51 protein-coding genes and 1 pseudogene (1 of these 52 only partly in view) are annotated in these 57671 nt (G+C 69.7%); 34 read left to right on the top strand and 18 right to left on the bottom strand.

The features are described from left to right. The 11 genes from ACFW2G_RS06755 to ACFW2G_RS06705 all read left to right on the top strand — a co-directional run. A protein-coding gene (locus ACFW2G_RS06755) for a hypothetical protein (RefSeq protein ID WP_384581905.1) crosses the window boundary here: on the top strand, positions 1–333 show its 3' portion. 156 nt of this gene lie to the left of the window's left edge; only the last 333 of its 489 coding nucleotides appear in the window; the start codon falls outside the window, past its left edge; the stop codon is at positions 331–333. Between the two features lie 119 nt (positions 334–452). Further along, entirely contained in the window at positions 453–830 is a 378-nt protein-coding gene (locus ACFW2G_RS06750; protein ID WP_384581907.1) for a hypothetical protein, read from the top strand. Beyond that, positions 827–1342: a hypothetical protein gene (locus tag ACFW2G_RS06745; protein WP_384581908.1), complete on the top strand. Its 516-nt coding sequence runs from the start codon at positions 827–829 to the stop codon at positions 1340–1342. Before ACFW2G_RS06750 ends, ACFW2G_RS06745 begins: the two co-directional genes overlap by 4 nt. Further along, positions 1339–1563, top strand: a complete 225-nt coding sequence (locus ACFW2G_RS06740; protein ID WP_384581909.1) for a hypothetical protein — start codon at positions 1339–1341, stop codon at positions 1561–1563. Before ACFW2G_RS06745 ends, ACFW2G_RS06740 begins: the two co-directional genes overlap by 4 nt. Before the next feature lie 708 nt (positions 1564–2271). After that, positions 2272–6516 (top strand): MobF family relaxase, encoded by a 4245-nt coding sequence (mobF, locus tag ACFW2G_RS06735; protein ID WP_384581910.1) that lies wholly within the window; start codon positions 2272–2274, stop codon positions 6514–6516. Between the two features lie 291 nt (positions 6517–6807). After that, entirely contained in the window at positions 6808–8151 is a 1344-nt protein-coding gene (locus ACFW2G_RS06730; protein WP_384581911.1) for a helix-turn-helix domain-containing protein, read from the top strand. A 165-nt stretch (positions 8152–8316) separates the two neighbouring features. Then, entirely contained in the window at positions 8317–8481 is a 165-nt protein-coding gene (locus tag ACFW2G_RS06725) for a hypothetical protein (protein ID WP_384581913.1), read from the top strand. Further along, the gene (locus ACFW2G_RS06720) at positions 8478–8711 is read left to right on the top strand and encodes a hypothetical protein (RefSeq protein WP_384581915.1); all 234 of its coding nucleotides are present in this window, start codon (positions 8478–8480) and stop codon (positions 8709–8711) included. Before ACFW2G_RS06725 ends, ACFW2G_RS06720 begins: the two co-directional genes overlap by 4 nt. Before the next feature lie 101 nt (positions 8712–8812). Next, positions 8813–8974, top strand: coding sequence for a hypothetical protein (locus tag ACFW2G_RS06715; protein WP_384581917.1), 162 nt, complete (start codon positions 8813–8815; stop codon positions 8972–8974). Positions 8975–9092: 118 nt separating this feature from the next. Beyond that, entirely contained in the window at positions 9093–10019 is a 927-nt protein-coding gene (locus ACFW2G_RS06710; protein ID WP_384581919.1) for a hypothetical protein, read from the top strand. 79 nt (positions 10020–10098) lie between these two features. Continuing rightward, on the top strand, positions 10099–11355 hold the full coding sequence (locus tag ACFW2G_RS06705) for a tetratricopeptide repeat protein (protein WP_384581921.1): 1257 nt from the start codon (positions 10099–10101) through the stop codon (positions 11353–11355). A gap of 162 nt (positions 11356–11517) precedes the next feature. On the opposite strand, the gene ACFW2G_RS06700 is transcribed toward ACFW2G_RS06705, so the two are convergent. Next, on the bottom strand, positions 11518–12111 hold the full coding sequence (locus tag ACFW2G_RS06700) for a recombinase family protein (protein ID WP_384582038.1): 594 nt from the start codon (positions 12109–12111) through the stop codon (positions 11518–11520). Between the two features lie 998 nt (positions 12112–13109). On the opposite strand from ACFW2G_RS06700, the gene ACFW2G_RS06695 reads away from it, so the two are divergent. Together ACFW2G_RS06695 and ACFW2G_RS06690 are read left to right on the top strand one after the other, a co-directional pair. Next, positions 13110–13334 (top strand): hypothetical protein, encoded by a 225-nt coding sequence (locus ACFW2G_RS06695; protein ID WP_384581923.1) that lies wholly within the window; start codon positions 13110–13112, stop codon positions 13332–13334. Continuing rightward, on the top strand, positions 13334–14152 hold the full coding sequence (locus ACFW2G_RS06690; RefSeq protein ID WP_384581925.1) for a Crp/Fnr family transcriptional regulator: 819 nt from the start codon (positions 13334–13336) through the stop codon (positions 14150–14152). The genes ACFW2G_RS06695 and ACFW2G_RS06690 overlap by 1 nt, the downstream gene beginning before the upstream one ends. 138 nt (positions 14153–14290) lie before the next feature. Here the strand turns inward: ACFW2G_RS06690 and ACFW2G_RS06685 are convergent, their stop codons facing one another. Continuing rightward, positions 14291–15202 carry a Ku protein gene (locus tag ACFW2G_RS06685; protein ID WP_384581927.1) on the bottom strand — a complete coding sequence of 304 codons (912 nt, stop codon included), beginning with the start codon at positions 15200–15202 and terminating at the stop codon, positions 14291–14293. 225 nt (positions 15203–15427) lie between these two features. On the opposite strand from ACFW2G_RS06685, the gene ACFW2G_RS06680 reads away from it, so the two are divergent. From ACFW2G_RS06680 to ACFW2G_RS06660, 5 genes are all read left to right on the top strand, one after another. After that, positions 15428–16150, top strand: a complete 723-nt coding sequence (locus ACFW2G_RS06680; protein ID WP_381150194.1) for a TnsA-like heteromeric transposase endonuclease subunit — start codon at positions 15428–15430, stop codon at positions 16148–16150. Further along, positions 16147–18276, top strand: coding sequence for a helix-turn-helix domain-containing protein (locus ACFW2G_RS06675; RefSeq protein WP_384581929.1), 2130 nt, complete (start codon positions 16147–16149; stop codon positions 18274–18276). The genes ACFW2G_RS06680 and ACFW2G_RS06675 overlap by 4 nt, the downstream gene beginning before the upstream one ends. Continuing rightward, entirely contained in the window at positions 18273–19391 is a 1119-nt protein-coding gene (locus tag ACFW2G_RS06670) for an AAA family ATPase (RefSeq protein WP_384581931.1), read from the top strand. Before ACFW2G_RS06675 ends, ACFW2G_RS06670 begins: the two co-directional genes overlap by 4 nt. Next, positions 19388–21571, top strand: a complete 2184-nt coding sequence (locus ACFW2G_RS06665) for a TniQ family protein (RefSeq protein WP_384581933.1) — start codon at positions 19388–19390, stop codon at positions 21569–21571. Before ACFW2G_RS06670 ends, ACFW2G_RS06665 begins: the two co-directional genes overlap by 4 nt. 201 nt (positions 21572–21772) lie before the next feature. After that, positions 21773–22186 carry a hypothetical protein gene (locus ACFW2G_RS06660; RefSeq protein ID WP_128837767.1) on the top strand — a complete coding sequence of 138 codons (414 nt, stop codon included), beginning with the start codon at positions 21773–21775 and terminating at the stop codon, positions 22184–22186. 432 nt (positions 22187–22618) lie between these two features. Here ACFW2G_RS06660 and ACFW2G_RS06655 read toward each other — a convergent pair whose 3' ends face one another. Beyond that, on the bottom strand, positions 22619–22945 hold the full coding sequence (locus ACFW2G_RS06655) for a hypothetical protein (protein WP_384581935.1): 327 nt from the start codon (positions 22943–22945) through the stop codon (positions 22619–22621). Between the two features lie 290 nt (positions 22946–23235). On the opposite strand from ACFW2G_RS06655, the gene ACFW2G_RS06650 reads away from it, so the two are divergent. The 3 genes from ACFW2G_RS06650 to ACFW2G_RS06640 are packed head-to-tail and all read left to right on the top strand — an operon-like array spanning position 23236 to position 26884. Next, entirely contained in the window at positions 23236–24681 is a 1446-nt protein-coding gene (locus ACFW2G_RS06650) for a cytochrome P450 (RefSeq protein ID WP_384680869.1), read from the top strand. Continuing rightward, the gene (locus tag ACFW2G_RS06645; RefSeq protein ID WP_384581939.1) at positions 24678–25844 is read left to right on the top strand and encodes a hypothetical protein; all 1167 of its coding nucleotides are present in this window, start codon (positions 24678–24680) and stop codon (positions 25842–25844) included. The genes ACFW2G_RS06650 and ACFW2G_RS06645 overlap by 4 nt, the downstream gene beginning before the upstream one ends. 35 nt (positions 25845–25879) lie before the next feature. After that, complete coding sequence (locus ACFW2G_RS06640; protein WP_384680867.1) at positions 25880–26884, top strand: S8 family serine peptidase; 1005 nt, start codon at positions 25880–25882, stop codon at positions 26882–26884. A 114-nt stretch (positions 26885–26998) separates the two neighbouring features. Here the strand turns inward: ACFW2G_RS06640 and ACFW2G_RS06635 are convergent, their stop codons facing one another. Together ACFW2G_RS06635 and ACFW2G_RS06630 are read right to left on the bottom strand one after the other, a co-directional pair. Beyond that, the gene (locus ACFW2G_RS06635; protein ID WP_384581941.1) at positions 26999–27532 is read right to left on the bottom strand and encodes an EF-hand domain-containing protein; all 534 of its coding nucleotides are present in this window, start codon (positions 27530–27532) and stop codon (positions 26999–27001) included. 612 nt (positions 27533–28144) lie between these two features. Beyond that, complete coding sequence (locus ACFW2G_RS06630; protein ID WP_381150184.1) at positions 28145–30130, bottom strand: hypothetical protein; 1986 nt, start codon at positions 30128–30130, stop codon at positions 28145–28147. 790 nt (positions 30131–30920) lie between these two features. On the opposite strand from ACFW2G_RS06630, the gene ACFW2G_RS06625 reads away from it, so the two are divergent. The 3 genes from ACFW2G_RS06625 to ACFW2G_RS06615 all read left to right on the top strand — a co-directional run bounded on the left by ACFW2G_RS06625 (position 30921) and on the right by ACFW2G_RS06615 (position 32404). Beyond that, positions 30921–31166, top strand: a complete 246-nt coding sequence (locus tag ACFW2G_RS06625; protein ID WP_384581944.1) for a hypothetical protein — start codon at positions 30921–30923, stop codon at positions 31164–31166. A 4-nt stretch (positions 31167–31170) separates the two neighbouring features. Then, positions 31171–31527, top strand: coding sequence for a DUF6233 domain-containing protein (locus tag ACFW2G_RS06620; protein ID WP_384581946.1), 357 nt, complete (start codon positions 31171–31173; stop codon positions 31525–31527). Between the two features lie 190 nt (positions 31528–31717). Beyond that, complete coding sequence (locus tag ACFW2G_RS06615) at positions 31718–32404, top strand: HNH endonuclease family protein (protein ID WP_384581948.1); 687 nt, start codon at positions 31718–31720, stop codon at positions 32402–32404. 106 nt (positions 32405–32510) lie between these two features. Here the strand turns inward: ACFW2G_RS06615 and ACFW2G_RS06610 are convergent, their stop codons facing one another. After that, positions 32511–33095 carry a hypothetical protein gene (locus ACFW2G_RS06610; RefSeq protein ID WP_384581950.1) on the bottom strand — a complete coding sequence of 195 codons (585 nt, stop codon included), beginning with the start codon at positions 33093–33095 and terminating at the stop codon, positions 32511–32513. 560 nt (positions 33096–33655) lie between these two features. On the opposite strand from ACFW2G_RS06610, the gene ACFW2G_RS06605 reads away from it, so the two are divergent. Both ACFW2G_RS06605 and ACFW2G_RS06600 read left to right on the top strand, forming a co-directional pair. Beyond that, positions 33656–34123: a lamin tail domain-containing protein gene (locus tag ACFW2G_RS06605; protein WP_384581952.1), complete on the top strand. Its 468-nt coding sequence runs from the start codon at positions 33656–33658 to the stop codon at positions 34121–34123. Positions 34124–34284: 161 nt separating this feature from the next. Beyond that, a complete protein-coding gene (locus tag ACFW2G_RS06600) occupies positions 34285–34476 on the top strand; it encodes a hypothetical protein (RefSeq protein ID WP_266449290.1) in 192 nt (63 codons plus the stop codon). Positions 34477–34658: 182 nt separating this feature from the next. Here ACFW2G_RS06600 and ACFW2G_RS06595 read toward each other — a convergent pair whose 3' ends face one another. From ACFW2G_RS06595 to ACFW2G_RS06580, 4 genes are all read right to left on the bottom strand, one after another. After that, positions 34659–34847: a hypothetical protein gene (locus ACFW2G_RS06595; RefSeq protein WP_384581955.1), complete on the bottom strand. Its 189-nt coding sequence runs from the start codon at positions 34845–34847 to the stop codon at positions 34659–34661. Positions 34848–34893: 46 nt separating this feature from the next. Next, positions 34894–35256, bottom strand: coding sequence for a hypothetical protein (locus tag ACFW2G_RS06590; RefSeq protein ID WP_384581957.1), 363 nt, complete (start codon positions 35254–35256; stop codon positions 34894–34896). 140 nt (positions 35257–35396) lie between these two features. After that, the gene (locus ACFW2G_RS06585) at positions 35397–35570 is read right to left on the bottom strand and encodes a hypothetical protein (RefSeq protein WP_384581959.1); all 174 of its coding nucleotides are present in this window, start codon (positions 35568–35570) and stop codon (positions 35397–35399) included. A gap of 602 nt (positions 35571–36172) precedes the next feature. Beyond that, complete coding sequence (locus ACFW2G_RS06580; protein ID WP_384581961.1) at positions 36173–37177, bottom strand: hypothetical protein; 1005 nt, start codon at positions 37175–37177, stop codon at positions 36173–36175. 331 nt (positions 37178–37508) lie between these two features. On the opposite strand from ACFW2G_RS06580, the gene ACFW2G_RS06575 reads away from it, so the two are divergent. From ACFW2G_RS06575 to ACFW2G_RS06565, 3 genes are all read left to right on the top strand, one after another. After that, on the top strand, positions 37509–38498 hold the full coding sequence (locus ACFW2G_RS06575; protein ID WP_384581963.1) for a serine/arginine repetitive matrix protein 1: 990 nt from the start codon (positions 37509–37511) through the stop codon (positions 38496–38498). Next, positions 38495–39565 carry an integrase gene (locus tag ACFW2G_RS06570; RefSeq protein ID WP_384581965.1) on the top strand — a complete coding sequence of 357 codons (1071 nt, stop codon included), beginning with the start codon at positions 38495–38497 and terminating at the stop codon, positions 39563–39565. Before ACFW2G_RS06575 ends, ACFW2G_RS06570 begins: the two co-directional genes overlap by 4 nt. 839 nt (positions 39566–40404) lie before the next feature. Continuing rightward, positions 40405–40608 carry a hypothetical protein gene (locus ACFW2G_RS06565; protein ID WP_384581967.1) on the top strand — a complete coding sequence of 68 codons (204 nt, stop codon included), beginning with the start codon at positions 40405–40407 and terminating at the stop codon, positions 40606–40608. 339 nt (positions 40609–40947) lie between these two features. Here ACFW2G_RS06565 and ACFW2G_RS06560 read toward each other — a convergent pair whose 3' ends face one another. Then, positions 40948–43599: an ATP/GTP-binding protein gene (locus ACFW2G_RS06560; protein ID WP_384581969.1), complete on the bottom strand. Its 2652-nt coding sequence runs from the start codon at positions 43597–43599 to the stop codon at positions 40948–40950. Positions 43600–43710: 111 nt separating this feature from the next. Here ACFW2G_RS06560 and ACFW2G_RS06555 point away from each other — a divergent pair, with 111 nt between their 5' ends. Beyond that, entirely contained in the window at positions 43711–44079 is a 369-nt protein-coding gene (locus ACFW2G_RS06555; protein ID WP_384581971.1) for a hypothetical protein, read from the top strand. On the opposite strand, the gene ACFW2G_RS06550 is transcribed toward ACFW2G_RS06555, so the two are convergent. From ACFW2G_RS06550 to ACFW2G_RS06530, 5 genes and pseudogenes are all read right to left on the bottom strand, one after another. Beyond that, the gene (locus tag ACFW2G_RS06550) at positions 44052–45899 is read right to left on the bottom strand and encodes a zeta toxin family protein (protein ID WP_384581973.1); all 1848 of its coding nucleotides are present in this window, start codon (positions 45897–45899) and stop codon (positions 44052–44054) included. The two genes, ACFW2G_RS06555 and ACFW2G_RS06550, sit on opposite strands and share 28 nt — an antisense overlap. Positions 45900–45949: 50 nt before the next feature. Beyond that, positions 45950–46219, bottom strand: a complete 270-nt coding sequence (locus ACFW2G_RS06545) for a hypothetical protein (RefSeq protein WP_384581976.1) — start codon at positions 46217–46219, stop codon at positions 45950–45952. Between the two features lie 703 nt (positions 46220–46922). Then, complete coding sequence (locus ACFW2G_RS06540; RefSeq protein ID WP_384581978.1) at positions 46923–47534, bottom strand: RNA polymerase sigma factor; 612 nt, start codon at positions 47532–47534, stop codon at positions 46923–46925. 544 nt (positions 47535–48078) lie between these two features. Continuing rightward, positions 48079–51150, bottom strand: a complete 3072-nt coding sequence (locus ACFW2G_RS06535) for a Tn3 family transposase (protein ID WP_384581980.1) — start codon at positions 51148–51150, stop codon at positions 48079–48081. Positions 51151–51296: 146 nt separating this feature from the next. Continuing rightward, positions 51297–51568: pseudogene (locus tag ACFW2G_RS06530) on the bottom strand (SAM-dependent methyltransferase); the annotation flags it as partial. Positions 51569–51694: 126 nt separating this feature from the next. Between ACFW2G_RS06530 and ACFW2G_RS06525 the strand changes: the two are divergent. From ACFW2G_RS06525 to ACFW2G_RS06515, 3 genes are all read left to right on the top strand, one after another. After that, positions 51695–52138: a hypothetical protein gene (locus tag ACFW2G_RS06525; RefSeq protein WP_384581982.1), complete on the top strand. Its 444-nt coding sequence runs from the start codon at positions 51695–51697 to the stop codon at positions 52136–52138. Further along, complete coding sequence (locus ACFW2G_RS06520) at positions 52135–55494, top strand: tetratricopeptide repeat protein (RefSeq protein WP_384680864.1); 3360 nt, start codon at positions 52135–52137, stop codon at positions 55492–55494. The genes ACFW2G_RS06525 and ACFW2G_RS06520 overlap by 4 nt, the downstream gene beginning before the upstream one ends. Before the next feature lie 119 nt (positions 55495–55613). Continuing rightward, a complete protein-coding gene (locus ACFW2G_RS06515; RefSeq protein ID WP_384581988.1) occupies positions 55614–56501 on the top strand; it encodes a recombinase family protein in 888 nt (295 codons plus the stop codon). Between the two features lie 70 nt (positions 56502–56571). On the opposite strand, the gene ACFW2G_RS06510 is transcribed toward ACFW2G_RS06515, so the two are convergent. Next, complete coding sequence (locus tag ACFW2G_RS06510) at positions 56572–56853, bottom strand: hypothetical protein (protein ID WP_384581990.1); 282 nt, start codon at positions 56851–56853, stop codon at positions 56572–56574. 146 nt (positions 56854–56999) lie between these two features. Between ACFW2G_RS06510 and ACFW2G_RS06505 the strand changes: the two genes are divergently transcribed. Continuing rightward, entirely contained in the window at positions 57000–57170 is a 171-nt protein-coding gene (locus tag ACFW2G_RS06505; RefSeq protein WP_384582053.1) for a hypothetical protein, read from the top strand. A gap of 223 nt (positions 57171–57393) precedes the next feature. Here ACFW2G_RS06505 and ACFW2G_RS06500 read toward each other — a convergent pair. Further along, a partial coding sequence (locus ACFW2G_RS06500; protein WP_384680861.1) for a hypothetical protein occupies positions 57394–57671 on the bottom strand: 278 nt, incomplete at its 5' end.

Raw genomic sequence — 57671 nt, 5'->3', positions numbered from 1 at the left:
GCTGCCTCCGCCGTCTACGCCGAAGCCGCCGACCGGGTGGAACTCGCGATCCGCGAACCCGCATCCGGTGGTCACCCCACCTTGCACCAGCTCCTCGCCCTGGTCGCCGCCGGCGACGACCTCGCCGCCCGTGGCGGGGTCACCTGCAGCCTTCACGGCCGCCTCGCCCACCTTCACGGAGTTACCCCAGTGAACGGGATACCCGGCCCCTCCGGCCGCTGCCCCACCTGCACCGCCGTTCTGCCCGGCAGCCCGGGCACCCCGGCACCGCACCACCACGTCGGTGCCGGCGCCGACTGCGCCGGGGGAGACCTGGAGACCCCTGACAACTAGCCCCGCAGCACCAGCCCTCCGCCCGCCCGCTGATTCCCTCGGCGGGCGGGCGGACCCATGCCCGCACCCCGAGTTCCACGCGTGGAACTCGGCACCCCGCACACGAAGGAGACGTAGAGATGACCACCACTGACACCGGGAGCGGATCGGCGGCGCAGCTCGCCCGCGACGCCGAGACCGATTTGCAGCTCCTCAACCGGACCGTCGCCGACCACGGATACGAGTACGCGGGCGACGTGTACGACGTTCTCGGCGCGCTTGCCAGGATCGGTCACAAGCTCGTCCAGGCCACCGAGGAAGCCGCCGTTGCCCTGGTGCGCATGGAGGCCCTCGGCGTCGTCGGTGTCAGCAGCGAGGAGACCGCCACCCCGCGCGAGGTCGTCACCATCGCCGCCCGGAACCTCGCGCACGCCACCGTCACCGCCGCGCAGCTCCGGACCCGCCTGAACGCTGCCCAGACCGCCATCCGCAACCTCACCACGGAGGCCGCACAGTGACCCGCTGGATCGAAGATCCCTCGCTCAATGCCCCCGAGGGCCACTACTGGGTGCGCCCCGCGCCGGACGACTGCCCGAACTGCCCGTGCCACACCGCCCGCACGTGCGAGGCTGCAGGCTGGGCCTTCGCCCACCGCCCCACGCACCAGGACGGCACCCCCTACACCGAGCCCTGCCCGTGCGAGCAGAAGGCGGAGGAGGCCGGGCACGAGGCGCGGACCGTCGTGATCGAGCTGGACGGCATCCTCAACTACGTGCAGGCGGAGCTTCACCGGTCCGGGATCGCCGCCGGGCGGATGCTCACCGAGGCCGTCTTTGCCGGACACTCGTCGATCCACGGCGACGCGCCCGGCCCGCTCCGCATGGGCCTGCACCGCCCGACCGAGAGGGACGACCCCCGGCACATCGTCGTGGACGACCGTGGGGAGCGGTGGGTGATGGGCCCCACCTCGATGCGTGCCACGATCACCTACCGCATCACCGGCTTCTGGGGCACCGGGGAGGCCCGGTGATCGCCCCGGCTGTCCTCTGCGAGACGGACGGCTGCATGGGCCTCTTCGTGTGGGAGGGCCTCGGCGGCATCCTGCCCCATGCGCAAGCCGCCGGCTGGACCCGCAACGGCTCCACCGACACCTGCCCGGCCTGCAACCGGACCGACCTCCCTTTTTTTCGGAGTCACCACAGACCGCTGCGCCTGCTGCGGCGGGGAGAACTGGGCCGCCGCCGACGCTGACCGGTGCCGCGCCTGCAAGCAGGACCAGCCAGCCGGTCAACCTCGCCAGATGATCCGCAGGGCAATCGCGGGTCCTCGCGAAGACCTCTGAGCCTGGAGCATTTCGGGGTCTTGACCGCTGTGCCGTGAGCGCGGGACCGTCGTCTGCAACTGTGCGCAACCTGCTCGCCCGACACCAAGCCCCACCCATGAAGAGACCCCTGGCAGAGAAAGTACCGGGGGTCTCTTCATGCCCGCGCGTACGTGGCGCTCCCGCCGGCGGACGAGGTGGCGGCTCGCCCCGCGAGCCGTCAGAGCGAGCACAGTGGCTGGGACCGGGGGTGGTGCGGAGTATTGCCCCGCGGGCTGGACTTCGGCCGCCGGCATCGGGTGGGCGCACCTTCTGTGGCCGAGGCCAAAGACCACACAGTGTGATGGTCGGCCGGAGGGTGAGGTGTCGCGCCGGGCGGGCTCCAGTGGCTGGCCTGCCCGTCCGTTGGGCTGCTTGTTCGCCAACCGGGGATGCGCTTTACCGTGGGTTGATTTTGGTTGTGGTGCTTATTGGGGGGTGGTTGTGGAGCTGGTTGGTCTGTTGGTTGTCGGTGGTTGTGGGGTTGGTTGGGTTCGGGTTTGGTGAAGATCAAAAACAGGTGATGGACAAAGGCAGTTCCCCTCTGCGGGGGAACTGCGGCAGAGCCGGTCAACGGCAAAGTAGGAGGGGGATTCCGCTTGGCATGGCTGACGAAGATCGCGACGGATGAGCAGGTCGAGTATCGGCTGAAGCAGCGTGCCGGCTGCGACCTGGTGGTCGAGGAGCAGACCGAACTGGTCGAGGGCGTCGACAAGGTGGTCGACTACCGTACGCAACAGGACGAGGAGACCCCGCTGGTGTGGATGGGCTCCGGTCTGGACGCCGTGGGGCTGACTGCCGGGCAGGTCCTCGACGAGGACGGCAAGCAGGCGGCCCGCAACTTGATGAACGGGTGCCAACCACTGACGGGGGCCCGGCTGTTCAAGTCGAGGAACTCCTCCAGGGCGCACCCGGAGTCGAAGCTCACGGTGGCCAGGGTGACCGCGGCCATCGAGGCAGCCGCCGCCGAGAAGGGCGTCGAGCCCGCCGAGCTCCTCGCGGGCAAGCCCAAGCAGCAGCGGCTCCTGGCGCAGCAGCAGCGGATGGTTCACCGGTTCGGCGAGGGGCACCGGCTCCAGGTCGCCACCCTCGACAAGCTCGCGCGGGCCGTCGGCGTCGACCTCGCGGACGTCTTCACCGAGGCGGAGCTGGCGAAAGCGCGCGAGCACCAGGACGAGCGCGTCGACACCCGCACGCGCGGCTTCGACCTCGTCCTGGACATCCCCAAGTCCGACAGCGTCCTCGCCGGGTTGCTGCCCGACGACGCGGAGCAGGTGTACCGGCAGCTGGTCCACGAGGCCAGCCGCGACGCCCTGGCGCTGTACGAGAAGTGGATCGGGTACTCGGTCGGCGGCGAGGACGGCGAGATGGTCCGCCTGGAGACCGGCGGCCTGCTGGCGTGGTCCACCGAGCACCGCAGCGCGCGCCCGGTCGGCGACGGTACCCCCGGGGACCCGCACCTGCACCTGCACATCAGCATCGTCAACCTGGGGCTGTGCGAGGACGGCGTGTGGCGCTCCATCGCCGCCCGGGGCAAGGACATGCACCGGCACGCGTCCGCGATCGACAGGTTCTTCAAGGCCAGGCTGCGGGCGCTCACGTACGAGAAGTTCGGCGTACGGCGGGAGCAGGCGGAGCGGACCGGCGCGTGGGAGGTCGTGGGCATCCCCGCCGGGGTCCGGGACGCGTACTCGCGGCGGGCGAAGAAGGTCATCGAGACCGCCGGGGAGGGCGCGAGCCGGGAAGAAATGGCGCGGGCATCCGCGGACACACGGCGAGCCAAACACGCGACCGGCTCCGCGGAGATGCGGGAGTCGTGGCGGGAGCGGGCCGAGGCGATGGGCGTGGACGTCGAGGCGATGCTCGCCGCGGCCGCGCCGGGACCGCCCGGACCGGACGGCGGCATCGGCATCGACCCGGCCGGAGGCGGCCCGCGCATCCCGCCGCCGGCGGACATCGCCCGGATCGTCTTCGACCCGGAAACCGGGGTGACCGCGTCGAGGAAAGCGTTCGACCGCGCCGAGCTCCTGGCCGCCGTCGCCAACGCCCTCCGGTACGGGATCGGCTCCGACATTCGCGACCTCGACCGCCTGGTCGACGACGTGCTGCGCGTCGAGAGCTACGCGGTCGCCCTGCCGCACATCGGCTCCACCGCCATGTCGAACACCGACCGGTACACCACCCAGGACGTCCTCGACGCCGAGGACATAGCCGTCACCCAGGCACACGCCCGCTACGGCGACCGCAGCGCGGTCCTGACCGCGGACCAGGCCGCCGCCGCGCTCTCTGTGTTCGAGGTTGCCGCCGGGTTCCCGCTGTCCGCGCAGCAGCACGAGGTGGTGACCCGACTGCTGACCGCCGGGCACGGCATCGACGCCGTCGTCGGCGTCGCCGGCGCGGGCAAGTCCACGCTGATGGACGCGTGCCGGATCGCGTGGGACGCCACCGGCACCACGTACGCAGGCGCCTGCCTCTCTGCGGTCGGCGCCAAGGGCCTGCAGGACTCATCCGCGATCCCCTCGCGGACTGTCAAGTCGTGGCTCCAGCAGATCGAGACCGGCCGCGGGCTCGCCGGGATCGACGTGCTGGTCCTGGACGAGGCGGTGATGACGGACGACCGGTCTGCAGCGAAGCTGCTGACCGAGGCCGCGCGGACGGGCACCAAGCTGGTCGCGATCGGCGACCCCAAGCAGCTCCAGGCCGTGGGCGTGGGCGGGTGGTTCGCTGAGGTCCACCGCCTGGTCGACGGTCCGATCCTCACGGAGAACCGGCGCCAGGAGAACAAGGCCGAGCGCTCAGCGCTGGAGGTGTGGCGCACCGGCGACCACCGGAAGGCGCTGGAGATGCTTGCCGCCGGCGGCCGGGTCCACGCGGTCGAGACCGCCGACGAGGCCCGCTCCGAGATGCTCACCGCCTGGGACGAGCTGCGCCAGGCCTGGCCGGACGAGCAGGACCTGCTGGAGAACCTCGTGGTCCTGGCCGCCCGCAACGTCGACGTCGACGCGCTGAACCTGGGCGCCCAGCAGATCCGCCGCGCGGCCGGTGAGCTCGGCGACTTCCACCGGTACGCGCTTCCCAGCGGAGGTGAGATCTCCCTCGCCGAGGGCGACCTGGTCCGTGTCCGCGCGAACGACTACCGCTCCCGGCGGGGGGAGGGGCCCGACGTCCTCAACGGTTACCGGGCCGTGGTCACCGCCATCCGCGAGGACCGGCACGTCGAGATCACCTGGCGCACCAAGGACCGGAACCCGGACGGCACCGTGCGGACCGAGTCGGCGTGGATGAAGCCGGCCGACATCAGCGAGGGCAAACTCTCCCTCGGCTACGCGATGACCGTCGCCGCCTCCCAGGGGCTGACCTGCCACACCAGCCTGCTGTACGGCCACGGTGCGAACGCCTTCGCGACGTACCCGGGGATCACCCGTGCCAGGAAGGCGAACCACTTGTGGCTGCCCCTGGCCGCCATCGAGGGCGAGACGACCCGGGCCCAGCTCGGCCGGGCCCGCTCGGAGACCGAGCAACTGCACCGAGCCATCACCGCGTTCGCCCACTTCCTGAACCAGTCGACGCCGGACGGGCTGATCAGCCACGAACTGCGGGCCCCGGCCGAGCCCGTGGCCGCGGTGCCCCGGCAGAGCGAGCACGTCCAGGTCACGGAGCAGGCACCCGGACCGCCACCCCGGCGCGTCTCAGCGCGGGGCGCAAGGGCGGTGTCCCCGTCCGTCACCCAGGCCCGTTGGCGCGAGGCCGAGCGGCAGGCCCAGCTGCGCACGCCACTCGTCGACACCGGCCTCGCCCCCGAGCCGGATCCCCAGCCCGCCGGCGCACCCGGCATCCCCGACGCTGTCGGTGACGTCGCCGGGGACCACCAGGAGCCGGCCGCCGAGCAGCCCGAGATGAACGAGGAGCGGCGCGCGCAGCTGGACCAGCTCAGGCTGGACAGCGAGATGCGGGCCGTCCCGCGATGGGAGATGCGCCCGTACGGCACGTACAGCGACAGTGACCTGCGGACGGCGATCAGCGGGTTCCTCGACGACGCCGAGGAGGCCGAGGAGAGGGCGGCCAAGGCCGTGGAGGCGTTCCGCATCCTGCGCGACCAGATGGACCAGGAGAAGGCCGAAGGCACCAGCCGCGGCACCAAGTGGGCGCAGGACGCTGGCGCCGTCCTCGACACCGCCGTCGGTCACCTCACCACAGCGGTGAAGGAGGCCGAGGCCCTCGCCGCCGCCGAGACGCAGGCCAAGGGCGCCCGCGAGATCCTTCCGGAGGTCGAGAAGAGCCTGAAGGTGTCGAGGCTGAGCCTGCGCTTGGCCTTTACCAGCAAGAAGAAGGTCAAGGGGGTGCACGAGCACGTCCTCGGCGAGGCCATCGCCGGGGAGGACGAGGCCAAGCGCGCCAAGCGGGCCAGCGAGAAGGCCAAGGCCAAGGCGTGGGAGACCGTCTGCGACAGCGAGTACGCCGAGGCCTTCGGCGCTGGCCGCTTCGCCCCGAAGGAGCTGCACGAGATCGCCGAGAAGTTCGCCGAGATGCGGGCCGCCTTGCCCCAGCAGGGGCACCGCAAGGACGAGCTCGACGAGAACGAGCTGGCCGACCTCAGCAAGGCCGCCCGGGCGGCAGCGAAGAAGGCCGCCGACGCGCGGGGATACGCCGAGCTCGCCGCCGGGGAGCAGAAGCAGCGCCGGAACAACGCGGAGAAGTACCCGAAGCTGCACGACGCCGAGACCAAGGCCCGCGCCGCCCACGCCGCCCAGCCGAAGCCGAAGGTCGTCCAGCAGCAGCCCGCCCCGGCCTCCAGCGTGGCCCTGGCACAGCAGCAGGCACAGAAGGGGCCCAGGCTGCGGTGATAGCCCAGGCCGGCCCCTGACCGGATCTCCGGTCCGGGGACCGGCCCCAGCGTTCGGCGAGCCGTCACACCTCCCGCGGCACGCGGCAGGAGCGGCTCCGCCCCGTCGGCGGCCCGCTCGGCGGCCGTACGGCCCCGCACGGTGCGCGGCTTCTGGTTCTCGACGACGCGATCCGGTCCGTGCCCGAGCACGGACGGGGCGGAGGCGGGCGGTAGCCGGTCGTAGACGGCGGCCGCCATCGCGGCGGCCGCGCCCTGATCTCCGCCGACCCGTAGGCACGCGGCGGTGTCCATGGCGAGCAGGGCGCGGGTCAACACCGACGGCGAGGACGTCTGGGCCAAGGCGTCGTCCTGCGCTTGGTGCGCGGCGCGGGCGCCGCTGAGGACGTGCCCGCTGGAGATTCCGGTGGCTCCCGAGCGAGCGGTACCGTCCCAGATAGACGAAGGGGACGCCATGAAGTGGAACGAGCACACCACCGGTCAGCGAATCAAGCTGCTGCGCGGAGCCGTCACTCAGGAAGAACTCGCCGAGAACGCGGGCCTGTCCATCGCCACGGTCCGAAAGGCCGAGCAGGACCGGGGGCAGATCTCGCTGCCCACCCTCCTGCGGCTCGCACGCGCCCTGGGCGCCGACATCTCCGTGATCGTGGGCCAGCAGGCCCCCCGCAGGGCGATGCTCGCGGACGACCGGAGCACCCTGCGCGAGCTGTCGCGCACGGTCCACGACACCGCGGCGGGGATCGGCACCGACAGGGAACCCGTCGACTTCACGGGCGATCTCGCGGCGGGATGGGATGCCTACCGGGCCGGGCGTATCGGGGTGGCCGGGCAGTTCGCCGCATCCTGCGTCAGGGACGCGGCAACGGCCCTCGCGGACGCCGCCGAAGACCGCCGCATGACCGCACGCGGAGCTCTCGCGGACGCCTATCGCCTGGCCGCCTACGTCGCCAACCAGTTCGGAGTCCGCGATCTTGCGTACGCCGCCATCGGCCACGCCGCCGACCAGGCCAGGCAGGGAGGCGATCCGGTACGGGAAGCCTCCGTGGCTTCGGGGCGCTCGTGGGTCTACTTGCGAGATGCCCGACTCGATGACGCCGAGCGCACCGCGGACATCTCCTACACCAGCATCGAACCGGCCTACAGCGACCGTGATCCCGTACTCCTTGCGACCTACGGGTGGCACGTCACCTTCGCAGCCGTCGTCGCAGCCCGTCAGGGAGATACCGCCGCCGCCGAGGATCTGCTGTCCCAGGGCTTCGCCGTAGCCACCCGGCTGGGGCAAGACGTCATGGTCAACGGCACCGCGTTCGGCCCCGCCGCCGTCACCGCCCAGGCCGTCGGTATCGCCGTGTCCACCGGCAAGGCCGCAAAGGCTCTGAACCTGTCCAAGCAGGTGCACGACTGGTCCTCACTGCACCAGGCCGCACAGAACCGGCTCCAGCTCGACATCGCCCTCGCCCAGTGCGACACCCGGCAGTACGACACCTGCCTGGACACCCTGCTGACGGTGTGCAAGGAGCACCCGGAATGGGTGCGCCACCAGACCCTCCCCGGCGTGATCGCCCAGCGCGCCGGCTACGCCACCACCTCCCGTTCCCGGAAGATCGCAAAGATCATCGGGGCCACGCTCGCGTAACTGCTACGCCGCGTCGCACTCCGTCCCTGCGCGGATCCCGGTAGTGCTACGCCCGCGCTCTTCACTCCCTGCGACGACCCGATCACCCTGGAGAGCCAGCGGGCAGCCGGTCCCCGTCGCCCCCTTCGGGACCGGCTGCTCTCCCTTCAGAGTGAGGAGTGCTCCATGCCTGAGCCCCTCCCGCGCCGCGCCCCCGGCGTCAGCGGACGCAAGACCGCCAGCCCCGATCCGCTGCCCGGATCGCCGAGCCGGGACCTACGGCTTCGGGCGGCCGGCGGCTGGGAGAAGTTCATGCGCCGCACCGGGATCCAGCCCGGGGACGGGGCATGATCGACGCTCCCCGCCCCGCCTCCCACCAGGGACTCCCCACATGGCTGTTCGAGGGCGCCCGCGTCTACGACCCCGGGCGGGACCGCGAAGCCGTCGTCCAGGCCATCGCCGACTTCGAGGACCCGGCCACTCGCCGCTTCGTCAGGAACGCCGTGTTCCTGAGGCCTGAGGGTGGCGGCAAGGAATGGATCGTCGCCCCGGAGGTCGCCCGCCCCGCAGAGGAGCGCTAGAGCGGCCACACAGCTCCCCGCCCCGCACTTCCTATAGCACCGCCCGGGACGGGATGCACCACCCCCTGCACCACTCGCACACCATCGAGAGGAGCACCACCATGTCCGACACCATCCAGGTCAACAACCTGACGCGGCGCCTGGACCACTCGGTTCCGGACGGAGTCTTCGAGCCGGCGGCGACCGCCGTCGAGTCCCTGACCCGGCGCCTGGACCATTCCGTCCCCGACGGCGTCTTCGAGTCGGAGACGCCCGCGGTCTGACCCTGGCGCTGCACTGACACCGATTAGTTGACGGCATGGCGGGTCGGTTCGGGACGAGTGTCCGGGTCGGCCCGCCTTCTCATCCGGAAGACCCGTATTCCAGTCAAGGAGGCCCACAGTGCACACTGCCATCGCCACCCGAGTAGAGCCCGGCTCCTTCTTCGACCTCGGCCGGAACGACCCGGCACTGATCCGTCTGCGCGAGGACGACGCCGAGCATGCCCTCCCGTTCGCCCTGATGGAGCGCCTCGTGAAGTCCGGCATCCCGTACGCCGAGCACGCCCGCACCCTGAGCAGCGACAGCGTGGACGTGGCCGGAGTCCGATTCACCTGGTTAGACGCCGAGCTGCCCGAACAGATCGCCCGCGAGATCAGCCTGGCCGACTACGAGATCCTCGAGCACACCGACGGGCGCCGCGTGGCGCTGACCCAGGCGCTGGAGCGGCTGGCCACAGCCCACCCCGAGGGCTTCGACCGCATCGCGGAGTTCGTCCGGGGGCTGCTGTGGGTGGGGCTCAAGCCTGGCGTCCGCACCTCGTCCCTGACCAGCTCCAGCGACCCCGCGCTCCCGTACGTCATCGTGTTCTCCGAGAAGGCGCTCCACCACATCCCGCCGAACACCGTCAGCTCGGAGCCGTCCCATCTCTTCCTGGCGGAGAACCTCCTGCACGAGGCGGTCCACCAGTCGGTCAGCTTCCACGTCCTCCAGCACCAGGTCTTCGTCGACGGGTACTCCTCCAAGACCTCCCCCAAGATCGAGATTGCATGGCGTGCTGCGCAGGGGGTGGCCCGCAACCAGTTCTGGGAGGTGGACCGCGCCTTCCACGCGACGTGCGTCTACAACCAGCTCCTGCGGTTCCGCCGGACCGAACTCGACCGCGATGACCTGACCGCGGGCGAACGCGCGCACTTCCAGGCCGCCTACGACGAGGGCATGCCGGCCGTCCGCTACCTCATGGGCCGGCTCGAACTCCTGGATGAGCACTTCACCGTGCACGGCCGGGAATTGCTGGCCGACCTGCGTCACCAGACCGACCAGCTCTAGCCTCAGCGACCAGACCGGGAACCGAACGAGGGAGGGATGAGTGCTCCAGCACCTCATCACACACGGTGAGGACTTGCGCATGGTCCCCACCGACCACGACCAGTTGACCACCGCCGTGCAGAACCTCCGCGAGGAACTCCAGGCGCTTCCCGAAGGCACGGATGCCGCACGGGCACGTGTCCTGGCCCGGTGGACCGGCATCGGCCTGCTGAGCCTGGGTGATTACCACGACGCACGCGTGTACCTGCGCCGCGCGCTCGACCTGGCCACCGCCAGCGGCAACACCCGGGCCGTCATCGCCACCGAACTCAACCTCGCCGACGCGTACCGCTACACCGGTGAGGCGCAGACCGCCGACGCGCTCTACCGCAAGGCCCTTGACGGCGCCCGGAGCAAGCACCCGGAACTCGTCGACTTCGCCCTCCAGCACCTCGGCAAGCACCTCATGGAGCAGGGCAACCTCGTCCCGGCCCGCGCCCACCTGCAGGAAGCCTTGCGGCTGCGGATCGCCAAGGGCGACGCTGAGCTGATCGAATCCACCCAGGCCGCAGTCGACCGCGTGGAACTGCTGATCAGCCGCGCAAGCGCTGATGCGGCAGCTCCAGCGGGTGGTGATACAGAGGCGGCGCGGTGGAGCAGGCGATGGACTTCCTGGCTGCAGTCCCGCACCACGGCTCGGACGCCAGCCGGGTGGGACGAGGGGTTTCCCGCTCTCCGGGACGCTGTACGCGATCTCACCGAGCACGAGCGGGTGCACCCCCGCCACCTGCGTGACCAGTCGTTCCCCGTCGACCTGCTCGCCGGCATGGTGGAGGAGGCCGAGAAGGCACTGGCCGCTGACGGATACCTGCACAACGGCAAGTGGAACGCGGCCGTCGGTGAGGCGGCGAACCGATTCGCGGGACAGGTCGATCTCGCCGCTGTTGTCGCGCGGTCCACCGGTCTTGAGGTCGAACAGCCTCACAACGGCGTCTACATCGCTTACCTGGAGGAGGGGCAGTTCCTCGACTTCCACGTTGACGAATTCGGCTTCGGTGAAGCCAACCTGATCTTGTGCCTCAAGCACGAGCGCCTCGCCGCGGCCCCTGCAGTGAGCTGCACCGTCTTTATCGACGCCGACGGCTACCTCGAATGTGATCTTGCACCGGGAGACTGCGTCGTGTTCGATGGAGCGCTCACGCCGCACGGCCGGACGCCCCTCGGCGCCGGAGAGAGCGTCATCCTCGTCAGCTTCGGCTTCCGCGCACGCGATCAGGCTTCCCGTACGGTCGCCCACCTTCCACTGGTCCCTCTCTGGGGTCCAGCCAAGGTGAGCCCAAAAGGGGCAGTGGGATGATCTTGGCGAATCAGCAGTGCGGTTCGACGAAAGCGTCCTCGGTTGGGTCGTGCTCGTCTTCCTGGCCGTCCTGATCGGTCCAGGCTCCGAAGGGCCCAGGCAGGCCAGGCTCGTCGGCGCCGAGCAGGACGGCCCCGCCCTTGAGCCGGTGCTCGCCGGGGATCACCGGCTGCCCGCTTCGAGCTGGGCCGGAATGCGGCTGGCCCTCAGCTCCTGCAGGTCCGGGATGTGGTTGTAGAGCGTGCCGGGGCTCACCCCGAGGAGCTTGGCAATCGAGGTGATCGAGTGGTCGGGGTTGGGCAGCATGTCGCGGGCGGCCCGGATGATGTCCGCATTGACGACGCTGGGCCGGCCGCCGACCTTCCCCCGCGCACGGGCGGCCAGGCCCTCGCGGGTGCCGGAGACGATCAGCTCGCGGATGAACTCCGCCAGCGCGGCGAAGACGTGGAACACCAGCCGGCCGCCGGGGGTGGTGGTGTCGAGCCGCTCGTGCAGCGAGGTGAAGCCGATCTCCCGCTTGCGCAGCTCGCCGACCATCGTGATCAGGTCCTGCAAGGAACGGCCGTAGCGGTCGAGGGCGGGCACCACCAGGGTGTCGCCGGCGGCGAGGAAGGCGTGGCACGCCTTCAGCTCGGGCCGTAGGTCGTTCTTCCCCGACTTCTTGTCGGCGAAGATCCGGCGGCAGCCGACCGCGGTGAGGGCGTCGAGCTGGCGGTCGAGCTTCTGTCCGCCGGTGGACACCCGTGCGTATCCGATGCGGATCTCGGTCCGGACGGCGGGCTCGGCGCCCAGGAGTTCGAACCGCGAGCGTCTGGTGAAGCGGACATGTGCCTGGTGCGGCTCCGAGTTGGAGTACAGCGGGACGGGTCGTCCGCCGAAAAGGCCGCCGTGCAGGCCCGCGAGAACGCCCGGCGCGCACATAACAAGTATCAGTACCAGTCGCCGACCCAGGGCCGCTCCGGCCCCTCCCGCGGACGCTGCCCTCCTGCGTCAGCTTCCTGTTGACGTGGGGTGTGCGATGGCTCGACTGCTTGTGCGCGTCCGACCCGGGCGTTGATGCGGCCAGACGGCCGACGTCTCGAACCGAAGGGCGCAGAATGCATGACCGCCGGTCAGAAACGTTTCTGCGAAACGGATTTCGTTGATGTGATCCATATCTCGCCCACAACTTCCATGTGGGGATGTTGTGTCGACGGTAAGTGCCCCGCAGGGCTCGCGCTTCTTACCGGGGTGCGGAATCCGAACGAGATGATCGATCATCCCTAAAAAGCGGGAGAGTGGCGGCATTCCTGATTTGACAGGGACACCGCCACTCCGTGTGAATATTTGATCATGCTGCGTGACCTCCCGAAGAGGCTCATACGTCAAGCGTCGGGCGGCTCCGAGGGCACCACCCCCCGGAGCCCGTGCCCGACTGCTGGCGCCAGACCCGATCAAAGTCGCAACGTCAGCGACCTCAATGTATGACGCGAGATCCCCGAAAATGGGGTGTTACTCAAGAGTAGGGCCGTGAATGCCTATGTGATCAAGGAATTGGCCCCAGAAGAACCTGAGGCGATCCCGAAGGACGTCACCCACTCGTTCGGGTGGCCGGGTGCGTCCGTCCGTGGGATATCGTCGATTCTCCCGGACAGCTTGATAGCAGTCCGGAGGCGGGGAGTTGACCGGAACCCACCAATCCGATCGCTCTTCGCCAGAAGAACAACTGCACGGCGCCAGACCCGATCCAGTTCTTCAGCGAAAGCACAGGAATAATGACGTTCCTTCTTGCGGCCGTTCTGATCGTCGCGATCATCGCGGCCACCATCGCCTACACCGTACGCACGCTCCAGTCCACCCCCGCGCGGATCGCCACCGTCATCGCGGCGATCATCGGACTGGTGATCGCGCTCCCCAAGACGTTCGACGCCCTCCAGCCGGCCCCCCCGGCGGCGACGGCCCCCGCCGGGATCCCCAACGCCGGCCCGGGGGTGAAGTAATGGCGTTCTGGAAGCGCAACGAGCCCCTGCAGGTCGGCTCCCGTTTCTACGAGATCGACACCAGCACCGGCCAGATCGACCGCGACAAGGAGCCCTTCCGGCTCAGCACCGCGTTCGAGCGCAACCCCTTCATGCGCGAGCTGCCCGCCGAACTGCGCGCCGTCTTCCAGGAGCCGGACGAGCAGATCAGTTCCCGCGAGCACCCTCGGCAGGCCGAGCTGCGCGGGCCGGAGGGCGGCACGGACGTGCACATAATCCTTCGTGGCTGCGTCGCCGAGCGCACCCAGGTCGGTGCCTCCACCACGCTGCGCATCCTGGGCGCGGGGGCGGTCCTCGGCTGCATGGAGTTCTTCGACGAGAAGATGACGACCCCGACCGCGGTCTGTCTGAACGACACCTGGACCATCTCCCTGCCGATGGACCGGATGCGCATGCTGGCCGAGACCGCACCCGCGCTGATGAAGGCCATCGGCATATCGGTCACCGACCGCATAGAGGCCACCGAGCGGATCTACAACCGGCACAACCTCAAGGCCGTGGAGCGCCTTGCCGGCCTGCTCGGACACCTCGTGATGCACTGCGCGGTGCCGGGCAAGAAGTTCGACTTCAGGCTCGAGGGCCCCTCACAGAGTGACCTCGCCGACGCCCTCGGCCTGAGCATCGCCTCCGTGGAGTCCGCGATGAAGGTCCTGCGTAACGCGGACATCGTTGACAGCGGCTACCGCAGCTACGAGTTCCCCTCCCTTCGTCGACTGCTGGAGGCCAGTGCGATGGCCTTCCCGCCCGAGTCCCTCGCCGGCGCTCTCGCCAAGTTCTGACCGGGAGCTGTACCCCAGGTGCTGGTCACGGACCCACGCGTCCGTGACCAGCACCGCTTCAGTTGTTCCGGCTGGCCCTGCTGAGCTGCTTCCGAACAGGTGGTCGAGGGCTCCGCGTTGCGGGGCATGCGCTCGTGTTCAGGCGCTTCGGGGCTTCCTCTTCGAGGTCGTCTTCTTGCCGGCCGTCGTTTTTGCCGCAGCCGCCGAGCTGTCGGTCTTCTTGGCAGCGGTCTTCTTCTTGCTGGGCAGGAGGTGCACGGTGGCGGGCTCGCCGCGGGTGGCCTTCGCCTCCTGGACGGACTTCTCCAGCATGGCCATGAGGTCCACTACCTCGGCCGACGCCGACGGCGCTTCCTCCATGGGCGCTGGCATGGCGCCGGTGCCGGTCTTCGCGGCGAGGACTTCCTCCAGGGCGTCGCGGTACTCGTCGCGCAGCTCGCCGATGTCGGTGCCGGTGAGGGTTTCGGCGAGGCGGACGGCTGCGTCGACCTCGTCGTCGGTGACGGTGACGTCGGGGACGACGATCTGGGTGCTGGAGCGGATCTCGTCGGGCCACCGCAGTGCGTGCAGCACGATCACGTCGTCCTTGACCCGCAGGAGGCCGAGCCGCTCGCGGTCGCGCATCGCGAACTTGGCCACGGCCACCTTGCTGCTGCGCTCCAGGGCCTGCCGTAGGAGCTTGTACGGTTTCGCGGCCACCTTCTCGGTCGCGGCCAGGTAGTAGGAGGCGCCGATCTGGATCGGGTCGATGCTCGCGGCCGGCACGAAGGAGACGATCTCGATCGCCTTCGCGGTGGGCAGCGGCAGGTTGTCGAGGTCCTCGTCGGAGACGGGGATGAGGGTGCCCGTCGCGGTCTCGTAGCCGCGGACGATCTCGTCCTGGCGCAGCTGCTGCCCGTCGAGCTCGCACACCTTGCGGTAGCGGACCCGTCCGCCGTCGGCGGTGTGGATCTGGCGGAAGCTGATGTCGTGCGACTCGGTGGCCGGGACCACCTTGATCGGGATGGTGACCAGGCCGAAGGAGATCGCACCGGACCAGATCGGACGCACTCGCACCTCCACGTACGACCCCCTCCATCCAGCGTCTGTGGGATCTCAGATGGCCTGGCCAAATCTCATGGCTATTGGCCACCTCGTGGCCGATTGGCCACGGATCTGAGACTCCCCGGCCACCCTGCTCGCTCTTTTGGGTGAAGGCGAAGTAGCACAGTCCCCTTCTGGACAGTCTCTCGGCAGTCCGGCCTCCCTGCCACCGGCCGGCTGCAGGGGTGTGTCATGACCGATAGCACTACTACGTTCAGTGTTCGCCTTCAGAGCAATGCGGTCGTCGAGGACCAAGGCTGGGCGACTGCTTCGTTGGATTTGCTGCGCTCGGCCAGTCCATGGAGGACGTTCCGCTGGTACAGGGGGCAAAGGCACTTCTCGGGGTCGTACTGGTCGACGACAACGCAGAAGCACGTGATCTACGAGTCACGTCTGGAACTCTCCCGTCTTGTGTACGCCGACTTTGACCCTGCTGTGCTCGGCATCGTCGCCCAGCCGTTCCTGCTGAAGGCTGTGCTGGAGGGGAAGGTGCGCAGGCACATCCCGGACTACCTCCTCATCACCGAGAACGGTCCCGTGGTGGTGGACGTCAAGCCTCACCATCGGCTTCTGGATCCAGTGGTCGCCTGCACCTTCGAGTGGACGCGGCAGGCTGTGGAAGCTCGCCGATGGCGCCACGAGGTGTGGAGCGAAGCGCGGGAAGCGGAGCTGGCGAACCTTCTCTTCCTCGCTGGGTTCCGCCGTGGGTGGCTGTTCGCACCTGACCTGCTGGATGCGGTGCGCAGTGCCGACCTCGACGGTGTCCCAATCGGGGAAGCCGTACGGTGCGTGCTGCCTCGGCAGGCAGAGGCGCGGGTCCGAGCTGCGATCTATCACCTGCTGTGGAGACACGAGCTGACCACAGACCTGAGCGAGCCGCTCCGTCCGGCAGGACTGCTGAGGGGGCGGGTGTGAGTGGTGCAGGGGCCCGGGTGGGGGTCGGTACACGCTTCCGCTACGACGGGGAGACCGTCGAGGTGGTGGAGATCGCCGCGACGGCGGCCGGCAACGAAGTGGTGCTCAAGGACGGGCAGGGGCTGCTCCGGCGGCTCGCTCTGCGGGAGCTGCTGCTGTCCGACCGCGCCCGCTTGATCCCCGAGGGGACAGGGCCGACGGCGGATGATGTCGAGCAGATCGCGTCCGTGGTTCTGAGCCAACTGGACGGGGGCGAACGGCGACGGGTTCTTGAGCGTGCCGAGCATGTCCGAGAGGTCTTGACGGGTTTCCGGTCGGGCAGCGCGGAGCTGGCGCGTGCGGGAGAGCCTAGAGCTGCGTTCGCCGACGGGGTGCCGCTGGCGGCCAAGTACGCGGCGAAGGCGGCAGAGCTCGGAGTCGGTGCGCGGTCGGTGCGGCGATGGGTAGCCCTGTTCCGTGAGAGCGGCGAGGCAGGGCTGGCGCCCAAGAAGGGGCTGTCGAGTGGTCCGGCGGCTTCGGCCGATGACCGCTGGGTGGAAACCGTCCTGGAGGTGATGGTCGAGCACACTGATCAGTCCCGTCCGTCGCGGACGCTGGTGATCGAGCGGACGCGGGCCCGGGTGATCGCCAGGTTCGGGCCGGGCGTGGTGCCGCAGCCGAGCCGGGCGACGGCGTTTCGGGTCGTGGCCGAGCTGGAGCGGCGGCATCCGCTGTTCCGGCTGAGCACCAAGCGGAACAGGGATATCGCCGGCCGGCCGGAGGGCCCGTACGGGAAGCTTCGGCCGACGAGGCCGGGTGAGTACGTGGTCATGGACACGACGCGGCTGGACGTGTTCGCGTGTGATCCGCTGACCTTGAGGTGGGTGCAGGCCGAGCTGACGGTTGCGATGGACTGGTACACACGCTGTGTCACCGGGATCCGGGTGACGCCGGTGTCGACGAAGGCGGTGGATGTCAGCGCGGTGCTGTTCCAGTGCTTCCGGCCGCGGCCGGCAGGGCGGGACTGGCCGCGGGGTGCGGTCTGGCCCGAGCACGGGATTCCGCGCACGGTCCTGGTGGACGTCGAAGGCGCCGTGGGTCCGGGGCTGGCGTCGCCGCCGTTGGTGCCCGAGACGCTGGTCGTCGATCACGGCAAGGTCTACGTCTCGGAGCACCTGACCAGCGTGTGCCGCCGCATGGGTATCTCCATCCAGCCGGCCCGGCTGCGGACGGGCAGGGACAAGGGCCCCGTGGAGCGGTTCTTCCGCACCCTGCGCGAAGGCATTCTGGAGGCTCTGCCCGGCTACAAGGGCCCGGACATCCACTCGCGCGGCGAGCACCCCGAGGGCGATGCGTTCTTCTTCCTCGACGAGTTGGAGGCGATCATCCGGGAGTGGACCGCGACGGTCTACCACTGTCGGCAGCACGCGAGCCTGGTCGATCCCGGTCTGCCGGGGCTGCGGATGTCGCCGGCGGCGATGTTCGAGCACGGCATGGCGCGGGCCGGCTACATCGAGGTGCCCCGGGATCCGGATCTCGCCTTCGAGTTCCTGGCGACGAAGTGGCGTACGGTCCAGCACTACGGCGTCGAGATCGACCGGCGCCGCTACCGCGGCCCGGGCCTGCCCGATCCCGGGGTCCGCAGCCCGTTCGACGGGCCGGTACGGGGCGCCTGGCCGTTCCAGGTCGACCCGGACGACATCACACGGATCTACTTCCGCAACCCCGACACCCGGATGTGGCACACCCTGGTGTGGGAGCACGCGCCGGCGGCACGGATGCCGCTGAGCGAAGACGCCCTGGCCTTCGCCCGGAAGCTGGCCGCGGCGAAGTACCGCTACCCCGACGACCGGCTCGCCGTCGCCGACCTCCTGGAGCGCTGGAACCTGGGGCTGGGCACCACCTTGGCCGAGCGGCGCATGGCGCTGCGCATGTCCCGCGAGCAGGCCGCCATCACCCTGCCGCCCATCGGGGAGCCGAGTGCCGCAGCCGGGTTGCCGTTGGTCCTCCGGGCCCTGGGCCACGGCGCGGGGCACCCCGACCCCGCGCCGGCCGAGGACGAAGCAGAAGGCGGGGACGACGACGAGGGCGACGACGCGTTCCCCGGCGAAGACGACTTCTACGCCGATGCCCTGGAGGACGTGTGACCGGCCCGGTGGCCCGGCAGGATCCGGGGAACCTGGCGCTGTCGCGGAAGGAGGACTTCAAAGCATTCGTCGACGCGTCGCGCCGCACCCGCCCCGACACCCTGGACCAGAGCGCCTTGCGGGCCTTGACGGCGGCGGAGCGGGCGGCTTATGACCGGGCCCGCCGGCAGTGGCACGCGAACCTGGGGCCGATCCGCACCCCTCAGCTCGCCGCCCTCCACGAGGACTTGTGGGACATCGTCGACAGCAATCTGCAGGACGGCGACCAGGCGAAGGGCGCCGTGGCGGTGGATGCTTTCCCGGGCTTGGGCAAGACCACCGCGGTCCTCGCGTTCGCGGCCGAATTCCACCGCCGGGAGATCGCCGAGCACGGGGCGTTCACCGCGCAGGGGCACGAGCGGTGGCCGGTATGCCGGGTGGGCCTGACCGGCAACACCGGGATGAAGGATCTGAACCGGGCGATGCTGGAGTTCTTCGGTCACCCCGGCCGGCAGACCTCCACCGCCGCCCAGCTCGGGCTCCAGGCCTTGGACTGTGTGCTGTCCTGCGAGGTCCGCCTGCTGATCCTGGACGACCTGCACTTCCTGAAGTGGCGCAGGACCAGCGGCATTGAGGTCAGCAACCACCTGAAGTGGATCGCCAACGAGTTCCCCGTCACCCTCCTGAAGGTCGGCGTCGGCCTCGCGGACAAGGGCCTGTTCAGCGAGGGCGAGGCGCTCGGCGAGACGGCGCTGGCACAGACCGGCCGGCGGACCACCCGTCTGGACATGCCGCCCTTCACCATCGCCACCGAGCAGGGCCGCCACCAGTGGCGCCGGCTGCTGCTGGCCCTGGAACAGCGCATCGTCCTGGCCGACACCCATCCGGGCATGCTCGCCGACGACCTGTCCGACTATCTCTTCGCCCGCAGCACCGGCCACATCGGATCCCTGATGACGCTGGTCAACCGCGGTTGCCAGCGCGCCCAGCGCACCGGCACCGAATGCCTCACCCGCGAGCTCCTCGACCAGGTCAGGAACGATGCGGCCGCCGAACAGGCCCGCCGCGAACTCGACTGCGCCTTTAGCGCGGGGAAGGCCACCAGCCGTCCCCGCAGCGCGCGGACCACAGGATGAAGCCCGTCCGGCGGTCCTTGCCGATCCGGCACGCGCCCTATCCGGGAGAGGCTCTGGATTCCTGGCTGGAGGCCGTCGCCGCCCGCCTGAACTGCCCCTTCACCGACGTGCTCAGCGCACTCGGTCTCCCCAACCGCGACCCCGCCGCGGCCGCCCCGATCCTGCCGCGCTGGACCACACTGGCCACCCCCGACGAGTTGGCCGCCATCGCCGCGGTCACCGGCACCCCGGCGGATGTCCTGACGGCAATGACCCTGCAGCCCTACGACGGGCATGCTGTGGTCATCGTGCCCGGACAGCGCCGCGTGCACCGGCAGATCCTGTGGGGGCGGGCCGGGTCACGGTTCTGTCCCGCCTGTCTGTCGGACAGCGGCGGACGCTGGCAGGTGACGTGGCGGCTGGGCTGGACCTTCGCATGCACCCGCCACCACCTCCTGCTCGCCGACCGCTGCCCGGCCTGCCAACGCATTCCCCGCCTGCGCTCCCACCCCCGCGGGGAGGTGCCCCTTCCCGGCCGGTGCTCGAGCGCGTCCCCGGGCGGCGGCCCCCGCCCACGACGCTGCCACCACCCCTTGACCGACACCCCGGTTACCGCGCTCGCGCCCGGCGGAGTCCTGGAGGAGACCCAGTACCTGATCAACGACGCCCTCTCGACTCCCGACCGGCTGGTTCGCTGGCCGCTGTACGGGCCGGGCGGGGTGCCTTTGCGGGCGGCGCTGCGGGACGTGAAGAGCCTGGGAGCCCTCATCCTCAACCATGCGACGACCGTTGACCTCCGCCCTGTGGCTCCAGGCGAGGTCCTCGAACGCCTTGAGCGCTACCGGGCCAACCCTCTGCCTCCGCGTTCGCAACGCGATCCGGACACCCGGCGCAGTGACGTGCACAGCTACTACGCGCCCGACGACGCCGCGGCCACCGCCGTGGCGATCACTTCGGCCCTTCGGATCCTGCGTGCCGCGAACGTCCCGGCAGCTGCCCGGGCAGCGCGGTGGCTGACCGACCGGGTGGCCGCCTCGGGCCGTGTCCTCTACCCGGCCGGTGTCGTCTCGGTCGGCGGCACGCTCTCGCCTATTCTCGAGGCGGCCCTGCGCTGCAGCCGCGAATCGCAGATCATGCCGGTGGCCCGCCTGCGCCACCGCACAGCCGTCCACTCCACCCGGCCCCCGGCCAACCACGACGCCAGGGCCGGCATGCTGCCGACCGCCCTTTGGCCGGAGTGGGCCCTGCGCCTGACTCCCCGCCACCCCAGCGGTAGGCCCCTGGCCCAACGCGCCGATGAACTCCTGGCCGTCGCCTGCCTGCTCGCCGGCAATACGACCTCCATCCAGGCCGCGACCCGGCTGACCGGCACCACCGTCACCAGCCACAATGTGTCCACGCTCCTGGCCGACCTCACCCGCCGCAGCGACTGCGCCGACGTCCTGCACGCCCTTATCCTCCTGGCCGACCACCTCGACAACCACGATGCCCCCATCGACTACGCGCGCCGCCGAGCCCTTTTCATCAACCGCCCCCACTTCATCGACCCACGAGCCTGGCTCGATCTGCAGCGACGCCTGCGCTCGAACCATCACCCCGACGCCGCGCACGCCCAGCGCTGGATCTTCCACACCCTGACCGGCTCGCCACCGCACCTCGCCCACCCCGACCTCGCAACCGGCACCCAACCGCAGCGCCGGCAGTACCAGCGGTTCCGGTGGCGAATCCTTCCTGCGGAAGCCGACCTGCTGGCCCACACCGCGCACGCGCTCCTCAACGAGCACGGCATCAACGAACCCCTCCAGTGGACGCCCCGACTCCCCGCTCGTGTTCTACGCCACCTCGCACTCCCCGGGCCCGACCCGGACAGCGTCACCGTCACCCAGCTCCATCGGGCCGTGCCCGGCGGAGACTTCTCCATCGCCCGCCTCGCGCGCACTCTGAACACGACCACCGACCACGTCGTCTACCTGCTGTCCCAGTACCCCATCGACTGGAGCCCGCCCCGGTTCCGCCGTACCCAGCACACCTTCACCCGCCTGAAACAGTGGCGCACCTGGTACGAACAGGACCGCCTGTCCCTCCAGGACATCGCCGACCTCGAAGGAACGAGCCTCGCCACCGTCCGGCTCGCATTCCTCAAGAACGGTGTCCGACTGCGCCCGGCTGGTTCCTACCCGGGCCGTCCGAGGAGACGATGACGGCGGCGACGCGGCCGATGAGCTCATGGCGACGCTCCTGAGACAGGTGCCTGGTCATCGTCGTGAGGCGGCACACGGAGAGGTGCGCTTTGCGCCGCACAGCCGGATTTCGGCCATCGTCGCGCTAGTCGCCGATGCCCCGTCGCCCGGGCTGCAACCCTCTGAACAGGAAGTCAGCACGCCAGCACGCAAGGAGACGACATGTCCGAGATCACGCCCGAGACCGGTATCACCGACCTCGGGACGCTTCAGGGAACCGGCGACGGCCCGGCCTCGCCCGACGTGAGCCGCATCCCGGTCACCGAGATCAAGCCCGAGGGCGGCGAGGACGGGCTGGTCCAGGTCCCGGTGGCCGAGGTCACCGCGGAGGACGTGGGCACCTTCAGCATCCGGTACGTGGGCCGGGTGCCGCAGCTCGTCGTCACCGGCGGCACCATCGTCCCCTCGATCGTCACCGCCGTCGACGGGGCCGGGAACGTCCTTGCCGAATACACCGCCCGTCCCGCCACCACCACGACAGCAGCACCAGTCACCAGCCGCCTGCTGCCCATTGATCAGCACCAGATCATCGGCTGCACCACCCCCGATTGCTTCCCCGTCAGCCTCAAGGCCTGAACACGGCAAAACCTCCCTCGCACGTGTGGTTCCCGGGGCAGCCTGCGAGCGGGCAGCCGGGGAACCCACACACGCTTCCTTCGACAGGGTCTGCCGGCGAGCCCAGTCGGAGGGGGCGTTGGCGCTGAGACACCGGCTGTCAGGAGCGGCGCCTTCCGTGTCTGGATCAGCGGCGGTACATGACGTACAGCGTGTCGCAGAGGGAGACCGCCGCGGTCTCAACCAAGGGCCGCACGCCCCTTGGCGAACGCTGGTCGTGCCACTCGCCTGACTCGTAGCCATGGCTCCACAGGTAACCGTCGCGTCCGCGGACGGACTCCCACTCAGCGCCCTCGTGGCTGACGAGGGCCGGGCTACCCGGAGCGGCTGCGCGGTATGCGTCGGCGTGCCGTGGTGGAGGCCCGCCACGGCGCGTCGGCCGGCCTGTCGTGGCTACTCGTTGTCGGGGGGCAGGATGCGCCTGTTGACGATCCTGCTGAAGTCGATGGTGAAGCGGCGTGGTTTGCAGTCCGGCCCCTTGCAGCTCTGATTGAAATTTGGGGTGGGAGGCGGGCTGTCGACGGAGGGGTTTGTGTTCTGAATCGCGGGGAACTCGCCACCCTCGCCCCCTTGGGTGAGTCCCTGCTGGCCGCCGAATCCGGCGGAGCCGGTCCCGATGCTGAAGCCGTCGTCTTGGGGGTTGTCCTGGGCGTGCGCGGCTCCGCCGACGAGGCAGAAGGTGAGAGCCACGGCCGGCGCGGCAAGAGAACGGAACCTCATCAACACCTCCGGGAAGCGGGCAGCTGCTGATCGTCTTACGGCCTGGCCAACGACTCAGCCGCGAAGAGGAACCGCCCTCCATTCGAGGTAGGGCATTGAGCAGAACGCCCCACCGATGGCCGAACAGGGCTGCCCGCCCTCTCCTCGTGTTCGTGCCCGCCGGCGTGGGAACGCGCGCCGTGGGTGTGCTGTCGTGCGCCCCCGCGCATCCGGATGAGCGGCCGGCTCGTGGGCAAGCCTTTCGCGAAGCGTGGTGCGGCTGGGGCGTGCGGGGATGAGGAAACGGTTCTGTGTCTCCCGCAGGGGTCCAGGCGGTTGTCGTTCGGCGTGCTGCCGGGCAGGTGTCGGAGGGGGTTGGCGCGGTGGGGGCTGAGCAGGTTCAGCGGCTGGGGGGCGGCGTGCCGTGGTTGGGCCACGTCGGGGGGCTGGTGCGTGATCCCCTCGCCTTTCTCAGCTGTCTGCGGGAAGGGCCGGCGGTGGTGAGGGTGCAGCTCGCGGGCCGTGCGGTGTATGTGGTCAACACGGCGGAGGCGGCCCACCGGGTGCTGGTGTCGCCGGTGTTCGACAAGGGCGGGCCGTTCATGGACACGGCGCGGGTCCTGGTCGGCAACGGTGTGATCACGTGCAGCAACGCCGACCACCGGCGTCAGCAGCCGGTGATGCGGCCCGCGTTCCACCGTGAGCAGGTGGCCCGGTATGCCCCGGTCATGGGTGAGGTCGTGGAGCAGGCGGTCAGCGGCTGGCGGGAGGGTGAGCTCCTTGATGTGGAAGAGCGCATGTACGGGCTGGCGGCCCGGGTGGTGGCGCGGACTTTGATCGCGGCCCCGGCCGGCCGCGAGGCGGCGGGTGTCATGGCAGAGGCTCTGCCGGTGCTGCTGGAGGGCATGTTCCGCCGGATGCTGGTGCCGTGGCCGCTGCTGCACCGCTTCCCGCTGCCGGCCAACCGCCGTTTCCGTCAGGCCCAGGCGCGCCTGGAGCAGGCCGTCGGCCAGGTGATCAGGCAGTACCGGACCGGCGAGGCGCCCGGGGAGGACCTGCTGTCCCTGGTGATGGCCGCCGCCGACGAGGACGGCCGCCCGCTGGACGATACGGAGGTACGTGATCAGGTGCTGTCGGTGCTGGCCGCGGGCGTGGAGACCACCGCCTCCCTGCTCGCCTGGACCCTGCACGCCCTGGCCGACCACCCGGAGGTGGAGAGCCGGCTGTGGGCCGAGCTCGACCGCGAACTCGCGGGAAGCTCTCCTGCGCTCGCCGACATCGGGTGCCTGCCCTACACCCGGCAGGTCCTCACCGAGGTGCTGCGGCTGTGGCCCCCCACCTGGATGCTCAGCCGCATCAGCCTGGAGGAGACCCTGCTCGCCGGGTTCACCGTTCCAGCGGGCGCGGACGTGATCATCTCCCCCTACGCCCTGCACCGTGACCCGGCCGTGTTCCCCGACCCGGAGCGTCTGGACCCGGACCGGTGGCTGCCCGAACGCGTCACCCCTGCCCAACGCCAGGCGTTCACCGCCTTCGGCGGCGGACGCCGCAAGTGCCTGGGCGAGCACTACGGCATGACGGAGACCATCCTCGCCCTCGCCACCATCAGCAGCCGCTGGCAACTGCGCAAAGCCGGCAGCTCACCGTTGCGGCCGCTGCCCCGCTTCCTCCTCACTCCCAAGGCCGGGCCGCTGGTTGCGACCCGCCGCACGCCTGCGGCCCACGGGCGCCGGGCCGGCGCAGGACAGCAGGTATGAGAACGCCCGCCGCCGCAGAAGACGACACGGCCGCCGGCGGCAAGGCCATGCCGTCCGAGGCCCACCCCAGCTTCCGGATGCCGCTCTTCCCCCGGTTCACGCCCGCCCCGCGCCGCCCCGGACTCGAGGAACTGGAGCAGCGGTGTGCGGGCCGCCTTGCCGCACTCCTGTCCGACGCCTACGACAGCCGCGAGGAGCTGGAGGTGTTCCTGGAGCACCGCACCAGCCTGTGGAACCTGCTCACCTATGCCGACGCCCGCGCCGACCGCATCGAGCTGGTCTGCGCGTGGATCGATGTCCTGTTCAGCATCGATGACGTCTTCGCCCAGGCATCCCCGGCCCGGATCCGGCAGCTGGGCATCCACGAACTGCCGTCCGTCCTCGACGGCAGAGCGCCCGCCGTCGAGTCCGCCTTCACCCGGGCCTTCACCCAGCTGCGGGACCAGACACGCTCCCTCGCACCCGAACCGGTGTGGCAGCGCTACGCGCGCACCCTGCACGAGTTCCTCCAGGCCTGCCACGCCGAACGTGACCTCGTCCAAGACCTCGCGGCACTGGACCTTGCCACCTACGAGAGGTACCGCAGCAGCTCGATCGGGGAGTGCTGCTTCCCTCTCCTCGAATTCGGCCTCGGGATCGACCTCAGCCCCCGACTGGAGGAGCTGCCCGGACTACGGCGCCTCAACATGCTGGTCGCACGCCACTGGATCGGCGTCAACGACGTCTTCTCCTACCGCAAGGAGCTCTACAGCGGCGACACCATGAACGAGATCCAGCTCGCCCTCGCCGCCAACGGCGGCGACCTCCAGGCGGCCGTCGACCGCATCGCGGCGACCGTCCACCGCGCCGAAACAGAGTTCGACCACCTCGCCACCGAACTGCGCGCCGGCGCGGCGGGCCACGACGGCGACCTGCGCGCCTATCTGGCCGCGCTGGAGACCATGATCGCCGGAAACCTCGAATGGTCCTACCTCACCCCCCGCTACAACGGCCGCGGCCACACCTGGAACGGCCTGCGGGACGCCACCGTCATCCTCACCCCCGACCGCACCCTCTACCTGCCCCACGAGCACGTCCCCGCCCCGGCCACCGAGCGACCCGCACACTCCCGGCCGGCCACCGCAAAGGCAATCCCGGAACCTGCGCGTACACCCCGCCGCTGACGTCGTTCACGGGCAGAAGGACAGGGCGCCGGCGGATGCGTGTCCACCAGCTCCAGAGGCTCGTTGGCCACCAGCGGGGCAAGAGCCCGGCGCCTCTGCCCAAGAAGGAGGAACTGATGGCCCGACGAGCATGGAGCCGTGTGACGGCCGGAGCTTGCGTCCTGACCATGTGCTCGGTCGCAAGCGCCTGGGCAGCGACACAGCCGGACGCTCCCTGGAGCCTGGCCCGCGTCTGGCAGCGCACGCCCGTCGGGCCCGGACCCTGGACGTACAGGTACGCCGACAACGCGGGTGCAGGTGTCAACGTGTTCGTTCTGGACACGGGCATCGAGACCGGGCACACCGATTTCGGAGGCCGAGCCACCTGGCTGGGCAACGTCACCGGGGACGGCACCGACCGGGACTGCAACGGCTGGGGCACCCACCTGGCCGCCACCGTGGGCGGGAACACGTACGGCGTGGCGAAGAAGACCAAGCTCATTGCCGTGAAGGTTGCCCGCTGCGACGGCACCGCCACAGCGGAAGACCTCGTCAAGGGCATCCGTTCCGCGCTCGCCAACGCTCAGGGACCGAGGGGCAACGTCATCCTCATCGGGTCGACTCTGCGCAAGAGCCGGGCTCTCGACCAGGCGGTGAACGACGCGGCCGCCAAGGGCGTCGTCGTTGTCGTCCCGGCCGGTGACGGACACGAAGACGCCTGCAACATCTCCCCGGCCGGCGCGGCCCGCGCCGTGACGGTCGCCGCCACAACCCGGGACGACAAGCTCTGGCCCGCCTCCAACCGCGGCAGGTGTGTGGACGTGCTGGGCCCCGGTGAGGACATCGTCTCGGCCTGGACCGGCGGTCGCCTCGCGACCCGCACCCAGTCCGGAACCGCGATGGCCGCCGCACACGCCGCCGGCATCGCGGCCACCCTCCTGTCCCAAGGAACCCCGGCCAACCACGTGGACGCGAAGATCAAGAGCATGGCCACGAAGAACGCGGTGACGGGCCTGCCCAGCGACGTGCCCAACGCGCTGCTCTACAACGGCGCCGAGTAGAGGTTGGGGGAGCCCGGCCGGCCCCTCACCTCCTGACCGGGCTGTGCTCCGTCACCGTGTGGTCGGCCGGCGGAGCACAGGCTTGTGGTCCGGCGTGGCGATGGGACGGGCCGGTCAGGCTGCGGGGCCCAGGAGGTGGTTGCCGGGCGCGGCCGGGTCCGTGCTGAGGTAGAACTCGACGATCGCGGCCCGGTACTCGGCGAAGCTGATCACTCCGTTGCCGTCGCGGTCCACGAGGTGGAAGGCGGCGGTGGAGACGTCCCTGTCGACGCCGAGGGTGTCGTAGAGGCGGACGTACTCCTGAAGGCTCAGCACACCGTCCTGGTCGGTGTCGACGGCGCTCATGACGGCGTCCGCGATGGCCATGACCGCCGGTTCGAAGTGCGCCTCGGTGGTGACGGTGTCCTCCATGACGGTGACGAACTCCTCACGGGAGACCTGCCCGTCGCCGTCGGTGTCCCCGTGCTTGACCAGGAGCTGCCACCACTGGTCGAACGCCGTGCGGATGGCACCGATATTGGTGTGGTCGTCCTCGCGGGCCGCACGGGAGAACACCCCGGCGGTGGCCGCGAAGTCGCTCTGGGTCAGCTGCCCGTCACGGTCCTGGTCGAACCAGTCGAACATGGTGGAGAATTTCCGGCTCGTCACGGCACTCGGCATGGGGGGCTTCCTAGGATGTCCGGGGCCGCCCCCTACGCGGGGCGGCAGTGACACGCACGCTAGGCGCCCCGCCGCCGACCCCTCCGGCGAACGGTGCCCGTTCCATCCCGACGGATGACGATCGGCACGTACGATCGGACAGTTTCTCGAAAGCGGCACCCACGTGAGCGTGTGCCATCACTCGGCGTTCGATGCCACACGCTCACCCCTCACCAGCACAGGACCTGTGTCGGGACAGTGTGTCGACTGGAGCGCACCGACGGACTGATGCGCGATTCCTACCCGTTTGTCATGCGGCTGTGTTCGGACAGGGCAGAGGCGTGCGCACGGTGAGGCGCATGTTCCGTCTGCTGGTGGGCGCGGCGGAGTGCCGCTCGGTGTTCACCAACCAGATTTTCCTGCACCCGCAATCGCGGGCCCTTCACCGGTGTGCGCCACACCTTCCGCACGCTGGTGTTCGGAAAACGCCCGCGCCGAACGCTCCCGGCTGCGGCCTCCGGACGGCGGGTGAGCGCGTGTTCGTACCCCGGTGGCGAGGTCGGGTCGGTGCCCTGCGGCTCACCATGGCGGCGGGCCGCAGGGCATCCCCGGGCGCGGCCGTCAGGTGGTGCTGCGGTAGGCGATGTGGAGGGTGTCCCCGCTGCCGCCGGCCAGCGCGGGCCCCGACATGGTCGCCGCCTCCGGGACCCGCTGGCCGAAGCCGGTCCAGGTGGTGCCGTTGAAGGAGTTGAGGGCGATCTCTGATTCCAGGGTGCGCACCGCGCAGTACAGGACGCCGCCGCGGACGGTCAGGGCCGGGGAGCTGTCGGTGATCCCGCCGAGGTTGGTCGCGGCGGACCAGGTGCTGCCGTTGTGGCACGTGACGTAGGTCTTGCCGTCCACGCCGACGGCGGCGAGGTAGAGGTTGCCCTGGTGTTCGGCGAGGGCCGGGGCGTGGGGGGTCTTGAAGTCGGGGACCATCTCGAAGTTGGCCCAGGTGGTGCCGTTGAGAGCGGAGACGTACACACCCGCGTCGGTCTCGCGGCCGCGGGTCGCGCAGAACAGCCGTCCCCCGCGGCTGGCCAGGGCGGGTGCCGCGGAGCTGCGGCCGGGGAGCTTGGCAGCGTTGCCCCAGGAGCTGCCCTCGTAGGGGGTGACGTACAGATTGCCCTCGTCGCCGCAGGTGGCCAGGTAGAGCTTGCCTCCGTGTTCGGCCAGGGCCGGGGCGGTGCGGGAGACGTGGTTGGGGACCTGGGTGTAGCCGCCCCAGGCGGTGCCGTTGAACCTGCCGACCCAGGTGTTGTCGTCCATGCCGCGCTGCGCGACATGGAGGTTGCCGCCGACGACCGCGAGCGCGGGCTCGGAGTCGGTGGCGCCGCGCAGCCGGGTGATGGGGCCCCACTGGCCGCCTGCTGGGGAGAGGACCTTGAGGTCGCCGGGGTTGTCGGCGGGGGGCGGGTTGCCGATCCACTTGAGCTGCAGGCGGTGGCGGCCTTCGGCGTCGCCGCCGTTGAAGACCCAGCCGGTCGAGCCGGACCCGCCCTCGGTCACCAGCTTGCGCAGCGCGTCCTGGCTGAAGACCAGGGTGCGCTCCTGGATCAGGTCGTCGTTGTTGCGGAACAGGTCGATCAGCCAGGCCACGATGCGGGCGACGATCGCGGTGATCGTGACGTAGTCGAGGAAATCGCCGTACTGGGGCGCGAAGAAGCCGTAGATCTCCATGACATCGACGAACTTCAGCAGTTCGGTGCTGATGGCCCGCAGCTTGTCGCGCAGCTGGCGCTGCCATTCCGCGCCGCCGTCGTCCTCCTCCCAGCACGAGATGTTGCACACCAAGGTGGTGTTCACCCGGCCGTAGTAGAGCGTGGTGTTCTGGTCGAAGTTGTGCCACTCTCCCTTGTCGACGTTGGTGAACACCCGGCTGAGGAGCTCCTGGCGGGCGCCGAATGCCCCCACGGAGCTGGCCCCCCAGTAGATCTCGTCGGACGCCGACCACTCGTTGGACTCGTCCTCACACAAGAACGCGTACATGTCCACCCGGCCGATGAACGAAGCAGCCACGCCCGGGTCGTCGGCGGGCGGGGCCTGGGAGGCGGTGACGAACGTGGCCCCGTAGCCGTAGGCGGCCTGGCCCGCGATGAACTCCGCGCTGTCCCAGGACTCCTGGCCCGGCTCCGCCTTGTCGAGGTCGACGATGTTGATATTCGCCTGCGCGAGCACCTCCTCACGCAGCGCGGGCAGGTCCTTGACGAGGTCGGCCGCCGCATAGCCCTGCTCCAGGGTGCGGGACGTGAGGACCTCGGGGAACACGGAGGCCGTGCTGCGCGCAGCACTCTCCTCCCGGTACAGGCGCCCGAAGTCGCGGACCTCCTCCTCAGGCAGCAGCAGCCGCAGCGGAGCCACCATCCGCGCCTCGAAGTCGGTCAGCTCCAGGCCGGCCTCCAGGCGGGCCGCCGCGTGCAGCATCACCCCCAGCAGCAGGTTCGACCCCGGCGACGGCTGCGTACGCTGCCCGGCCCGCGTGCCCGTCACCGGCTCGCCCCGCAACTGCCCCCGCACCCGCTCCAGCCGCTCGGCCGGCGTGGTCCCGAATTCGACGGATTCCATGAGCACTCCCTACCTTCGACAGGCACAGCCCACACAAGAGATACGGCCGCGCCCATGGATCCTTTCGCTGCACAACACAAAGCGACAGACTGTTTACAGTCAGCGATCTTTCGTCTGTCCGGCACGCCGCACATCCCACTGCGGACAGCACCGCCAAAACCATCACCTGGGAAAGACTCGCGGCCATCCCGCTTGCCGACCAGCCGCTGTACGGCCTCGGTCGGTTCGTCGACCCGCGCCACCAGGTCCGTGTTGCCGAGCTGGTCAAGCTGATGGCCGAGGCTACGTTGCAGTGCCGCCTTGACATGCGCCGACCGCAGTTTTCCGGGCCATACTGACCCTGCGATGATCGTCGCCGCTTTGGGCGGCCTCTACGAGTAGAAACCAGGCGCCCACCACGGCCCCCGCTACTGGCTTCGGCCGCAGACTGAGGAAATGGCCACGCTCCTGAGACAGCAGTATGGCCATCACTGTGAGACAGACAGGAGACTGCCAGCTCACAGCATCGCGACGTGACGCGCGCCTTGAGATCCCACAGCGTCGCACCGCCTTAGCGAGCCTGCGTGAGGTGCGGGTCCGTACGGGGCGGGCCCGCGGGTGGGCCGTACGGGGACGGAGCGGAGCGGCGCGTTCCCAACATAAATCGAACAGGTTTACGATTGAAGGGTGACCTCACTTACCCGACGCGCGCTCCTTCCCCGACGATCTCCTCAAGCTCCAGGAGCGGCTGCACCGTGCCCACACCGAGCATCGGACCTTCCTGGCTGGGCTGCCGTGGAGTGTGGAGCCGATGAAGGGCTGGGCGCGCGCGGAGCGCTTCTCCCACCGCGGGGACGTGCCCGACAGCCCCGGCTGGTCGGAGGAGGAGAAGGAGACCGTCGACCGGATGTGGTCCGAGATCCGGGAGCTGGCGGTCTCGGTCGCCGACCACCCCCACTGGGCGACGGTGTCGCGGGAGGAGGTCGTGTCCGCGCGCATGGAGCTGAAGAAACAGGCCCGCCCTGCGGAGGACCCCGTCGCGCCCGAGGCGGCGTAGGCGCGTGTCCGGCCCCGACCCCCTCCTGCCGTTGCCGCCCGCGCTGGACCAGCTGCTGGTGATACGACGCTGGCTGGAGCTGACCCTGGCCCGCGTGGACGAGAGGATCGCCGCCGTGCGCGCGGCCGACGCCGAGAAGGCTCGGCGCCGCCCGGCGCCGGAGCCGCCGCAGTGGTGGATCGAGTACGGCATCGGCGTCGGCCGCGTCCCGGAGCGGGTCCACACCGGCGACTGCCCGATGAGCAGCCGCGGCCGCCCGGCGACCGCGCAGAGCGTCCGGGAGATCCTGCTGACGGTCCCCGACGCCGTGGCGTGCCCGCTGTGTCGGCCCGACAGCGAACTGGGTCTCCTGGAACGCTGAGACCGTCCGGCACCGTCAGCAGCCGCCCCTCGGCGTTGGGTGAAGGCACGGGTGCGGCCGCCGGATGACGATGCGGGGCGGGGCGAGGCGGGGTGCAGTGGCGTTTCGCCGGTGAATCGGGATGCGCGGGCGGGTGAACCGGGGCGGGGTGGGCTGTTGTTGATGGTGCGGGGGCCGGTACAACCAAGCCATGATGATCTTGAAGCGGTCCGCTGTCGTGGCCGCCGCTTTCACCCTGGCCCTGTCCCTTCCTACGGCCCCGCATGCGGCCGAACAACCCGCTGCCCCGGCCGTCGTGCCGCAGGTGCTGCCGATCGGGGTTGCGGTGTCCGCGCTGCCGCTCGCCACCGAGGACCGGACCGGCTATCAGCGGACCTCCTTCCGGCACTGGAACGCTGGCGATATTCCGGCGGACGGATGCAACACCCGCGCCGAGGTCCTCTTGGCGGAGGCGGTCGTGTATCCGGAGATCGGGCCGGGCTGCACCCTGACCGGCGGGACCTGGTGGTCGTACTACGACGAGCGGGAGGTGACGCCGGCCGGGGCGCTGGACATCGACCACATGGTCCCGCTCGCCGAGGCCTGGGACTCCGGGGCGTCGGCGTGGACGGCGGGGCGGCGGGAGGCGTACGCGAACGACCAGGGCCAGCCTGCCTCCCTGGTCGCGGTCACGGCCCGTTCGAACAGGAGCAAGGCGGACCAGGACCCGGCGGAGTGGCTGCCGCCGGCGCCGGACGCGCTGTGCCGGTACGGTGCCGAGTGGACCGCCACCAAGCTCCGCTGGGGCCTCGCGGTCGACGAGGCCGAGCGGGACCGGCTGTTCGACATCGCGGCCGGCTGCGGCGGCACCGACGTGGAGTTCACCCCCGCCCCGTAGAGCGGGTGCGGGTTGAGGGGCCGCCGCCTTGATGCGCGGCGGCCCTTCGTCATGCCTCGCCGAGCCACGTGTCGACCGAGCGGTGTGCGATGCCGGGCGGCGTGGGTCAGGGGTGGAGGTAGTCGTTGAGGTAGGTGCGCGCCGCGGCCTCGTTCGTACCGAGCGCGGTCGCCACCACCTTGAGCGGCACGTCGCACGCACCGAGTTCGTACGCGGCGTCCTGGCCGGTCCGCGTGATGACGTACCGCAGGTCCGCGAGAGCCTTCAGCGCGACCAGCGGCTCCTCGACGGCCAGGCGGTCGAGCTGGCCGACAAGGTCGTTGAGGAGTTCGGTGAGTTCCGTGGGGAGCGGTACGGCCCCCTCCCGGATCACCGACAGGTGGGCCGTGTAGTCCGCGATCGGCCCGGACAGGTCTACGTCCACCTCGTAGAGGGGTTTGTCGTCGGGGAGTGTGGTCCAGTCGAGCGGGTACTCGGCCGCGCTCCGCCACCCGCACGAGCAGCTGCCCCGCAGGAGCGCGGCCCGGGGTCGGCCGTACCGGCCGTCGTAGGCGTGCCACCGGGTCGACGACGGCACATGCGGGCCACTGCCGACGTCGAAGTAGACCGGGCCCGGCTCGGTGCCGTCGGCCAGCAGCACCCCCACCGACCCTTCGTGCGCGGCCCCCAACGCCTTCAGCACCCTGTCCATGACGACCAACCCCTCCCCGGCGGCTACGCGATCGGCCTACCGGCCGGCCTGCGACGTCCAGGCTGCCGCGACGGGGGTGCCCGCGTACCGGGATCCATCGAAAGCGGTACGGGACGTGCCCCGCGGTTTCCCGCGACGGACGAAGGAGCGTCGCCCAAGGTGTATCGACCTGCCGCAGGCCATGACACATGTGCGAATCACGGGCTCGTGTGCGAAGAACTCCGCAGAACGGCTGTTACTTGATCCACTGGTCCGGCCGGGTGAGGCGGCGGAAGAGTGCGCCCGGTGGTGCGCCGGAGTGTACCGACCTCGATGTCCGGTTTGCGGGGCGGATGGGTGTAGCTGTCAGTGAATGTCAGGGGCACGCTCGGGCGGAATGCGTGCGGTGTGCAGGCGACTGTGACGGATATGTCCGTGTCCGGTAACCGGCGCCGGCGGGGGGTGCGGTGGGGGTCGTGTCGGGTCGAGAGTGTGGCCCTCGGCTCAACCGGGCCGAATCCGAAAGCGCCTTCACCGACCTGTTTCGGCTGGTGGAGCGCTGTTCTTGAGGGGCGCCACCTATGTCTTCTGCTTCTTCCTCCGTACGCCGTATCGCCGCCACCGTCCTGGCCGCCGGCGCCGTCGTCGGTGCCGCCGCTCTGCCGGCGGCCGCCCACGACGGCGACCGTCACCACCAGCGGCCGCGGGTGGAGATCAGCCGGGTCCAGGCCGACAGCCCCGGACGCGACGACCGCTCGAACCGCTCCCTCAACTCGGAGTGGGTGGAGATCACCAACACCACCCGCGACGGCATCAACCTGCGCGGCTGGACCCTGCGCGACAGCGACGGCAACCGCTACCGCTTCGACAACGTCCGCATCGCCCCCCGTGCCACGATCCGGATCCACACCGGCAACGGCCGCGACACCCGTACCGACCTCTTCCAGGACCGCCGCAACTACGTCTGGGACAACGGCTCCGACACCGCCACCCTGCGCGACGACCGCGGCCGCACCGTCGACACCGAGACCTGGGGCCGCCGCCGCTAGGACCGCGACCGCAGGCCCCGCACGATGTCGGGGTCCTGCGTGACATGACCGCACGGGCCGTCGCCTCATCGGGCGACGGCCCGCGCTGCTGAGCTGTGCTGGTCCCGGGAAGGGCGAGGATCCGGGGTGACTCCGGCAAGCGGCCCGGCGTTGTTGCCTGCATGGACGAGATGTTGGACGTGCTCCTCGACGGGATGACAGAACCCCGTCTGAAGCTGATCAGCAGTGACGAGGCCCGGGCCCTGATGGTGCTCCTTGGGGTGCTCGAAGAGGAAACGAGTTCCGAGGAGATCCGCTATGCGGCCGGAGAGATGCGATTCCGCCTCGGTTCCCGACTGGCACTCCCCGTATAGAACGGGAGTGCCTCCTTGGGACTGCGTGCCGCAGGCAAAGGTAACGCCGCGGCGCAGCCGCGGTCGCGGTCGCAGAAAGGGCGTCGTCGCAGAAGTCCTCCCGTAGCTGCGCCAGCACCTCGTCTTCGGGGTGGGAGGCGTATCCGATGCCGCACTCCGGGTCACCCGCCCAAGCCGGTCCGTCAGCTGCGGGGCCCGTCCCCCAGCGGCCGACGCCCATACGAGGCGGAGATCCCCGACTCCGAGACGGACGGGTGGAGCTCGTCCTGCGCGGCCCGCTCCGCGGCGGTCCGCCGGGGAGCCACTGGCGACTCCTGGTCGGCGACGGCGGGGACTGGTCCGTGCCCGAGCGGGCGGCGCATGGTGCTCATCGCCGCAGTTTCGCAGGAGGTCTGACGACCCGTTCGAGGAGGGCGGCTACATCGGGCGCGGGTCAGGGGTCGCGTAGGTGATTCCGACGTCTCCGGCGGTGGTCGCGGCGAGCGCCACAACCTTCCAGATCGCGGCGGGAACGCCAGCCCTGGGACCGTCGTATGTGTCGTTGAGGAGGTCCACGGTCAACCCCGCTGACTTGCCGTCCGGCCCCTTGGCCGAGAACTTGACCTTTTCCACTATCCACGGTCCATCGTGGACAGCAACGAACTCCACCGAGGCGTGGTACGCATCGAAGTCCTTGCCGTTCTGCGTGAGGGTGAGAGTGCCCTGCTGAAGGTGGATGCCGACGTCAACCTTGGTCTCGTCCTGCACGATGACGGGTTCGCCGTTGGCGCTCAGGCCCATGGTGCTCTCCAAGGAGAAGGGGTTGGGGTTCAGCTGCTCAGCATGGCAGCTGACTACCCACCGGAAGAGGGCGTCCAGCAACCGATCGCCTGAGCCCGGCTACCAACAACAGCGTGATTGCTGTCGGTAGCCGAACGCCTCTAACTGCTCTTCAGCCCTCCGCGACGGGGCTCCATGTGCCCACACGTAGTACAGACGTTGTCTCCCGTGGACTCGCTGAGGTAGTACTCCTTCTCCGTGAAGGGGTGCTCGCACGGGGGGTTCCCCTTGGCCTCCCAGGCGTGCTGAAGGCGGACCGCTTCGTCGAATTGCATGCCGCGACCTTACGGCGATCGCTTCCGTGACTCCAGAGCGCGGCCCCCGTACACCCCTCGACGTCTGTCCATGAACCGATTCGTTTCCGCATACCCCCGCGACACGCCCGGGAGTGCTTCGGCAGGGTCATCTTGGGTGTGCAGAAGGAGCGTTCAGGAAGGCCTCGTGTTCCGGAAGGCGGGAACGCCCGGCTTCTGGACGGTGACGAGCCTGACCCATTGGACCTGTTGGACCCAATGGGTCGATCCGGAGGGCGCCGAGAACGGGAGACCGTGTGCGGCCAACCGTTTCATAGGTGGTCCCCGTCGCAACACGGCGCTGCAAGGTCATCCACCTGCAGCGATCAAGTTTCATGAGGCGTTGCAAACGGTGCGTCGCCTGAAACACCTCATGAACGACGGCGGTCTCCGGGACGGCTGACCGCGTGCACCGCGGTCAGCAGGGACGCCAAATCAGCCTGTGGTGCGGCCACTCTCCTGCCCGGCGGGGCGCGAAGCTGCCCGTCGGCGGGCCATCCGAGCCCCGAACGCGAGGACGAGACCGGCGCTCAGGCTGCCGAGAAACTCGGGCAGCGCTGCCCAGGCCAGTGCGAGCGCGGTGTTCATGCGGCACCGACCAGGGGCCGCCGGCGCCGGTACTCGACGCCGAGACGTCGGAGCTTGCGCATAACGCGCTCGCCGATCTGAGGCGGCAGCCCGGCCGACTCAGCAGCCTCGGCCCAGGACCCGCTGCCGAGTGCGAAGACCTGCGCGACCCGTCGCTCGTCCTCCTTGAGCCGCCCGAGGACGGCGCAGGTGTCGCCCCGGTCCGGAGACCAGTCCAGGACCTCGTCCTCGATCCGGTACGACCCGGCGACCAGCTCGTGGAGGGTCTCCCCGGACGGCAGCCGGTAGTCCAGCATCCACACCCGGCCCGGCCCGGACTTGCGCTGCCACAGCGGCATCAACTGTCGGTGCACCGTCCGTGCCTCCCGGCGCAGGTGGTGCAGGGTGCCCCCGTTGTTAGGTGGCGCTTCGAGGGCATCCACCCAGTTGCCCAGCAGCGCCGTCGACACAGCCTCCAGCCATTCCCCGTCCGTGCGGGAGACGCCCAGGTACGTCCGCGCGAAGAAGGCGACGGCCGGCTTCCAGTCGTCCGCCCCCTCAGACTCCAGGATCGCGCGGCGAGCACACAGAGCAGCGGCCGCCGCCGACTCGGCCTCGGCCCGGACTGCGGGGTCGCTGGAGCCGGACCGCACGAGGAAGAGCATCAGCATGCGGCCGATGGTGATCGCCAACAGGCGCACCACCGGCTGAGGGGTGAACCACTGGCGGATGTCAGTGTTCAGCTGGCGTGCCTGCCGCTCGATCGGGCCGACCTCGGCAACGGAGGTGGCGATAGAGCTGAGCCACGCCCGTCCCTGTGTGGGCATGGGGTAGGGGTAGAAGACGTCGGGGCGGTTCGGCTTGGTTCGCAGAGCCCGTACGACGCAGCGCTGGGGGGTGCTGTCGATGCCGAGGACCAGGAAGCCGCGGGTCAGGTCGAAGCTTCCATGGACGGTCGCCTCCCAGGGCCCCCCGCCGAAGGTGGTGTTGTAGGGACTGCCGAACTCCACGTGGCTCATCATCTGCTGCTCCCTGCTGCTTGGTGTCCAGCCTTCACTGCTCGGGCCCGGGGCGGCGGCGGAGTGTCAAAAAATCTTGGGACAGAAAGAAGTGAGCTCATCGCGTCGGATAAGCTCCCCTTATCCGATGCGATAAACGACTTGAAACGGGCGGCTGTTGGCCGGGAGGGGAAGCGAGCAGATGGACGATTCCAAGGGGACGACAGCTAGCGGGGACACGCAGACGGAGCCGACGGGGGCCGTCCCGCCGCCACGGGTTCGGCGTACGCGTCCCTACACTCCGCCCCAGCTCGACTTCCCCCCGGTCCGCAACGGACTCGACTACCTCGAAAGCGTGGTTGAGCACCTGGACGAGAACCAGTCCCAGGTCAGTCCCCGCGACGTGAAGTACGCCGTCCTGCACCTCCAGGCCGCCGTCGAGGTCCTGTTCAAGGCCCGGCTGCTTGCCGAGCACTGGACCCTCGTCTTCACCAACCCCCACGACGCGACCCGGAAGGCGCTGAAGGAAGCCACGCTCAACAGCGTGTCCACCGAGAAGGCCATCATTCGGCTCAGGAACATCGTGGGCGTGCCCATCACGGACAAGGAGCAGAAGGCGCTCAACAAGTTGGGCGACGACCGCAACAAGCTCCAGCACTTCGGATTCACCCATGACGCCCGCGTGGTCGAGTCTCATGCTGGCGAGGTACTCGACTTCCTGATCCACTTCATCGAAGGCCAGCTCGTGCCGTACCTCGGAGAGCAGGAGAAGGCGGAGACCCAGACTTCCCTGGAAGGTCTTCGCGACGGGCTGAACAGCATCAACTCCTACGTCCTTAAGCGGATGAACCGGATCGGCGGCGAGCTGAAGACTGAAGGCGTCGAGAACCGCACCGTGGAGTGCCCAGAATGCGAGGAGATGGCGCTCGTGCTGCGCCAGTCTCCCGCCGGCGCAGACGACTGGTCCGACGTCGCAACCTGCCGCTTCTGCACACGCGTCTGGGACACGGAAGAGCTGCTGACGTACTTCAACAAGCACGGCCAAGAAGAGCCCTCGGTGTGGAACACCTGCCCGCAGTGTGAGCGGTGGGCGCTCGGCTCGGCGGTCCGCGTACGCAGCGACCCGGCGAAGCCCGTCTACTTCTGCTTCGCCTGCGCGACCGGCTTCCCCACCGTGGTGCCCTGCGACCAGTGCACCCGCCCCATCGACGCCAAGGGCGACACCGGCTCGGTCTTGTGCGGCCTCTGCTGGATGTACGTGGAAGACGAGGCCCGGTACGGCCCGTCGCATGAAGGTCCTGAGGACTACGGATACGACGAGGAGTGGGACGGGGAGGCGCGGTGACCACCGAAGTTGAACCGACCGACTTGGCCGTCGCCGAGCGCCAGGTGCTCATCGCGCGGTGGGCCGAGCGGCACGGCGTCGATGCCGCCCGCCGGCTGGCCGCCGCCGAGGACCTCGCGGACGCGGTCGCCGCCGAGATCGTCCCGGACAACACTGTGGACACGTACGCGAAGTCGTGGCGGGTGTGGGCCCGGTTCTGCGCCGCATCTGGCCTGCCCGAGCTGGAAGGCTCCCGCGGCGCGCTGGTCGCGTTCGTGGCCTGGATGTTGCGCGAGGGCCAGCAGAACGGGAAGGGGTACGCGCCGAGCTCCGCAGACACTCACCTCGCCGCCATCGTCATCGGCCTGCGCGAGCGCGGGGTCGCTGTCAGCGGCGACGAACAGAGCGCGGCCCGAAAGGCGTTGGCCGGCTTGGAGGTCAAGCTCCTGCAGGCCGGGGAGCGGCGCGGCCGCGGCCAGGCGGTCGGTGCCGACATCGACGGGCTGTACGCCATCGCCCACTCCTGCCCCGATACCCTCGCCGGTGACCGGGACAAGGCCCTCGTCTTCACCGGCTTCCACTACGCCTCGCGCTCCCAGGATCCCGCCGGCCTCCAGAACGGCGACGTCACCCTCCACCCGCGCGGCCTGGTCGTAGCCGTGCTCACCGGTAAGACCAAGCACTCCGTCCGCAACGCGAAGATCGGCTATGCCCAAGACCCGGAGATCTGCCCGGTCCGCGCCTTCACCGCCTACCGCGAGCGCCTGGTCGCCGAACACGGCCAGCAGTGGGCCAGCCCCTCCAGCCCGGCCTTCGTCGGCATCGACCGGCACGGCCACATCACCGGCGGCCTGGTCCCCGACAGCGTCACCCGCGCCGTCAAGCGCATCTCCGCCCGCGCTGGGGTGCCGATCTCCTGGACCGGGCACTCCCTGCGCATCGGCCTCGCCTCCACCGGCCGCAAGAAGGGCAAGGACGCCATCGCCATCGCCGACCAGGGCGGCTGGGCACGCCACTCCCGCTCGATGCTCGGCTACATGCAGCGCGAGGACGGCTGGGACGACAACGCCTCCGCCGGCCTGACCTGAAAGCCCGGAGGCGAGATCGACCACGTCGACAAGAGGTACGTCGCCAACAAGGAGGTCACGCTCGGCGACTGGGGCGTGAGAGGCCTCTAGCACTACGAGGAGCGGCTGGCCGAGTACCGGGAGCCTTACCCGGATGTCGAAGCGCCGGGACCTCCGCCATGTGGTCCGGGACCAGGAGGACGAAGGGCGGCACGGCTGAGAAGAGCGCCCATGCGGGCCGGCGCCGTCATCGACACCGGTCCGAGGTGGCCGGTCCTCGCGAAGACATCGCATCCAGACATGAAGATCGAGTCCGCCGTCTGGGCCTGGGGCGCGTGCTCGACTGGCGGGTCATGGACAGGAAGATGTCGGACGTCATCCACAGGGAGATCGGCGGCATCGACGAGATTCTCAGGTGCGCCCGAGGTACTGCTCCAGCGTCGCGTCCACCCGTTCCACCTGCGACCGGCTGTCGAAAGGGCCGCCGTGTACGTACAACCGCGGGTACCTGCGACGTGACCAAGCCGCCGTTCGTGCACGAAGAAGTGCCGCAGTCCTAGATGACGAACCCGGTCATCGAGGAGTTCATCGACAACTGCGTCGACGAGGGGAAGTAGTCCGTCTCCGGTGCTGAAAGTCCTGTTCGCGGGCGTGGGCTGGCGCCTTGGGCGGGTTGCGCTGCTGACTTTGGTGAGGACATGCCTGCCGTGGCAGGGCACCGACGGCCCGTTGTCAGCGGGTGTAGATACTCTGAACGGGCCCATGCAGAGAGCGTGTGTCGCTTCTGGAGGGCCGGGTTTTGACGGACCGTCGCCCCGGCCATCCAGTTGAGGCGCGGCGGTCCTGATTGGGGGACTCACATGCCCGGTAGCGACAAGCCGATGTCCGACGGTTCGGAGGACGACGGCGCGCCGCGTGTCCGGGGTGAGGGTCACAGCACCGTTCGCGATGTACTGCTCGCCGGCGTAGCCCAGGCCCTTCTGGCTGGTCTTGCGGACGAGACCGCGCACTGGATCACTCAGTTCGCGGTGTGGCTGTACGAGATGCTGGTCAGCCGCCTGTAAACCGCGACGCGCCCCTTGGTGGTAGGACACCAAGAGGCGCGAGGTGCGGGGTTCCACCCGCGGCGGTCTCTGTCCCTGCTTCGCAGGCCGGGCAGAGGCCGCCGTTCTCATGACTTCAGTCTGCCGCCCACCACTGACAATGGGTGGATGATCAAGAAGGGGCGGCTTGACGTCACTCAACACCCCCCACTGTAGCGAGTGGCCATACGGGACCTGGAGTGCCTTGGCCAAGCGTTTTGCACGGGGCGAGTGTCCGCGTCGACGGCCGACAACCCGCAGTACGGCCGCACCAAGACCGACACGAACTCACACGGATGTTCCTCAGACTCCCTGCCCGTCTCACCCGGAGTTCTGGCTGGCCCGCAGGTGCTCACGCCGAGCGGCCACCAGGCCGTGCCACCTCTCCCGGGTGGTTTGCTCGCCGTCGATCCACTGTGCTGCCGACGTGTCGTGGGGCAGTCCGGACATGAAGGCGGCGATGTCGGCGTAGTAGGCGTAGTCGCCAGCGCGGGTGAGTTCGCGCAGGCGTCCGATGGTGGCGAGGACCTGGTGGTGGTCTTCGCGTACGGCGTGATGGAACGCGTCGGCCAGTTCAAGGGCGACCTGGGCGGCGGTCACTCCGGCCACGGCGGTCTCGGTTCGCAGGAGTGTGATCCGGTCTCCGATGTCGGGATCGGTGGTGCCGGCGTCACGGGCGAGGGCGGCCACCTTGGTGATGAAGGTGGTGGCGCGCAGGTCGAGGCCAGTCAGCAGTTGCTCGGCAAGGTCGAGTTCATCGTCGGCTTGGTGTGGGTCGGTGAAGGCGAGTGCCAAGGCACGGTGGGCCTGGCTGGTGGCGCGCTCGCCGGCGATGCCGTGTTCTTCGGCCTCGGTGCGGGCGGCTTCGTAGGCGGCGGCCGCACGGCTCATGTGGCCCTGGACCCACCACACGTCGCCGGTGACGCGGTGGTGGCGGCCGGGCCAGCCGAGGGTCTGGGCCGCCTCAAGGGCTGCGGGGAAGTCACCGCTGAGGCGGGCTAGGTGGGTGAGGCCACGCCGGGCGGCAGGCGCGAGGCGTCCGCCGCCGTCGACTACGTACTGCATTCCCTGGCGGGAGGCGTCGGTGCGTCCGAGGTCCCGCTCTGCCTTCGCGCGGTAGTAGACGGCCATCTCCTGGAGCGCGGCGGGGAGCATGTCAGTGTCGATGACGGCGGTGAGGCGGTCGGCGGTACGGGATCGGTGCTCGTGCTGGCGTCGGGCGAGTGCGCTGAGCGTCTCGATCAGGGTGCCGGCGGGCGTCTGCAGACCGGTCTCAGCGTCGGGGTTCGGCGGGGCTGGCGGGAGGAGGGGTTCCCATACGGAGTCGCTGATGTACTTCCAGGTCGCGTCCGTGAGCCAGCCGAGCTCGAGGCGGTGGTCGCGGGCAAGGGCCAGGCCTTGGCGCAGGCACCCGATCAGCAGCAGGCGGCCGGGTTCCGTGCTGGTGGTCCACTGCTCGCCGAGTGCTGCGAAGGCGCGCTCGGCGGCATGCTGCCAGTCCTGGGAGGACCACCGGTCGTCGGTGGCGTCGTCGGCCGTACGGATCGTTGAGCGGATCAGGGCGTGGAGATGGTAGGGCCACAGGCCGAAGGCGTTCTGGCGGATGAACGGGCGCTCCAGCAGGCGCATGACGGGGGCCTGGCGCTCCATGCCCGCGGCCTGGGTGGCCAGCGGCAGGTCGAAGCTGTCCAGGAGGCTGACGGAGCGCAGTACGTGGCGCTCTTCGGGGGTGAGGTCGGCCAGGGTTCGGGCGATGAGCGCGGGGAAGGCGACGTCGAAGTCGGCTGCTGTGGGGGTTCGCCCGGTACGCGTCAGCTCGAGGAAGCGGAGCACCGACAGATCTAGGTGGAGGGGCAGTCCGTGCGAGCGGTCGGTGATGACCGCGCGGATGTCCTCTCCGATGAGGGGTTGTCCATCGCGGGTGAGGCGGTCGGCCAGGTAGGTGTCGCAGTCCTCGGGGGAGAAGTCACCGATCAGGATCTGGTCTCCTCCGTCCGGATCGAGGGCGAGGCCGGGCCAGGCGCGCGGGCCGCTCCAGTCGAGCTGGCCATGAAGGGACTCTTGGGCCCACTGGAGTCGGCTGCGTCCGGTGACGATGAAGAAGCAGTTCGGCATGAGCCACACCAGGCGCTGCAGGAGGCGCTCAAGGTCGCGGTGGGTGCGGTCGCCGGTGTCCTCGAAGGTGTCGAGGAGGATGACCGGCAGCACCCGCTTGTCGGCGGGGAGCCGGTCCAGTTCCCAGGCCAGCAGGTGGGGGTAGTAGGAGAGCGCGTCGAGGTCGGGTTCGGCGTCCAGGAGGTCGGCCAGGCGGGTGCAGCCGGCCAGCGCGCGTACGGTCTGGCGGCGCTCGCGTAGGGCCCGCACCAGTGAGCCGGTGACCTGGCCCACGACAGACCCGACGGTGCCGGGCAGCAGCAGGGCCTGGGCGACGTCCGAGAGGACGGACTGGACCTGTCGCGGGAGTTCCTTGCCGGCCTTCGAGGCGAAGCCGCCGCGCTGCAGGTACTCCTCCATGCTCGCGCCGGGGTGCTGGTGTTCCCAGTAGCGGCGCAGCGCGATGTCGAAGGCGGGCAGGGGGCCGAGCTCGGCGAGTGCCAGGCGGATCGTGAGGATGACGCGTTCGAAGTCGGTGCCGGCCGAGCGGGCGAGATCGATCCGTACAGGGAGGATCCGGCGGCCGCCGGGCCAGACGGGTTCGCCCCAGTGGACGGGAAGATCCTCGGTCCCGGTGAGCGCGGCCTCCAGTTTCCGCGACAGCGTCGACTTTCCTATGCCGCCGATGCCGTGGAACACGACCACGTTCCGGCGCGGGGTCTCGAGGTCCTCCACGTCGAAGCGCGGGTCGACGATACGCGTCAGGTGCCCAGTGATCGCGTCACGGATTGTCCGCCACTGGTCCTCGCGGTTCGTGAACGCCTCGGCCGCGGTGACGCTGCGGTCGTTCGTACTGAATAACGCCCTGAGATCTGCCACGCATTCCCCCCCAGTGATCAACTACTGCCAACCTACGTTCGGGCGGCTCCCCTTGAGACAAGGATCCCCGAAGGCGGTTGGCTGACACGGCCGTCTCCCGACGGGTATGTCTTGCTGACCAGCACCGAACCACCTGAGAATGACGAGCCCCGTACCAACAGCAAGGCGGTCGTCCTCGTGTCCGAACCGGTCAACCCGTCCCAGACGCCGGACTTCTCGGAGCTGGACCGCCAGGAGGACATCCACGAGGCGACTCGTGCTGAGGCGGATCAGGCCCCGGTGCAGCTGGTGATCGCCTGGTACGCGCGTGAGATCCACCGCAGCCGCGGAGAGGCCGGGACACCACCAGCAGAGTTGATGGAGGCTCTGCAGTCCGCGATCGACGACCGGGAGGCGCTGCGCGAGGCTGGCCCTGAGGAGGCAGCCCGGATCGCCGCGCGGTACACGACCCTCTACAAGGAGCTGACCTCGGACGTGTAGTCGGCGTCCCCGCGCGGCCGGGGCACGGGCAGCCGAGCACCAGACGCGAAAGTGGACGTGTCGTTGTGGAGCGGGCGGGGGCGCAGCCGCTCGGGCATCAGCTCGCGGGCCAGCGAGGCGATCTCCTCCAGTTCCCGCCGGTACCGCGGCATCGCGGCCAGCAGCGCCTTGTGCGCCCTCAGGAAGCAGGCGGCCTCGGCCTCGGTGTAGCGGCGGCACCGCTCCGCCGCGAGGGCCAGTGCCGCGCCCGTCCAGCCGGTCCCCACCTCCTGCCGGTAGAGCACGGTGAAGTCCCTGCGTAGCACCGTCACCGAGGTGATGGCGTCGTCCGTCTCCACGCTGCGGACGACGGCGGGAAGCGCCCGGTAGCACCGGTCGTGACCGGCCTTGGAGGTGAACCGGCCAGGCAGGCCACGGCGCTGCTGGAGCGCGTGGCGGTGCGCGGTGCCCTGCCGGCTGTCCGCCTCCCGCACCGCCAGCATCACCACCTCGATGCGGTAGCCCGCCTCGGCGAACGGGCGCGCACCGCGCCAGAACTCCTCAACGCTCCCCGGAGCGGCCTCGATCAGCACGTCCCCACGCCGCTCCCGCACGTAGCCCTCGGCCTGCGCTATCCAGGCCCGGTAGTCCGCTCGGACCGCGGCCCCCGCCTCACGGGAGTTGTCCTCCTGCAGCCGCAGGTAGTCGGGGTGCATCACCTTGAAGTCGCCCCCGGAGATCCGGGTCACCCCGCGTTCCTTCATCGCCCGCGCCACCGTGTTCGTGACGCTCGTCTTGCCGGCGCCGGGCTGCCCCAGCACGTACACGGCCACCGGCTGCCGCTGGGCGGTGATCTGGCCCAGGTGCGTGGGGACGATGAGGTTGTCGAACGTCCAGGCGTGCTCGGCTTCCGCAAGACGGTGATAGTCGACCCCCGGAGGCCTCGTCCTGGTCTGGGCGCGGCGGCGGACAGGTTCGGAGCGTGCCATCGCCCGCTCGAGCCCGTTGGTGATGGCCTGGCGCAGGCCCGGGGTGAGCTCCGGCTGGAGGGCCTGCTCGACGACGGCCGCCGCCTTGGTGCAGAAGCGTGCGGTCTCCGGCGCCGACCACAGCCGTATGCGTTCCGTACTCACCGCAGTGACGGCCCGCGCCGCGCTGCTCCAGGTACCGCCGCACAGTTCGTTGACGTACAGCTGCTCGGCGCCGCGCCGCACGACCATGACGCGGTCGGCCAGCCCCTCGGCCTCGATGACGGACAACGTCTCCAGCAGGCCGCTGCTGCAGGCGTCGTGGTTGGCCTCGGAGACGAACCTGCCGACGCCCCTCTCGCCGACCTGGCGCAGGTACCGCTCCAGCGTGCTGAGCTGGCTGACGGCCTCCGCGGTGGCCAGCACCACGACCTCGATGCGGTACCCGGCCTGATGGAACCACGCAGCGTCTTGCCGGAACACGGAGGGATCGGACAGGGCGGTCTCGATGACCATGTCGAGACGCCCGGCGCGGCCATGGGCCTCGACAGCGGCCTGCCAGCGCCGGGTATCCGGGCGGACCCTGGCCCCGGCGGTCGCCTCGTCCTCGGCCAGGAGCCGCCCGTAGGCGGGGTGGGCGGTCTTGTAGAGGTCGCTGCAGATCCGGACGGCCCCGCCGCGGGCGGCGAACGACTCCAGGATCACGTCGGTGAGGAAGGTCTTCCCGCTTCCGGGCTGGCCGGCGACGAACACGACGACCGGCCGCTCCTGAGCCGCCGCCTGCCTGAACGTGTCCGGCAGGATGCGCCGCGACAGGATGCGGCTGCTCTCCTCGTCCGACAACACGACCGGGGCGACGCCCGTGTCCTCCACCGATCCTCCTGGCTGGCACAACACCTCCTGCCCCAGCGGCAGAGGGCGGATCACTTCTGCTTCGGCGTGTTCTCCTCGGTGGCCGGAAGCTCGTGGGTCTCCCACTCGTCGACCCAGTTGTAGAGCCACTCCTTGCGGACCCTGGCCGTGGTGGCCCACGGGAAGGCCCCCTCCATCAGGCCCAGGACCCGGGCCGTGGCCGTGTCCAGCGCCTTGTGGATCTTCGAGCCGTGGATGTTCCTGCGCACTTCCCCCGGCACCTCGAACTCGAAGGTGATCCGAAGAACGCGGGGCGTACCGGTCTTCTCGTCTTCTGGCATGGACTGAACCCCCCTCTGATGAGATGACCAGATTAGCCAACCCCCGTACAGTCGGGGCGATTTCGTGAGATCTCCCGGACAGTGTGAAGCTTCGGTCCTCCGATGCAGGGGTGCCGAAGGCACGGGAAGAGCCGACAGCCGGATGGCGGGACCGCTCGGCGAGGAGTGGGGTGATGCCTTCGACGGGTTGGTCGGCGTCGGCTGTGGCCGCGGGGGTGGCCATCGTGAGCTCCTGGGAGGCGGGTCGTATCGATGTCTTCAATGGGTACGACGAAGGCCGGGCCCTCCAGTGGGAACTGGAAGGCCCGGCCGTGATGCAATCCCCTACTTCTGTCAGAACGCTCCCCGTGGCGACCTGACGGTGGTTACGCGTGTCGAGCCTGAAGGCCCTCCCTCGCGTCGGCGCGGCCGGTCTTCCTGAGCCGGGCGGTCGCGGCCCCCGACGCGACCACCGAGGCCTCGAAGCCGGAGAAGTCCACCCTCGGTGTACGGCACCGATCGACAAGCCGTACCACCACAATGACCACCGTGATCACCCATGCGCATGGCCACCGAAACAAAGCGAGCAGCACATCAGCCCCCCTGTGAATCAGATCCACAAGTTCCTCCTTCTCGGAAATGGCGGGATGTTCGAGTAGCCCCACCCTTGGGTCTGCGGTCCTGTGCGGAGGGGGTGCACGGGGCCGCAGGCCCTGGGGAAGGTCTACGCGTCCTGTCCGATACGGGGCTGGTGTCCCCGGATCTTGTCTCTGGCCCTGCGCAACGCCTTGCGCGCCGAGCTGGACGAGACGTTCATGAGCTCGGCGGCCATGTTCGAGGTGAAGCCCATGACCTTGATCAGGTAGATCGCCTGGTGCTCCATGGGGGTCAGCAGGGAGTCGAGGTCGGGCTTGATGTCGGCGTAGTAGAGCCGTGTGCCGTGCAGCCGGATGTTCTTCTCCCACTCCTCAAGGGCTGAGGGGTCGTCGTCGAAGAGGTCCTCGGCACGGCGGGAGATGCGGCGAAGCTCGTCGAGGGCGCACGTGTTGCACACGCGGTACATGTACGCGCGGACGTTGTCGATCGGCTCGCCATCCTTCATCCGCTCGGCGATCTTGATCAGCGCGTTCTGCCAGACGTCCTCGGCGAGCTGGGAGCCGCGGTGCTGCTGGCCCAGACGCCGCTCGATCGACGGCCTGTAGACCCGCTGCGCGCGTGCGAGGTCTTCCAGATGCTCCTCGATGGTGAGCGGCGTGCTCTTGCCGAAGAACCGCTCCGGCAGGCGCCGCCGCTTCTGCGCCGGGAGCCCCCGGTTCGGCAGGGATTCGGATGTCACGGGGCACGTACCTCGCGTTCGGTATCGGGGGAAACCGTTGTCACTAGGACGACGCTGAGGAGACCGCCTGCTGGGAACCTGCTGCCGGACTTTTTTCCGGAGCTTCTTCCAGCCCGGACTCGCCGGCTGCGAGGCGGTCGGCGAGTCCGGCAAGGTGCAGGTCGGGGCCTTCGCGGGCGTCGAAGCCATGCTGGCTGGCGTACTCGTCGAGGCCGTGCCTAACTCGATCGACCGCCGCATCACCGGCGTAACGGTCACCGCGAGGGGTCTGGGCACCACAGGGAAGCCACTCTCGCGGCCCGGCAGCTGGTCAAACAGTTCAGGAACGACCCGAAGCGCATGGCCCGCGGCCGGGGCAAGGCCGTGCCCGTCACCCCGTCGGACCTCCGGAAGATGAACACCGCCGACCGCACCAGGGCCCCGAAGTGGGGTGCCGTTAACGAGCGGCGCCCCAGGTGACAAGTAACCCGCCAGTAGCTTTCGGATCGAAGATCGGCCCCCTCGCCGGGACGTGGCGAGGGGGCCGAGTGGTGTGCGCTGGTGTTCAGGCCGCGGCTGGCTCGGGGTCGGTGGGGGCGGGGACCGCGAGTTGGAGGCGGCTGCCCATGTTCAGCCGGACCTCGCCGTAGGGCTGGACGTGCATCCAGAACAGCGGGGTCAGGGCGCGTTTGTCCTCGTCGGTGAGGACATCGGCCCATTCTGGGTCGGCGAGCATGTCCTGGATCATCAGGGTGTTGACGAAGACCAGGGCCGTTTGCAGGAGATGGAGCGCGAGGACGGACAGTTCTTGCTGGTCACGACGGTTGCTGCTGAGTTCGCCGCTCTTGCCGAAGAAGATGATGTCGTTGGCGCCGTTCCAGCCCTCGACGACGTTGAGGCCCTCCTGGATCTCGCGCTGGAGGTCGCGGTCGCGCAGGTAGCGGGCGGCGAAGATGGTCTTCTGGGCGCGGCCGACTTCGAGCATGGCCTGGTAGACGGGGTGGGAGGCGGTGCGGGTGAAGCGCCGCAGGATCGCCTCGGTGGAGGCGGTGCCGACCCGGATCGCGGTGGCGTACTTGATGAGCTGGTCGTAGTTGTTCTCGATGACGTCCCAGCGGATCGGGCGGGTCATCGCGTCGGCGAGGTTGTCGTAGGTGTCCTCGTCCTCGCGGCCGGGCCGGTAGAGCTTGACCTTGTTGATCTGCTTGATGCGGGGCAGCAGGTCGTAGCCCAGGAGCCTGGTGAGTCCGAAGCCGATTTCCGACTGGCCGTGCGAATCGACGTAGTTGCCCTCGGCCTGCATGGTGGTGGCGTGCCGCATCATGCCCTCGATGGCAGCTGCGACCTCGGAGGCGGTGCAGTTCAGAAGCTGGCTGTGAATGGCCATCGAACCCTTTTCGATGTGCCAGTACACGAGCACTCCGCGGCCCCCGTAGCGGGAGTGCCACTCGGTGAAGATGTTGCGGTCCCAGGCTTTGAAGTGCGTGGAGTCCGACGCGACGGTGGTGGTGCCCTGGCCCCACACTGTCTCGGAGCGGGCGGCGAAGGTGGCGTTGGCGATCTCGACCCCGGCGGCCTTGAGGCCGACGGCGGTCAGGTAGCGGCGGGCGGTGTAGCGCAGGTCCTCTTCGCTGTGTCCGTGGGCCCCGGCGGCGACCGAGCTGATCCCGGAGTTGGTGCCGTACGCGTAGGCGATCAGGAGCAGGCGTTCCAGGAGCTTCGCCTCGTCGATCGACTCCCTCGTGCCCACCGGGGCGAGGGCCTTGAGCATCCCGGTGCGCAGGGCTGCTTCCTTGAGGATGTCGATCAGGGCGACGGTTCCCCATTTCTTGCGGATCGCCTTCTTCAGCTTGCGCAGGTTCTTCGGTTCTTTCTGAGGCTCGGGCTCGATGAACTTGATCGCCCCGCCTCGGTGCTTGCCGCTGATCGTCACCCACGGCAGCTTCGGCAGCCTGGTGTCCAGGGCGCTGAGCTCGGCGCGCATCTCGCTCTGGAGCTGGGCGGTGAAGACCTTCCCGTCGCGCGGCTTGTTGAGCTTCTCGTAGTACTCCGCGCGCCTCATCTCGAAGTCGTCCGGGAGGTCGTCGTCGGGGTTGCGCCACTTGTCGGCGCCGACCACCCAGATCTCCTTGCAGCGCAGCCTCTCGCGCAGGGCCTGGAAGACGCACGCCTCGTAGACCGTGCGCATGACGCGCTTGGGCCCCTTGTCGGGGGTGAAGATCGCGAACTCCATCCAGTCCTTGCGCACCACCCCCTCCAGCGGGATGGTCTCGCCCAGTGGCAGGTAGGTGGTGGAGGAGTCCTTGTGCCGCTCGATCAGCTTCAGTGCCTCCATGACGGGCTTGTGCTGGTCGTTGGAGGAGCGGAAGTCCAGCACACCGAGGAGCTTCATCAGCCCGCTGCGGTAGTGGTTGGAGTAGGAGGATTTGAACACCTCCCGTTTGGAGCGGGCGAACTCGGCGTTGGTGGCTTTCATCTCGGCGACCAGGTCCTTGAGGGTCTTCTCCCCGCCGGCCGCCGGGTAGATCACGTCCCGCACCGAGCCCTCGGGGGCGCCGAGGGAGGCGGCGGCGATCTTCCCGAGCAGCCCGGACTTGCCGCGGACCTTGGTGAACTCGGCGACGAACGCCTCGGTGACCTTCTTCTCCGCCCGCGCGTTGATGCGATGCACGGTGGCATTCAGCAGCTCCACCAGCGTGTCGGTGATCTCCCGCTGGCGCTGGAACAGCAGCGCGGCGAGCAGCACGTGCCGTACGGGAGCGTCGAAGCGCCTCAGGTGGCTGGGTGAGGACGCCGATGCGCGGGCCCGCCAGGCGTTGATGACCTGCACGCCGATCCCGGCGAACACCTTCTCCGGGACGCCGACCGCACGGACCTGGCCCAGCTTGGAGATCTCGTCCAGCAGCGAGTTGAGGCTGACGTTGCCCGGATGGGCCTTGATGTCCGAGAGGACCGACTCCACCTCGTCTTCGTCGTCGTCCTGCGCGGCGTCACCGTCCCCGGCCGCCCCGTCCTCCTGCCCGATGGCGGCTCCGGGCAGGTCGGTGAAGACCAGCGCGTCCAACCGGCGGGGACAGCCCTCGGCCCGCGCGAGGCGTGCGGCAACCTCGGCGACGGCACGCTCGTCGGCCTGGTGCAGCGCGGAGCGGATGATCGTGGTGACCTGGGCCGCGGTCGGCGGCTCGATCAGGTCCACGCGCATCTGCCGCAGCAGCTCGGCCCGCACCTGTTCCTCGCGGCGCTCGTCGTGCCAGATCACGTCCACCAGGTGCGAGACGAGCTTGACCAGGTCGGTCTTGGTGCACTCGTGCCACCCGGTCAGATCCCGCAGCTCGCTGCGGTGCCGCTTCGCGGCACGGGAGGCGAAGTCGTAGAACCCCAGCTCGGACGCGGCCACCCCCACCTGCTTGGCGACGTGCTCGACCGCGTCGGGCGGCAGCTCCAGGCGCATCCTGGGAAACCGGCCGCGCCAGGTCAAAAACTTGAGCTGGGCGGCAAAGCCCAGCCTCGTGGCCCCGGTCTTGTTCCGTAACCAGCCCGCCTCGTCGCCGGACAGGGTGAAGTGGTCCACCACCCCGTCCAGACCCAGATCCCGCCCCACCACGCAGCCCCTTCCGCCCGCCCCCGTGATCAGCATTCGGGCTGGACGGTAGAGGCGCCGCTGTACAGCGGGCGCGGAAAACCGGGGAAACACCCCGGCATGGCGGTCAGAGCTGGTAGATGTGCTCGGACGGGGGACGTCACTCTCCCCGTCCGAGCGCCTGGGGCGTACGGGCCCCCGTCAGGCCGGGGCAGTGGCAGGCCGGGCATCTGCGGGTGCCGCTGGTGCTGCCCGCCGTCGTAGACGTGCAGGGTGAAGGTCTCCGGCCCCGGGGCGCCGGCCGCGTCGTAGGCGTCCAGGACTCGCTCGATCCGCTCCCACAGCTTGAGCGGGCCGACCTCGCGCACGGCCCACCCGCCGTTGTCGGGGTGAGGGTGGCGGCGGAGCCGTTGACCACGTCGGTCGGGTGCACCACCTCGCCCACGATCATCTGCGCATCCGGCATCGCGCTTTGATGACCTTGGTGGAGGCCGTCATACTTCGTGCTCGCTGAAATGAGCCAAAGACACTGTGTACACGCAGGCAGGGCGCTACGGTCTCAGACCGACAGGTATATAACGGGCGACAGCAGGGGGACGAGATGCTGCCTGAGGCGTTGACGGCACTGGCCGCGGCAGGTGGTGCTGCGGTGGTGCAGGCGGCGGGAAGCGATGCGTGGGAAGGGCTGCGCAGTCGGCTGGCGCGGTGGTTCGGCCGTGGCGATGCGGAGCGCGAACGCGGGGAGCTGGAGCGGCTGGACCGCAGTGCAGGCGAACTCGCCGCCGTCGACGCCGACACCGCCGAGCGGGTCAGGGCGAGGCAGGAAGCCGTGTGGCAGACCCGTATCGAGACCCTGCTGGAAGACCTGGCCGACGATGTGCAGCGCACCCAGGCCGCCGCCCTGCTGCAGCAGTTGCTGGAGCAGGCCGTGCCCCATGCTTCTGGTGGGGACGGGCTGGTGTCGGGGAACGCCTTCCACGGGCCGACCGCCATCCAGGCCGGCAACCACAACCGACAGGATGTCCGTTTCGGCCCCCAGGCATGACCCACCCTGAAACGGGTACGCCGGGCAGCGCCTTCCACGGCCCCGCCGCCATCCAGACCGGGCCCTTCGGCACCCAAAACGTCCAGTTCGTCTACCAGTGGAAACCCGCCTACCGGATCGAGGACTTCCCCGCCGCGCCCCGCCCGGTACGCGCCCGGGTGCTGGCAGAGACGCCCTCCAGGCTGCTGCGGGCCGCACATCAGGTGGTGCCCTTCACCGGCCGCCACGCCGACCTGGAGGCACTGGCATCCTGGCGCGACGACCCGGTGGAAAAGTTCGCCGTACTGCTGGTGCACGGTCCCGGCGGGCAGGGCAAGTCCCGCCTGGCCGCCCACTTCGCCGACCTGAGCCGCCGCGCCGGGTGGACCGTGTGGCAGGCAGCTGTCAACGAAACCGGCGCCGACCCCATCAGTACCAGCCCGCCGCCCGAAGCTGGGACCGGACTCCTGCTGGTGGTCGACTACGCCGAACGCTGGCCCACACCGGACCTGTACAGACTCCTGCAAGAGCCGCTCTGGCACCACGTCGGCGTTCCGGTACGCATCCTGCTGCTGGCCCGGCCGGCGGGAGCCTGGTGGGAAAGCCTGGAAACCTGGATCGGCGACCAGCTCGACGTCGCCGCCGAGGCCCGCGTCCTGCCGCCGCTGGCCGACGCCCCACAGGCACGCGCCGACCTGTTCCACCAGGCCCGGGACCGCTTCGCCGACCATCTCGGCCTGCCCGCGGGGCGGGCCAGCCGTATCGGCCCGCCCCTGGATTTGGACACCGACGACGACTACGCCCAGGTCCTGACCATCCACATCGCCGCCCTGGCCGCCGTCGACGCCGAACTCCACCACGATCCCGCCCCCACCGACCCCGCCCGCGCCTCCGCCTACCTCCTCAAACGCGAACGCGCCCACTGGAAGGCCCTGCACCAGCGCCCCTCCGCGCCGCTGCCCACCACACCAGAGGCGATGGGCCGCACCGTGCTGACCGCCACCCTCACCCGTCCCCTGGCCCGTAGCCACGGCTGGAGGGCCCTGCACCAGATCGGCCTCGCCGATTCCACCGACGCCGCCAACACCCTCCTGGACGACCACCAGTACTGCTACCCCCCAGCCGGCGCGGTCACGGTGCTGGAACCGCTGTACCCCGACCGCCTTGGCGAGGACTTCCTAGGCCTGACCACCCCGGCCAGCCCTGATGATCCCGGCACACCCCACCCGGTGCCCGGGGCTGTCGTTGACGACTGGGCCCACCAGGCCACCCAACGCCTTCTTGTTGCCGCAGAAACCGACGCTCCCGCGCCGTGGACCCGCGACACCCTGACTGTGCTGATCGAAACCGCCCGCCGCTGGCCCCACATCGCCACAGGCCAGCTCTACCCCCTCCTCAAAGCCCACCCCGCACTCGCCCTGCACGCCGGCGGCAGCGCCCTCGCCACCCTGGCCAGCCTCGACGCCATCGACCTCACCGTCCTGGAAGCCATCGAACCCCACCTTCCCGCCAGCCGGCACACCGACCTCGACGTCGGCATCGCCGCCATCGTCCTTCGCCTGGCCCAGCACCGCCTGGCCACCACCCAAGACCCACTCACCCACGCCCGCACCAACGACCGCCTCGCGGTACGCCAGTCGTACGCCGGACTCCGCCACGAAGCCCTCACCGCTGCCCAAGACGCCTTACGAGCCTGGCGCCACCTCACCCAAACCAACCCCGCCTACAAACCGGCCCTCGCCACCTCACTGTCCAACCTCGGGACCGTCCTATCGGGGGTGGGGCGGCGGGAGGAGGCACTGGCCGTCACCCAGGAGGCGGTGGAGATCCGGCGTCGGCTGGCCCGGGGCAACCCGGCCGCCTACGAACCGGCCCTCGCCACCTCACTGTCCAACCTCGGGGGTGACCTGTCGGGGGTGGGGCGGCGGGAGGAGGCACTGACCGTCACCCAGGAGGCGGTGGACGTCTACCGTCGGCTGACGCGGGCCAACCCGGCCGACCACGAACCCGGCCTCGCCAACTCACTGTCCAACCTCGGCAGCCAGCTGTCGGCGGTGGGACAAGGGAAGGAGGCACTGCCCCTCACCCAGGAGGCGGTGGACGTCTACCGTCGGCTGACGCGGGCCAACCCGGCCGACCATGAACCCGACCTCGCAGCCTCGCTGTCCAACCTCGGGACCGTCCTGTCGGGGGTGGGGCGGCGGGAGGGGGCACTGACCGTCGCCCAGGAGGCGGTGGACGTCTACCGTCGGCTGACGCGGGCCAACCCGGCCGCCTACGAACCCGACCTCGCGCGCTCGCTGTCCAACCTCGGCAGCCGGCTGTCGGGGGTGGGGCGGCGGGAGGAGGCACTGACCGTCGCCCAGGAGGCGGTGGACGTCTACCGTCGGCTGGCCCGGGGCAACCCGGCCGCCTACGAACCCGACCTCGCGCTCTCGCTGTCCAACCTCGGCAGCCAGCTGTCGGTGGTGAGGCAGCGGGAGGAGGCACTGACCGTCACCCAGGAGGCAGTGGAGATCCGGCGCCGGCTGACGCGGGCCAACCCGGCCGCCTACGAACCCGACCTCGCCAACTCGCTGTCCAACCTCGGCATCCAGCTGTCGGGGGTGGGGCGGCGGGAGGAGGCACTGACCGTCGCCCAGGAGGCGGTGGACGTCTACCGTCGGCTGACGCGGGCCAACCCGGCCGCCCACGAACCCGACCTCGCCGCCTTACTGTCCAACCTCGGCATCCAGCTGTCGGCGGTGGGACAGGGGGAGGGGGCACTGACCGTCGCCCAGGAGGCGGTGGACGTCTACCGTCGGCTGACGCGGGCCAACCCGGCCGCCCACGAACCCGACCTCGCGCTCTCGCTGTCCAACCTCGGGGATGACCTGTCGGCGGTGGGGCGGCGGGAGGAGGCACTGACCGTCACCCAGGAGGCAGTGGAGATCCGGCGCCGGCTGACGCGGGCCAACCCGGCCGCCTACGAACCCGACCTCGCGCGCTCGCTGTCCAACCTCGGCATGCAGCTGTCGGCGTTGGGGCGGCGGGAGGAGGCGCTGTGCCTCACCCAGGAGGCGGTGGACGTCTACCGTCGGCTGACGCGGGCCAACCCGGCCGCCTACGAATCCGACCTCGCCGCCTCACTGTTCGCTTGGGCATGGGTGAGACATGAAGCGCAGCAGGATCTATCGGGAGCGCTGCGAGCTACGGGGGAAGCGGTAGAGATCTACCGCAGGCTCGTGACAGCCGTACCTGCGCAGTTCCTTTCACGGCTCCGCTCTGTGCTGGGCTTGCAGGTGGACCTACTCCTCAGGCTCGGGCGTGTGCGAGAAGCCAGTGACATCCGGGCCTGGCTCGCAGAGAACGACCCCGGTCCCGGTTCGCAGAAATGAGTAGTTCTGAGAGATCACGGCGCCTCGCCGGACCGTGTCCGGTTTGCCCCCGATCTTCGGTCTCATAACTTCTCGCAAAACAGCTTTCGCACAATGCCCTTCGCGGTAGGTTCTGCGACATGCCCGAGCTCGCTGAACCGGCCGCCGCCGTCGAACAGTTCGACTGCCCCACCTGTGAGGTGTCCGCCGAAAGCGCCTGCCGCACGCGCGGCGGCAAGGTCGCCCCGAAGTGCCACACCCCACGCTTCATGCTCGTCCCCCAGCTCCGTGCCGAGCTGGAGGTGAAGACCCCCGCCGACCGCGGCCCCGGCCGCGCGTGGGAGATGGGCCCGGCCATCGACGCCGCGACGCCAGAGGCTGCGACAAGGCCCACCAGAGTGGGGTACGCCCGTTGCAGTACCGCCCAGCAGGAGCTCCAGAGCCAGCTCGACGCCCTCCAGGAGGCCGGGTGCGACCCGGTCTTCTCCGAGAAGATCAGCACCCGCATCAAGGTCCGGCCCGAGTTCACCAAGGCCATGGACTTCGCCCGCACCATCAAGACGGCCGTCCCCCACCAGCGGGTGATCCTCACCGTCCACGAGATGAAGCGCTTGGGCCGCGGCGCCGCCGAACTCCTCGCAATCGCCGAGAACCTGCGCCACCACGACATCGAACTCGAACTTCTCACCGGCCCGCTCCAGGGCGTCTACGACCCCAGCGGGCACGGCGCCGCCCTGTTCGCCTTCTTCGCCGGCATGGCTGAGTCCGAGCGCGAGTACATCCGGGAGAAGTCCCTCGAAGGCCAAGCCTCCGCACGCGAGCGCGGCCGGCACGGCGGACGGCCCAAGGTCGTCGACGACGACATGGCCGCCTACGCCCGGGCCCTGCGCGACCAGAATATCCCCGTCCCCGAGATCGCCCGCAAGCTCGTCATCCCCTCCGGCAAGAACAAGGGCGAGCACCCCTCGGTCGCCACCGTCTACCGCATCCTCGCCGAGGACACCGGCGCTACCGAGACAACGGCCTGAGCATCACGCTCAGCTACCTGTCGCGTGATTCGCCGTTCGTTAACGGCACCCCGAAGTCGGAGGCCCGCCGTCAGCGCACGCGCACGGTGCCGGGGCTGGCCCGGCTCCGCGACCGGTCGATCAACACCCTGCGGTTCGCCATTGCCGGGCGTAACGAGGAGATGAGCGCCGTCGACGACCCGTACATCAAGCTCGTCTCCGAGGGCCTGGAAGTACACATCCCTAGACCAGCCGCCGTCAGGAAGGTGACGATGTCGGACGGCTTGTGCGCGACGCCGATGGACTGGCCATCCCAACGCACCCGACGCCACCCGTTCTCGTCGGGTGGGTAGACGACCAGGCGTGCGGACATGGCTCCACCGTCCGCTCCTGACCGACACCCTGAGACGGCTGGGCAAGCACGGCCGCCAACGCCCGTTAGGAGCTGGTCCGGCTCCTGAGAGGTCAGTTCTGGGGGCCCGTCCCAAGGCTACGCCGACCAGATGGCACGTCCTTCGTATGCAGTGCAGGCTGCTGGACGGCTTCGACGTCCGCGACGAGGACGTGGCCCGCCGGTCACCGTTTGTGCGGCATTACATCAACGTGCTCGGCCGGTACTCCTTCCAGCTCCCTGCCCTGCCCGGCGGCCTGCGACTGCAGCGCGATCCCGACGCCGCAGAGGACGATTGAGGGCCGGATAAATTACCCGCGGCAAGGTGCTGGACTCGCGGAGCCATTCGGCGGACGCACATGGGCCGAAGGGCCCATGTGCGCCGATGAGTATGAAGGAGAAGAATGGCCTGCATGGGGCCTGGCACCGTACCCCTATGGACGGTACCCAAGTCGTAGACCCTTCAATAGATGAGCCCTGAACGGCCAAAGCTCATCCGCGCCCAGTGCCAGCATCACGCGCTCACGGAGTCATCATGACTACCACGGCCCGGGGGCGAATCCCCCGGCTTATCTGCGCTTCCTGCATCAGTAGCGCGCTTCTCATTTCCGCAGGCGCCACCACAGCCATAGCCGCTGCACAGTCACCCCCTGACGCAACGGTCCAGAGCACGCCCCAGGGCGACAGCAGCGGTACCGACACCAGCGGTACCGACACCAGCGGTACCGACACCAGCGGTACCGACACCAGCGGTACCGACACCAGCGGTACCGACACCAGCGGTACCGACACCAGCGGAC

The sequence above is a fragment of the Streptomyces sp. NPDC058880 genome (assembly GCF_042742535.1).
Classification (GTDB): Bacteria; Actinomycetota; Actinomycetes; order Streptomycetales; family Streptomycetaceae; genus Streptomyces.
Note: the sequence above shows the minus strand (reverse complement) of the source record. Positions and strands in the feature narration are given on the sequence as shown.

What these genes read in the sequence shown, in the direction of transcription:
- ACFW2G_RS06690 (WP_384581925.1), top strand. Translation starts at nt 13,334, where the DNA reads ATGGCGTTCTGGAAGCGCAACGAGCCCCTGCAGGTCGGCTCCCGTTTC.
- ACFW2G_RS06525 (WP_384581982.1), top strand. Translation starts at nt 51,695, where the DNA reads ATGCTGCCTGAGGCGTTGACGGCACTGGCCGCGGCAGGTGGTGCTGCG.
- ACFW2G_RS06605 (WP_384581952.1), top strand. Translation starts at nt 33,656, where the DNA reads ATGTCTTCTGCTTCTTCCTCCGTACGCCGTATCGCCGCCACCGTCCTG.
- ACFW2G_RS06725 (WP_384581913.1), top strand. Translation starts at nt 8,317, where the DNA reads ATGCCTGAGCCCCTCCCGCGCCGCGCCCCCGGCGTCAGCGGACGCAAG.
- ACFW2G_RS06655 (WP_384581935.1), bottom strand. Translation starts at nt 22,945, where the DNA reads ATGAGGTTCCGTTCTCTTGCCGCGCCGGCCGTGGCTCTCACCTTCTGC.
- ACFW2G_RS06505 (WP_384582053.1), top strand. Translation starts at nt 57,000, where the DNA reads ATGCAGTGCAGGCTGCTGGACGGCTTCGACGTCCGCGACGAGGACGTG.
- ACFW2G_RS06625 (WP_384581944.1), top strand. Translation starts at nt 30,921, where the DNA reads ATGAAGGGCTGGGCGCGCGCGGAGCGCTTCTCCCACCGCGGGGACGTG.
- ACFW2G_RS06585 (WP_384581959.1), bottom strand. Translation starts at nt 35,570, where the DNA reads ATGCAATTCGACGAAGCGGTCCGCCTTCAGCACGCCTGGGAGGCCAAG.
- ACFW2G_RS06515 (WP_384581988.1), top strand. Translation starts at nt 55,614, where the DNA reads ATGCCCGAGCTCGCTGAACCGGCCGCCGCCGTCGAACAGTTCGACTGC.
- ACFW2G_RS06565 (WP_384581967.1), top strand. Translation starts at nt 40,405, where the DNA reads ATGCCCGGTAGCGACAAGCCGATGTCCGACGGTTCGGAGGACGACGGC.
- ACFW2G_RS06600 (WP_266449290.1), top strand. Translation starts at nt 34,285, where the DNA reads ATGGACGAGATGTTGGACGTGCTCCTCGACGGGATGACAGAACCCCGT.
- ACFW2G_RS06660 (WP_128837767.1), top strand. Translation starts at nt 21,773, where the DNA reads ATGTCCGAGATCACGCCCGAGACCGGTATCACCGACCTCGGGACGCTT.
- ACFW2G_RS06595 (WP_384581955.1), bottom strand. Translation starts at nt 34,847, where the DNA reads ATGAGCACCATGCGCCGCCCGCTCGGGCACGGACCAGTCCCCGCCGTC.
- ACFW2G_RS06580 (WP_384581961.1), bottom strand. Translation starts at nt 37,177, where the DNA reads ATGATGAGCCACGTGGAGTTCGGCAGTCCCTACAACACCACCTTCGGC.
- ACFW2G_RS06665 (WP_384581933.1), top strand. Translation starts at nt 19,388, where the DNA reads ATGAAGCCCGTCCGGCGGTCCTTGCCGATCCGGCACGCGCCCTATCCG.
- ACFW2G_RS06520 (WP_384680864.1), top strand. Translation starts at nt 52,135, where the DNA reads ATGACCCACCCTGAAACGGGTACGCCGGGCAGCGCCTTCCACGGCCCC.
- ACFW2G_RS06750 (WP_384581907.1), top strand. Translation starts at nt 453, where the DNA reads ATGACCACCACTGACACCGGGAGCGGATCGGCGGCGCAGCTCGCCCGC.
- ACFW2G_RS06615 (WP_384581948.1), top strand. Translation starts at nt 31,718, where the DNA reads ATGATGATCTTGAAGCGGTCCGCTGTCGTGGCCGCCGCTTTCACCCTG.
- ACFW2G_RS06610 (WP_384581950.1), bottom strand. Translation starts at nt 33,095, where the DNA reads ATGGACAGGGTGCTGAAGGCGTTGGGGGCCGCGCACGAAGGGTCGGTG.
- ACFW2G_RS06510 (WP_384581990.1), bottom strand. Translation starts at nt 56,853, where the DNA reads ATGTCCGCACGCCTGGTCGTCTACCCACCCGACGAGAACGGGTGGCGT.
- ACFW2G_RS06640 (WP_384680867.1), top strand. Translation starts at nt 25,880, where the DNA reads ATGCGTGTCCACCAGCTCCAGAGGCTCGTTGGCCACCAGCGGGGCAAG.
- ACFW2G_RS06630 (WP_381150184.1), bottom strand. Translation starts at nt 30,130, where the DNA reads ATGGAATCCGTCGAATTCGGGACCACGCCGGCCGAGCGGCTGGAGCGG.
- ACFW2G_RS06715 (WP_384581917.1), top strand. Translation starts at nt 8,813, where the DNA reads ATGTCCGACACCATCCAGGTCAACAACCTGACGCGGCGCCTGGACCAC.
- ACFW2G_RS06545 (WP_384581976.1), bottom strand. Translation starts at nt 46,219, where the DNA reads ATGCCAGAAGACGAGAAGACCGGTACGCCCCGCGTTCTTCGGATCACC.
- ACFW2G_RS06695 (WP_384581923.1), top strand. Translation starts at nt 13,110, where the DNA reads ATGACGTTCCTTCTTGCGGCCGTTCTGATCGTCGCGATCATCGCGGCC.
- ACFW2G_RS06645 (WP_384581939.1), top strand. Translation starts at nt 24,678, where the DNA reads ATGAGAACGCCCGCCGCCGCAGAAGACGACACGGCCGCCGGCGGCAAG.
- ACFW2G_RS06590 (WP_384581957.1), bottom strand. Translation starts at nt 35,256, where the DNA reads ATGGGCCTGAGCGCCAACGGCGAACCCGTCATCGTGCAGGACGAGACC.
- ACFW2G_RS06680 (WP_381150194.1), top strand. Translation starts at nt 15,428, where the DNA reads ATGACCGATAGCACTACTACGTTCAGTGTTCGCCTTCAGAGCAATGCG.
- ACFW2G_RS06720 (WP_384581915.1), top strand. Translation starts at nt 8,478, where the DNA reads ATGATCGACGCTCCCCGCCCCGCCTCCCACCAGGGACTCCCCACATGG.
- ACFW2G_RS06705 (WP_384581921.1), top strand. Translation starts at nt 10,099, where the DNA reads ATGGTCCCCACCGACCACGACCAGTTGACCACCGCCGTGCAGAACCTC.
- ACFW2G_RS06730 (WP_384581911.1), top strand. Translation starts at nt 6,808, where the DNA reads ATGGCGAGCAGGGCGCGGGTCAACACCGACGGCGAGGACGTCTGGGCC.
- ACFW2G_RS06535 (WP_384581980.1), bottom strand. Translation starts at nt 51,150, where the DNA reads ATGCTGATCACGGGGGCGGGCGGAAGGGGCTGCGTGGTGGGGCGGGAT.